We start from the raw sequence: 55,806 nt of genomic DNA on the forward strand, positions 1-55,806 counted from the left end.
ATTTCTGTTGACACTAGTTCTGGCGGCTTGTTCCAATCAATCACAATCAAGTGGTAAAACAGTCATCAAAGTGGCAACAGACTCAGATACAGCACCATTTACTTACAAAGAAAATGACACCTTTAAAGGTTACGATATTGATGTGGTGAAAGCCATTTTTAAGGATTCCAAGAAATATAAAGTTGAATTTGTGACAACGGCGTTTGATTCTATTTTAACAGGAGTAGATGCAGACCGTTACCAAATTGCGGCAAATGACTTTAACTATAATGAAGAACGTGCTGAAAAGTACCTTTTCTCAGACCCAATTTCTAAATCAAACTATGCCATAACAAGTGCCGAAGGGACAAGTTATGATAGTCTTGATGATTTATCTGGAAAATCAACTGAAGTGATTTCAGGTTCTAACTATGCTCAAGTTTTAGAAAAATGGAACGATGAAAATCCTGATAAAGAGCCGATTAAGATTAATTACGCTTCTAGCTCAACAGGATTGACAACACGTGTGCAACATATTGAAAATGGGACAATCGACTTTATTTTGTATGATGCGATTTCATCGAATTATCTCGTTGAGGACCAAGGTTTCAATTTGACAGTGACCAATGTAACAGATGATATTGGTGGCGAAACAGATGGTTTAGAATACTTGCTATTTGCAGATACAGATGAGGGAGCTAAACTACAAAAATTTGTCAATAAACGTATCAAAGAGTTAAAAGATGATGGCACATTGTCTGAATTGAGCGAGCAATATTTTGGCGGCGACTTCGTTTCAACAATCGATTAAAAATGAAAAAGGAAAAGAAAAGGATTGGTGGTAGGGCTATCGTTATAGCGTAGGATAATAGAAAAGGAGCTCATATGACTTTAACAACATTAGCAGCTGGCTTGTCTTGGTATGATAAGTTGGTTGAAAAAATTCCAGAGGGTCAATTATTCAGTTGGCGAGCGGTTTTTGATGCCATTCCGTCTTTAATAGAACGTTTACCAACAACGCTTGGCTTAACAATAGCAGGTGCGATATTTGGCTTGTTGTTAGCTTTGCTATTTGCTATCGTGAAAATCAATCGCACAAAGGTTTTGTATCCAATTCAAGCTGTTTTTGTTAGCTTTTTACGTGGAACACCTATCCTTGTTCAACTCATGTTGACTTACTACGGTATCCCACTTTTCTTGAAATTTCTCAAAATAAGATACGGTTTTGATTGGAATATCAATGCTATTCCAGCATCTGTTTTTGCGGTAACTGCATTTGCTTTCAATGAAGCGGCATACACTAGCGAAACCATTCGAGCTGCGATTCAAGCTGTGGATGTCGGAGAAATTGAAGCTGCGCGTAGCTTGGGAATGACCTCCTTTCAAGTTTACCGTCGCGTGATTATTCCAAATGCAGCTGTCATTGCAACGCCGACGTTGATTAACAGCTTGATTGGCTTGACGAAGGGAACATCATTGGCATTTAATGCAGGTATTGTTGAAATGTTTGCCCAAGCGCAGATTTTAGGTGGTTCGGATTATCGCTATTTTGAACGTTACATTTCAGTTGCGCTTGTTTACTGGGTAATCAGTATTATTATTGAACAAATCGGTCGTCTCATTGAAAAACGAATGGACATCGATACGCCTCAATCAAGTCAAAAAGAAGTGGCAGGAGGTATTCGCTGATGATTAAAATTACAAATTTAACCAAAGAATTTTCAGGGCAAAAAGTTTTAGACGGTTTGGATGTTGATATTCAAAAGGGAGAAGTTCTAGCTCTTGTCGGTGCTTCAGGTGCAGGAAAATCAACGTTCTTGCGTAGTCTAAATTATTTAGAAAAACCTGATTTTGGCAGCATTGCCATTGATGATTTCAAGGTTGATTTTCAGACGATTTCTAAGGAAGATGTCCTTGTTTTACGTCGTAAATTAGCCATGGTTTTCCAACAATTTAATCTCTTTGAACGTCGAACAGCCCTTGAAAATGTCAAAGAAGGTTTAAAAATTGTTAAGAAGCTTCCAGATAGTGAAGCAACAAAAATTGCGAAAGAAGAATTAGCTAAGGTTGGTTTGTCTGACCGTGAAAATCATTATCCACGTCATTTGTCAGGTGGGCAAAAACAACGGGTGGCTTTAGCACGTGCTTTGGCAATGAAACCAGACGTCCTCTTGCTTGATGAACCCACTTCGGCGCTTGACCCAGAGCTTGTCGGCGAAGTTGAAAAATCAATTGCGGATGCCGCTAAAGCAGGGCAAACCATGGTTTTGGTTAGCCATGACATGAACTTTGTTTATCAAGTGGCAGACAAGGTCTTATTCCTTGATAAGGGACATATCCTTGAAGCTGGCAAACCAGATGACGTTTTCAATCATCCAAAAGAAGCCAGAACCAAAGAATTCTTCGCAAACTATACAAAAACGTATATTTAACCACTGACTTTTGTTATAATAAGAGCTGAGAGACTTTTTCAGCTCTTTTTAGAGTGATAAAGCAAAAACTGATTTAAGTATAGGTGACGTATGTTTTTAGAAATTTTTAGTCTTTATATCAAAGGACTTCTATTAGCCATTGTTTTTGTTTTCTTAGTTGGTATCATTTGGAATTTTTGGCGTGCTGCCCGTAAATTGGACAAAACAGCCAAAGAACGCCAAGCCTTTTTATATGATGTGTTAATGATGTCAATCATGACTATCCCAGTTTTGTCCTTTGCATTTATGGCGATTTTATTAATGTTCAAAGCGTAATAATTGCAATTTTAATACCTGATTGCTACAATGAAAAAATAATCGAGATATTGAGGTGACTAAATGTACGATACATTAATTATCGGCTCAGGTCCTGCGGGTATGACTGCGGGGCTTTATGCCGCTAGATCTAATTTGAAAGTTGGTATTATTGAACAAGGAGCCCCTGGTGGACAAATGAATAATACCTCAGAAATCGAAAATTACCCAGGGTATGACCATATTTCAGGACCAGAATTGTCAATGAATATGCATGCGCCGCTTGAAAAATTTGGTGTTGAAAATATTTACGGTATTGTGAAATCTATCGAGGATGCTGGCGATGTGAAACGTGTCATCACTGAAGACGCTAGCTACGAAGCAAAAACAATTATTTTAGCGACTGGTGCTAAATACCGCACTCTTGACGTACCTGGTGAAGAAGAATACACAAGCCGCGGCGTTTCTTACTGTGCTGTCTGTGACGGTGCTTTTTTCCGTAATCAAGATTTATTAGTTGTCGGTGGTGGGGATTCAGCAGTCGAAGAAGCTGTATATCTCACACAATTTGCCAAATCTGTAACGATTATTCATCGCCGTGATGAATTGCGCGCTCAAAAGATTTTGCAAGATCGTGCCTTTGCTAACGACAAAATCAACTTTATCTGGGATTCTGTTGTCAAAGAAATCAAAGGAACTGACATTAAAGTCTCTGGTGTAACTGTTGAAAATGTTAAAACTGGTGAGCTTAGCGAACATGAATTTGGTGGTATTTTTATCTACGTTGGGGTTAATCCAGTAACAAGCATGGTAGCTGACCTTGGCATCACAGATGAAGCTGGTTGGGTGATAACAGACGAACGCATGATGACACCAAAAGCAGGCATTTTTGCCATTGGAGATGTTCGTCAAAAAGAACTTCGCCAAATCGCAACAGCTGTTGGCGACGGTGCCATTGCTGGACAAGGTGTTTACCAATATATTGAAAATATGACATAATCACATCATTAAAGTCTGAGATGAAAATCTTAGGCTTTTTTAGTAGTTGCTAGATTTGTGAGAAAATATGAAAATATTTTTCAGAAAATCAGCTTTTTTTCAAATCTTTGCGCAAAACCTCACAAAGTTTTAGCCAGTCTGTCGTAATTGTGCTATAATATAAGCTATTTTGACAAAACGAACTAAACCTTGAAATAAAGCCTATTTTAAAAGGGTTTTGAATTTATTGAAATAATATTTTTTGGGTATTTTTTGGTATTTTTTGATTTTTTGGCGGGGACAAAGGCGGGGAATTTTTTTACTTGATTGCACGCAAGAATGAATCAGTAACTTCACCGGCTACCTCGTCTTTAATATGCGTATATTGTTGTGTCATGTAAGATGTTGAATGTCCTAAAGCTACCGCCATATGCTCGATTGATACACCAGCAATCTGACCTTGTGTAGCAAAAAAGTGTCTCATCATATGAGGTGAAGCGTGAATTTCCGATTCAGCACTTACTTTTTTGAAAATGGTAGCGATATGAGAATATTTTATTGGTTCACCTCTTCGTTTCTTGAGGTTTGCTCCCTCATCGACGAAAATAAAATCATTTTGTCCGAGAATTCTATTGCTTTCTTTGGCGATTCGTCTTGCAAACATCATGGCTTTTTGTAACAATTCTGTCGTCTCTTCGTCAAGCAACACATAACGTTTTGAGGTTCTTGTTTTCATTCTGCCGCCCTCTGGACGTCTTTCCGTTCTGCTTTCGTCCAAGAATATTCTAAAGCGTCCGTTCACCAAATTTAATGAGCTGAATTTAATACCTAAAACCTCACTTCGACGCAAGCCGAAATAAGTCAGTCTAGCCATAGTATAATCATAGCTGCTTAATATTTCACGAGCGCATTCGTCCCAAGCACGAAATTCCTCTAAAGACAATCGTTTCTTTTTAGTAGGAATATTGCTTTTACCAATATAGATTTTCAAAATAGGATTTTTGTCAAGATAACCATTTACAACAGCGTCAGTTACCATAGCTTCGAAAAGAGCATTGATTTGAATGACAGTAGCTCTTGAATAGCTATTTAATAAACTAGATATATATGCTTCGTATTTTGTGCGTTTAATGTCTTTTAATAGCGTAGCACCAAATTGTTTACTAAAATGATGATTGTACCAACTTGTCTTTGTCATAACTGTATCTGGCGCCCAACGCCCAGTTTTGATACGATTTTCGCTGTATATCTGCCAGTAATCGTTAACGGTCATGTTTTTACGGGGGTCGTAGTCACCATTTGCGATTTTGTTTTCGATTTCAGCAAGTGCCTGTCTGGCTTCAGCGACTGTTTTTAAGCCACTAGCACTCACTTCTGTTTGCTTACCATGTAACTTGAATTTTCGGCGAACGTAGTAGCGTTTGCCTTTTTTAGTTTCATATGTGTATATATTTGGATATTTTGTCTTATTGTATTTCATTTTTTCTCCTTGTTAAAAATTAGCTTCTGGACAAGGCTTTTTAACTTAGAGAACTTTGACAATCACCCCCTTAAAATGATAAAATAGAATACAAGAAAAGTGCCCATTTAATGGCTCTTTCTTATACTTCCTTTTCCCTATGTTCAAAGTTTGGCGACGGTGAACATGGGGATTTTTTTGTTTATTGCTTATAAGCGTTATCACAGGTGCGTAGACCCTCAATGTGAAGGCTTAGACTATCTTTTATATGACTACCAAGAGGGTCTAAGACAAAATCAATCCCTTCTCGACGAGCAAGTTTTGCTGCAGGAACAAAGTCACTATCTCCAGCTATCAATACAATTTTATCAACTTGGTGTTTATAAGCTAAAGAAGCTATATCAAGACCTATACGCATATCAACACCTTTTTGTTGCATAGATAAGCTAAAGTCTTTTTCAGTTAAATCTTCAACAGTTATAGTATTATTTAATAATCTTTTAGTTGAACTTGGTTTTAAATTATAATGTACTGTTCCTTCACTTAATTCACCGAGCCTAAGAGCAACTTTACGTTTATGGCTCAATTCATTAAAGAAATCCTCAGTCCATGCCTTAGTTTCACTCTTACTAAAATCTATAGTTCTTTTTGATTGAGGATGATAAACTTGTTTTGAAATAGGAGGACAGTCATAATAAAAAATTCTGTATAAATCATGACGGACTTCATCACCGTAGTTTGTATCTTTTAGATGCCTATTACAATAACTATATAATTCGGTTGCTCTCTGCTTAGCAGTCAAATGTCCTAAGACAGTTGCTGCACGTTTCCTATAAAAGCCACCATCTACCAAAATTGCTATTTTCAATCTTTATTCCTCCGAAAAATACAAAAAGCTCTTGATTTCGGCACTCCCCTTATGGTGGGGGGTCTACTCTCAAGAGCTGAACTAACTTTATTGTGTATTCATTTTAGAACACTTTAATTTTTTTGTCAACTCTTTTGAGTAAAAAACTTTATTTTTTCTTAAGTTTTTGTATTAGTTCTTGAACAAGTTCCCTAAAATTGTTAGTCATAAATCAATATCCCTTCTAACTGTTTAGCTTAAAAAGAACATTTGTACGTTGTTAGCTTTAATCTTCTAAACTATAATCATTTACTGTAATTTGAATAGTTGAAAAAGTTTTATCTGTTGTAAATTCAAGGTTTCGTTTCTCGTTAGCCGCCCAGTCATTTTCATAAATTGTTTGAGTATCAACGGTAGTTCCCTGATCATCAATTAACTTGATATCTAGAAATAAATATTCAAAGTTCAACTGAGTAGTATTTTCAGCAGTAGCAGTATAGATATAATATGAAAGAGATTCGTCTGAATTCGCTTCATCCAATGTAAATGTAAGAGAATCAGCAAATGATTTTATTGTATCTTCATTTTTGTTCTTTGTTTGAACTTCTTTTCCAGATGCTAACAATTCGTCTAAAATACTTTGGTTTTTTTCAGACACTTCAATTTTTTTGATATCATTGATTGCAATTAATTTTGAAGTTCTAGAATCATAATGTTTTTCCCAATTATCATAAAATGAATCTGAACCATACGTTTTAGCAACTTCTAACCCATTTTTTAGTTCATTTATATAAGCTAAAGCAGCTTCTTTAAGTTTGCTATCTTTAAATTTAAGATCTTGGTATTTTTCAATAACATCAAGCTCTGTCTGAGTAGCTGTTTCGTATCCTTCTTCAGTCATTACAACATCAGCATTTGCTTCATCATCAGTATATGCCCATCTGGCATCTAATGCCTTTCCTAAATCAGTAACAAAATCATTATCATAATATTTCACTTCTTTTTTGGTTGATGTTGTTCCACAGCCAGCAACAATAATACTAACAAATAATAAAGATATTACTAAAAACATTCTTTTCATTTTTATTTCTCCTATAATTGATAAAAATTATTTACTTTTAAAGGTTCTACCACAACTATTACAATGCCAGTTGTTTTTTCCGTTCTTACCGACAAGTCCAAGTAGGACGAGTGGCCAAGCAATTAAAAATCCAATACAACCAACACAACCGTTGAAATTTTTTCTGTCCTGATTCATAAATTGAATATTAGTGCTTCTGCAATATGGACAGCGCTTAGCAAACATTCCCATTTTCTTTTTCCTCCTGTATATCAGTTTTTTAAATATAATTCAGTGATTGCGGATAGTTTTTTTTACTTTTCTCTATAAATATCTACAACTTCCCCAATAGTCCTAATGTTATCATTTTCGGATAATGGAATATCATCGTATTCCTTGTTTAATGATTCTAAATAATCACCTTTTAATTTCTTGACGTAATTTTCACCGTTAACTTTAAAAATCCCGATTTTATTTAAATCGACTTGGTCTGTTAGCTTGATAAAAAGGAAATCACCATTTTTTATTTTGGGTTCCATTGAATGACCAACGACGATAGCGATAGTATCATACTCGTCTTCATCTGGTATCTCATCAGCGTCAAAGTCAACCATTGTGTCATAATCATCTTCTTGCCAGTAGCCAGTCCCTGCCGATACTTTACCAGGAGCAGGTAAGCTCACTCGTTTTCTCGTATCATATTCAGCGCGTTTTTCTTGAATATCAATAACTTTACCTTGCTCTTCAGCTAGAAGTTTTTCAGATGTCTGCACAAGTTTATTTTTACGATTATCATTTAACTTATTATAGTTAGATAGTAAAATCGCTTGACGAGGGTCAAAGTTGACTTTGGTTATGTTTTGTTTTGGTTTCGCTGATTCAATTGGTGGAAATAAGTCATCAATTGAAATATCGAAAGCGTTAGCTAAAGCATACATAGTATCTTTTTTAGGAGAACGGAAACCACGTTCATAATTTCCTATAGCATTTTTACCGATGCCAATTTTCTCGCCTAATTCAGTTTGAGTCCAATTATTTTGTTTCCTATATTCTTTTATTTTATTTCCGATAAATTTGGCAATTTCTTCTTTATCCATATTCATCACCTCTTTTCTTACAACATAATAATAGCATAAAAAACCACGAAAAGAAAACTTTTTTTGTTTTTTCGCAAAAAAAATGTTGACAGACCACGAAACGTGGTCTATAATATAGTCAAGGTTAAGGAATTAGCCGAAGAAAATAAAAGAAAGGAGCAAAGATGAACGAACTAGAAAGAACAGCCCTCAATGAAATCATGAGGACTGTAACATACATTGCAGAGAAAGTTGATGAAATTGATTCTAAGATTTCTTTGGACGATTCACAAGTTCATGTGCATCAAGAAATTGAAGTTGCATCTCAATGTAGTGAATAACACCTTTTAAGTATTTCTTTAAATCTTGTAAATCTTTATCGTTATGCCGTCTAGTGTAATGAGTTTCATCGTTACCTATATAGGCAGTTGCTAAAGCAAAGGTTTTAAGATTTTCGTCCTTGATATACGTCTCAATAACTTGTTTCAAGAGCATTTTTTCAATTTCGGTTTTATCTTTTGGATTTGTTGCAATCAAAAAATCTTTAATAAGAAATTCAAGAGCCTTTCTATAGCCAATCCCCGCTAAATGGTCAAGTTGTTCAACTTCAGCTTTTAGTGCTTGAGTATAAATTTGCTTACCTAGTGGGGAAATTAGTTCAAGATCATCTGTAAAAGAAATGTCACTAGGAAGATTTGGAACTACATTGACGTGCTCAATTTCGTAGCTATCGGTGTAGCTATTTATTCGATATTTTGTTGCGATAAATTCCTCTGTCCAGAAATGTTTACAACCTAAGCATCTAAATGTTAAAACCACGCTTGTTTTATCTCTTTCGAGAGAAAAATAAGAAGAATTTACAAGGTGTGGATTTGTTGGTTTTTTACAATTTGGGCATACGTCATCGATAGTTACAGGTTTAGAAACAGATGAGTTTATTGTTGCTTGAAATATCATAATTTGTTCTCCAATCGTTTTATTTAATTATACCATTTTAGAAAGGGGTGAGGGCATGCAAATAAAATTGTACGAATTACGTAAAGAAGCTGGGCTAACACAGGCGCAGATGGCTGAAAAACTGAATATTTCTGAAACAACTTATCGCTCAAAAGAGCTAGGTCAGACCGATTTCAAATCAACAGAAATGTTTTTAATCGCTGATATTCTTGAAAAAGATATCCACGAAATTTTTTTACCTAAAAAGACCACGATTCGTGGTTGAATCGTAAACTTTCCCCTCTCAGCTAGTAGTTACGGCTCTAGCAAGTCAACAAATACAAGTCATTAATCAAAACGGTAATAATTTTCAATAAAATCTCCTCATTTATTTTTTAAACTGATTCCCTTAAAACTTTAATTCACCAAATCAAAATGACTTGCTAGGGCTATAACTGCTAGTTGAGAGCAGTAGAACACAATTAGAAAGGAGCAAACATGAAACCAAAACGATATCCATATAGCGGACAGAAAAAAGAATCTACTTTCAAAACAATAGACGTGATGATAGATGGCAACGGTTCTGTAGAATTTATCAGAAATAACAGATTGGCGCAAATTTATAGTTTAGAAAAGGAGGGAAATTAATGAATATCTTTTTTGTAACAATTATTGTCAGCTCCGTGACAGCAATGTTAACATCTATGATTGCTATGAAATTTCATTTAATTATGTTAAAAAAATGGCTTGCCGATTTTTTCGACAAGCAAGATCTATGGTTACATGATCATTTTGAAAAATTAGCACAAAAGTTATTCCGATAGACAAATATCGTAAAGATCAGACCCAAGTGGTGAAATGTCAATTATTCCTTTAACAATATGTAGAGATTCATTGTTATTTTTATTAATATATGAATTCTTATAAGCTTCTGTAAGTGGGTTATTTTCAAGTAATGAATATCTGCTTTCTTTTGTGAGCCATGTTGCGAAGTCTACTTTTATCAAGCCAAGTCTTTCCAAATTGCTTATTGAAGTGGCGTGTCTGTCGAAATCAAAGATGGAGTCATCGACTGCTTCATGAAGATTTTCACAAGGAATAAAAACTAAATTTTTTAATGGGTTTGTAGATTGGTTATCAAATTGTATTGCATATTGCGCCACAGGAAATCTCCCTGCCTTCGCAATTGTGATTAAATTTTGAGCATCTAATGGGCTCATTTGCTTAATAATTTCAACAAATGAATGGTGAAGTTGTGGGTTTTTGGAAGAATCAAACGAAGAAGCTAACAAAGATGCAAACATTTCTCTAATGTTTTCTTCTTCAATATAAAATTTTGATGCTTCTAACGCTGGTCCAAGGATACTCATTTTAGGTTCTTGGATATGTTCAATAGGAATTTTCTCTACTTTTTCAGTAAGTGACTTAATGTATTGCTCGTTATCTATTCTGCGTTTTTCATTTTTTCTTATTAAAAAACTGTCAATAGAACCGAAAACATATTTCCATGCCTCATTAAACGTATTAGCTGGCGCTTCGGCTCCTTTTACTGCCATTGTTGTGGCAAAAGAAGTCAAAATTGTTGGTAACAGTTCATCCATAGTATACACCTCACATTTTTTGCTTCCATTATATCAAATTTAGAAAGGAGACAAGATGAAAGTTAGCATTGAAATCACAAATCTTTCTGATTTTTTAGAATTAGCTAAAGAAGTGGTTAAAAAAGCCGAAGAACTAGAAACAGCAGTTCAACGGCTAAATAACACTGAATTAGAATTACAAACCAAGACGATTGACGAGTAATGCTTTCTGAGCTTCAGTTACCATTTCTTTCCAAGTTGAGAATTTAGTCTGCTGAGAAACGAACACATCTAAAATATTTTCGTCTGCTTTCTTGAATTCCTCTTGATTAGAAATCTTTTCAGGACTAGATAATAAAAATTCTTCTATGGTTGAAAAGTTAGTGTTTTCACTCATGAATTTTTTAGAAAAGATTTCATTGAAAGAGTATTTATGTGTCCCTGAAACTGACTGAGCATTTTTGGATAATTGATTGAGGTTCTTCTCAACTCTATCCATTCCCTTTATTTTAAAACTCATATAATCACCTCCTTTCGAGATGATTATACCAAAAAAAAGCCACTGAAAAATCAGTGACTTACCAAATAACTTACTTACATTATACCAGAAAGGAAACACTATGGATAGTGTAATGCAACAATTTTCTGATTGGTTAAAAAGCATAATCAAGGAAACATTAAACAAGCTTTTGGAAATCGAACGGGATGACGGGTTTAACGAGTTGATGAACGCCACAGAAACATGCAAGTTTCTAGGCATTGATTACAGCACATTTCAAAAATATCGTTATTCAGACGATTTTCCAAAAGAACTGCCAGCAAAACGCTGGTCTAAGCGAGCTATTAAGAAATGGCTTGAAAATCAAATTTAAAAGCTTCTGGACAAGGCTTAAAAGAGAAAGGATTTAACATGAAACTAATCAACTGGATTTTTGCAAAACCTAAAAAACAACAAGAACTACAGCAAACGTGGACGTTTGAACACAACGGTTGGGAAGCCAGTGCTAAAGATTATAACCAAATTCACAATATCCGTAACGGCTTAATTTAGGTGGCAAATATGATACAAGAAGTTATTAACGAAAATGCGTTCTTGAAAGACGAAAATAGACGTCTAAACAATGAACTGACAAAACATTACTTTGCAACAGTCGCAAAAGCAAACTTGCTTGATATCATCATTGCTGAAGGGTATATCTTACCATCAACGCTTGATAAGTGTATCAATCAGCTTGATGAAATCGACCAGCTAGAAATTAGAAAGGCTATGACAAATGGTGACAATTAATAAACTAGAAATTGAGAACGTCAAACGGATTAAAGCGGTCAAAATTGAACCGTCAGCGAGTGGTTTGACTGTAATTGGTGGAAATAACAATCAAGGTAAGACCAGTGTTCTGGACAGCATTGCTTGGGCATTAGGTGGTAACAAATACAAACCAAGTAAAGCAGAACGCGAGGGCTCAATAGTGCCGCCAACACTAAAAGTAACCTTATCAAACGGTCTTATCGTTGAGCGCAAAGGTAAGAATAGCTCGCTTAAAGTCATTGACCCTAACGGTCAAAAAGCAGGGCAACAGTTACTTGACAGCTTCGTGGAAGAATTAGCTATCAACTTACCTAAATTCATGGAAAGCACACCAAAAGACAAGGCTAACACGCTTTTACAAATCATTGGTGTTGGTGACCAGTTAGCTGAATTGGAGCTAAAAGAAAAGGAAATCTATAATCAACGTCATGCAATTGGTGTGATTGCTGACCAGAAGGAAAAGTTCGCCAAAGAACAGCCGTATTATCCAGACGCACCAAAAGAACTGGTTAGTATTTCAGAGCTTATCCAACAGCAGCAGACTATCTTAGCTAAGAATGGTGAGAATGCTCGTAAGCGTCAAAATGTGACAGTCATTCAACAAAATTACGACTTCAAGAAAGCCGAAGTAGAGGACTTCAAACAAAAATTAAAACAAGCAGAAGCACAATTGGCACAGCTTGAAAATGATTTGTCTATCGCACAGACTGACGCTATGGACTTGCATGACGAATCAACAGCTGAAATCGAAGAAAATATTGCACGTATTGACGAAACCAATCGCCGTGTTCGCGCTAATCTTGATAAAGATAAAGCCGAAGACGACGCCAAACAACAGCGTGAACAATACAATCAATTGACTAACGAAATCGAAGCTGTTCGTCAACAGAAAACAGATTTGTTAACTAACGCAGACTTGCCACTTGAAGGCTTATCAGTATCTGACGGTAAGCTACTATATCAAGGGCAAGAATGGGATAACATGTCTGGTAGTCAACAACTTATGGTGGCTACTGCGATTGTTCGTAAACTCAAACCAGAATGTGGCTTTGTTTTAATTGACAAGTTGGAACAAATGGACCAAATCACACTTGAACAATTTGGCGCTTGGCTAGAACAAGAAGGTTTACAAGCCATTGCCACAAGGGTATCAACTGGTGAAGAATGTGCTGTGATAATCGAGGACGGTTACTCAGTCGTTAACGAAGCACATCAACAATCAACAACAGCTAAGCCAGCATTTACAGCAGGTACATTTTAAGAAATAGGAGAAAAAAACAATGAAACAAACTGAAACATTTATCGTCTTTCGTGATAAGAAAACAGGAGCTTTCCTAGTGGACTATCAAAACAAAAAAACTTCTTTAGCTTTTAATTCTACCTGGAGTGATGATATTGAAAGTGCAATTAATATCACAAAAGAAAAATTTGAGGAAGAAAATGAACGTTACAAAGGAATGCTAGACGTCTTTGGCGCAGAACCGATTGAAGTCAAAGCAGAATACACGCTCACAACATTGGATGGTGAGGAACCAAAAGAAATCAAAGTGAGCAGTCAAAGTAAAGCTGAAATGTTGTTTGATGCACTTGACGATATTTTCGGAGGTGACGATTAATGCAAATTACAAAAGGAAAACGCGCACGAGCTCAAAAAGTAGTCGTTTATGGTCCTGAAGGTATTGGTAAGTCAACCTTTGCGGCACAATTTCCAGAACCGCTATTTATCGACACGGAAGGTTCAACAGATAACATGGACGTCTCACGCTTGGATAAGCCATCAAGTTACACTATGTTAAAAAACGAAATTGCATGGGTGAAAGCTAATCCAACTGTTTGTAAGACGCTTGTCATTGATACGATTGACTGGGCAGAAAGTTTAGTCATTGCAGATGTCTGCGCACAACATGGTAAGAAAGGTATTGAGGATTTCGGCTGGGGAAATGGCTACACATACACTAAGGAAGAAATGGGGCGTCTGCTCAATCAGCTTGGTGAATTGGTTGATTTAGGTATCAACGTTGTGTTAACAGCACACGCTCAAATGCGTAAATTTGAACAGCCAGACGAAATGGGAAGTTATGACCGCTGGGAGTTGAAACTCGGTAAAAAGACAAGTTCACAGACTGCACCGTTAGTTAAAGAATGGGCTGACATGGTTCTGTTTGCCAATTATAAAACAGTCGTTATGACAGCCGATAACGGTAAGAAAAAGGCTACTGGAGGGCAACGTGTTCTATACACGCAACACCACCCAGCTTGGGACGCTAAAAATCGTCATGGTTTGCCAGAAGAAATGCCATTTGATTATGCAGGCATTGCACACATCTTTAATCAAGCGCAACCACAGCCTACACCTCAACCACAACAAACAGCGCCTGAGCCTGCTCCACAAGCACCAGCACAGGAACAAACACCAACTGCCGAACCAGCGCCACAGGTTCAACCACAGGCACAAGAAACGCCACAGCAACCGTCACAAGCGCCTGAAAGCTTAACGCAGCCTGCGCCAGAACGTCAGCCTTACCAAGAGCCTAATTTAGCCTTACCACAAGCGCTGCGTGATTTAATGATACAAAATCAAGTCACAGAGCTTGAAGTCCAAAAGGCAGTTGCTCAAAAGGGTTACTATCCAGAGGATACGCCAGTTATCATGTACGACCCTGGATTTATCGACGGTGTCCTTATTGGCGCTTGGGACCAAGTATTCAACATGATTAAAGACAATCGTATCTTGCCATTTTAGGTGATTATTATGGCTAAAGAAACATTACTTAAACTTTTGGAAGAAAGTATTGACGAAATTTATAAAGGTGATATTCCAGAAGATCTTACCTTTGATACTTTTATTAAAGATTTAAATAACTTTTTAGAAAACGAGGAGAAATAACATGACACAATTTAACAATAACTTTGACCATGAATTAGCTTGGGATGATGAAATTACCACAGACGCCAAAGGATTCGTACAGATTACACCTGGTGACTATCAATTCACAGTTACTAATCTTGAACGTGGACGTCACACGCCAAATCCACAAAAACCAGGAAAATTGCCAGCCTGCAACAAAGCAACTATTACTATCGTGATTGAAACTGCTGAAGGTGAAGCACAATTAACACATAATCTATTTTTGCATACATCAACTGAAGGTATGTTGTCAGCATTCTTTGGTGCTATCGGTCAAAAGAAACACGGTGAACCACTTCGTATGAATTGGAATAGTGTCATTGGTGCAAAAGGTGTTTGCCGAGTAAATAAACGCAAAGGTACTGGACAATATGCTGACCGTGAATATGACAACGTTAAAGCGATGATTTACGCTGATGACGTTGATTGGACAAAAGTGTTGAACGCAAACGTACAATCACAACAGCCAACTTATCAACAACCAGCGCAAAATTACCAAGCCCCTGCGCAACTAACAGCACAACCTCAACAATATCCGCAACAACCACAAGCACCACAACAAGCTGCAGGATTTCAAGCTGGGCAATTTTAAGAGGTAACTAACAATGAAAACAAGAAAATTAAAGAATGATTTAACTGGTCAGACTTTTGGTTTTCTAAGGGTATTACGCCGTTCCGAAGATGTCGGGAACGGTCGTAAGCCTGTTGTCAAGTTTGTCTGCGAGTGCAAATGCGGAAAAACTATTCATGTTAAATCAGATTCCTTACTATCTGGTCACACAGTAAGTTGTGGATGTAAAAAAGTAAAACATGGATTTTCACACAAGGAGCGTTTATACCAAACATGGCTTAATATGCGTCAAAGATGTAATAATCCTAATCGTCCAGATTTTGCAAGATATGGTGATAGAGGGGTAAAGATTTGTGACGAATGGCAGGATTATTCAAAATTCAGAGAATGGTCATTATCACACGGATATGCCGACAACTTATCGATTGACCGCATTGATGTTAATGGTAATTATGAACCCTCTAATTGCAGGTGGGTAGATAACTATATTCAAGCAAACAACACTCGTAAAAATCATTTGATTACATTTGAAGGCAAAACTTATACAATGGCAGAACTTGCCAGAAAGCTAGGGGTATCTTATGCAGCATTACAGCACAGAGTAGAGCGAGGTTGGACGATTGATAGAATCGTCAACACACCTCAAAGGAGTTGGTGAAATGGAATTACGAAGCTATCAACAAGAAAGTATTGACTCTATTTTGTCAGAATGGGAGCAAGGTCATAAAAGAACGTTATTAGTTTTGCCAACAGGGTGTGGGAAAACCGTAGTTTTTACTAAGTTAACCGAGGAATTGGTTAGGCAAGGAAAACGTGTTCTTATTTTAGCTCACCGCTCGGAATTGCTAGAACAAGCAGCAGATAAATTAAAAAAAGTTACTGGGCTTGGTGCCTCGGTCGAAAAAGCTGAGCAGACTTCGCAAGGGTCATGGTATCGTGTAACTGTTGGTAGTGTCCAAACGCTTCAAAGAGATAAACGACTTGAACAATTTCCAAAAGATTATTGGGATGTCATTATTGTAGACGAAGCGCACCATATTTTAGCTGATGGTTACCAAAAAGTAATGAATTACTTTGATTGCGCAGATGTATTGGGAGTTACAGCTACAGCTGACAGATCTGATCGTCGCAATCTAGGCGAATATTTCGACAGTCTAGCTTACGAGTATTCGATTGTTGACGCAATCAAATCTGGCTATTTATCAAAAATCACAGCAGTTACTATCCCGTTGACGTTGGATTTATCAAGTGTTAGTCAACAAGCTGGTGATTTCAAGGCTAGCGAAGTTGGAACAGCGTTAGATCCATATTTGGAACAAATCGCAGATGAAATGGTTAAGCAATGTTCAGACAGGAAAACAGTTGTATTCTTACCATTGGTAAAGACGTCTAAGAAATTCCGCGACATTTTAAACAAGAAGGGCTTTAAAGCTGCTGAAGTGAATGGCGAGTCAGAAGACCGTGCGGAAATTTTAGCTGACTTTGACGAAGGTAAATACAATGTTCTGTGTAATTCAATGTTACTGACTGAAGGCTGGGATTGTCCGAGCGTTGACTGCGTTGTGGTGCTTAGACCGACAAAGGTTAGAGCGCTGTATAGTCAAATGGTAGGACGTGGCACGCGCTTAGCTGAAGGTAAAGAGAATTTGTTGATTCTGGATTTCCTTTGGCATACAGAACGCCACGAACTATGCCGACCAGCACATCTAATCACAGACAGCCCAGAAGTGGCTAAGAAAATGGTTGAAAACATGGCTGAACAGACGAACCAACAATTTGAATTGCTGGAAGCTGAAGAAACAGCTAGCAAGGACGTTGTGGCTGAACGTGAAGAAGCACTTGCAAAACAATTATCAGAAATGCGCAAGCGTAAACGTCGATTAGTTGACCCACTACAATTTGAAATGTCTATCCAAGCCGAGGACTTAGCGGACTATGTTCCAGCGTTTGGCATTGAGATGACACCGCCAACAGACAAACAACTAAAAGCATTAGAGAAATTCGGTATCTTTACTGATGATATTGGCAATTTTGGTAAGGCTAGCAAGCTGTTAGACCGACTTAAGAAACGTCAAACAGAAGGGCTAACCACACCTAAACAAATTCGTTTGCTTGAACGCTACGGGTTTAAAAATGTTGGTATGTGGACATTTGCCAGCGCAAGTAGCTTAATTAATCGCATTGCTGCAAACGGTTGGCATGTTCCTCGCGGTATTCGACCAGCGGAATTTAAACCAGAATAAATAAGAAAGGATAAACATGGCAGAGAGAGATTTTGACCTGCTACCATTGCTGGATTATATCAATCCTGCCATGGTAGATTATGCAACTTGGTGCCAAATTGGTATGGCACTTAAACACGAAGGCTATACAGCTATGGATTGGGATAACTGGTCACAAGCTGATACACGTTATAAACGTGGGGAGTGTTTCAAAAAATGGGATACTTTCAACGAAGAAGCAGGTAGTGTCGTAACAGGAGCTACTATCACGCAACTAGCAAAAGAGAATGGTTGGCAACCTGCGTCAAGCGGTCGTGGTGATTTCCATGAGCTTGATTGGGAAGATACCATTGACCGTGACTATCAAATTGTCGATAAGAACTGGATTGAATCTAAAGAAATCAGAGAACCGCTAAATTGGCAACCTGCACAAGATTTGATTAGATATCTAGAAACCTTGTTTGATTCAACGGATCTAGTCGGCTATGTGACTGCTACCTATCCAATTGAAACAGACAATGGCACAATTTATAAACCTACACAAGGGAATTTTGACAGGACAGCTGGTGAGCTTATCCAGCTACTGCAAAAAACGCCTGATGATATTGGCGCTGTCTTTGGTGATTATAAGGAAGAAGCAGGTGCGTGGATTCGTTTTAATCCGTTAGATGGTAAAGGTGTTAAAAACGACAACGTCACAGATTTTCGTTATGCACTTGTTGAATCAGACACGTTAGACACTGGTAAGCAATACGCACTATTTAAAGAGCTTGAATTGCCGATTGCAACGCTGGTTCATTCTGGCAAGAAGTCACTACACGCAGTCGTGAAAGTAGACGCGCGTGATTATCAAGAATATAGGAAACGTGTAGATTACATCTATCAAATCTGTAAGAAAAATGGTCTTGATATTGACACGCAAAACCGTAATCCTAGTCGTCTATCACGCATGCCAGGTGTCACACGAAACGGACACAAGCAATTCTTGATTGATACGAATATTGGTAAAGCCAATTACGACGAATGGTATCAATGGGTCGAAGATTTAAACGACGATTTACCAGACCCAGAAGGACTGTTAGACAGCTGGGACGACATACCAGATTTAGCACCAGAGCTTATCCATGGTGTGCTACGTCAAGGGCATAAGATGCTGATTGCTGGTCCGTCAAAAGCTGGGAAATCATTTGCCTTGATTGAGTTATCAATCGCCATAGCTGAAGGTAGCAAGTGGTTAGGTTGGCAATGTGAGCAAGGACGTGTCTTATATGTCAATTTGGAATTGGATAGACCGTCAGCACTGCACCGTTTTAAAGACGTGTACGACGCTATGGGACTTCAAGCAAATAATGTTCAAAATATCGACGTCTGGAATTTGCGTGGTAAGACCGTCCCAATGGACAAGTTAGCGCCGAAGCTAATCAGACGTTCACTTAAGAAAAATTACCAAGCTGTCATTATTGACCCAATCTACAAAGTATTGACTGGTGATGAAAACAGCGCGGACCAAATGGCACACTTTACCAATCAGTTTGATAAAGTGGCTACTGAGTTAGGCTGTAGTGTGATTTACTGTCACCACCATTCAAAAGGTGCCCAAGGTGGAAAGAAATCAATGGACCGTGCCAGCGGTTCAGGAGTGTTTGCTCGTGACCCAGACGCGTTGATTGACTTAGTAGAGCTTGATTTAAACGATAATCTGATTAAACAACGTACTGATAAAGCAAAATGTGATGTGTTTAAACGTGCTATCCAAGAGAAGAACTTAGATTATTACCAACATGGAATCACGCTTGATGATTTGCAAAGTGTCGCACAGATGAGTAAACATTTTGACAAAGCATTAGACGATATCATGGTTAGAAAGCCATACTTGCACGAAATCCAGCAAGTGGAAGAATCTATCAAGATTGCCACAGCTTGGCGTGTTGAGGGGACGCTTCGTGAATTCGCGAAATTCCCACCAGTCAATATGTGGTTCAGCTATCCAGTACACAGCGTGGATACAACAGGTGTTTTGGCAGATATTCAGTTGGAAGATGATAAGCCCCTTTGGCAAAAAGCAAAAGAATCACGAAAAAGTAAAGAACAAAACTTAAAAGAACGAAACCAAAAATTAGAGACAGCTTACAACGCTTTATTTGATGGTTCAGCTCCAGTTACTGTTCAAGAAATTCGTGAATATTTAGATTTAAAATCAAACAAAAGTGTAGAAAATTATATCAAAGAGCACAACAATTTTGATGTTAAAAAAGGAATTGTATTTCAAGTTTCAGTAAACCAAGAAGCGGAAAAGAAAGAAAAAAACTAGAAGAATTCTAAAGAAAAATCCTGTTATTTTCTTTTCTTAAATCGGAAAAATACTAGTTCTTTTCTTTTCTTGCTAATTTTAGAAAAATCGGAAAAATACTAGTTATTTTCTTGAAAAAATATCGCTATAACTCTTCCAGAGTTATTAAAAGTGTTTTTCCTTCGTCAAAAGTCAAAGAGAAAAGGAAAAGGGGCTGTAAGCTCTGCCCCTTTATCCTTTGTCTCATCTTTGACAAAGGCGCACATGACAAATGTAAAAATCAAAAAGTAGAAAAATGAGGTGAAAAAATGGAAGTTTACAAGCTTAGAATGATTATTGAATATCAAGAGTTGAAAAGACGTACTGAAAAGTTAGGCATCATACTTGACAGATGGTTAACGGATGATTTGGATTTTGAACCATCTTGCCCATTTGAATTACTTGAAAGCCAGTTTCATGTAATGAAAGCGTATCTTAGCATTTTGGCGCAACGTGCTGAAATTGAGCATATTGACCTTGGTTATGACTTTGTTAATGACCGAAGCAAGGAAGATTATTGAGGTGGTAGAAGATGACTAATTTATGGGAAGAAACATTAAGAAAGTTAGCAACTTACGAAAAAACATTTAAAGATGTCAAATATATTCAAGGTTTAGATTTTGCAATTACAAAAGAAAATTTTGAACAAGTCGCAAAAAAGACTACGTATGACTCTGGTTATGGTAAATCAGAGGTGGCAGAGGACTTAGTAATCGTTGGTGATGGTTGGTGGCTTGAACGTAATGAATATGACGGAGCTGAATGGTGGGAATATAAAGAAACACCAAAACAAATTAATGAGGTCAAAGAAGTTAATCGTCTTGCAGGTGGTATTGATGCAGGTTATGTATTAGCTGAACTAAATAAAAGCACGGTGGAAAAATGATTGAATTTTTTATCCCAATGAAAAAAATTCCCACTGTCACACATCAGCAAAAGAAAGTTCGTGTAATACGTGGTAAGCCACAGTTCTATGAGCCAAACGAGCTAAAGGAAACGCGGGAAATGTTCATGGAATTGTTAGCACCATATGCACCAGAAGAACCAATGGACGGTCCATTGAGATTGACCACTAAATGGTTATTTCCAAAAATCAAAGGTACGACTAACGGTCAGTACAAGCATACGAAACCAGATACAGATAATCTTGTTAAGTTGCTAAAAGATTGCATGGAAAGAACAGGATTCTATGTCAATGATTCAAGAGTGGCTAGTGAGATAATCGAAAAGTTTTGGGCTGATACGGTTGGAATATACGTGAGGTTGGAAAACTTATGAAAATTGATTATATTGATTTCTTTCAAACAGAAGTACCAAACTGGATGAGAGAAAGTAACCAGAAATCACAAGAAGTCGGTTTTGGAACTATTGAATATTGGGAATGGGCGAATCAGTCCATTGTGGCAATCTGCGAAAAGTACGGTAATGATGAATTGGTTAACGGTCAATTTCATTTAATCTGGGACTGGTTAGATAAACAAGCGAAAGGAGTATAAACATGTATGAAGTAATTGTCTATTTTGACAATATGGTTGATGATGTGAAAGTGTTTGAAACCAAAGAATCTGCTAAGGCTGAAGCAGACAAACTTGGGTGGAAATATCGTCATAGTCGTCTCTATCGTGTGGAAGTGAGGGAAAGTAAATGAAAGCGACTATTTGGAAATATTGCACAGTTGATTTGATAATGATAATTATTGTTATTATTGCCTTACATGTGTATCAAAGGTCACAGTATGAAGCAAAGATAAATCACTTGACTCATGAGTTGATAAATACACAGACAGCCTTGAAACAGGCTAACGATAGGATTAAAATACTAGAGGATAATCAAACAATTATTTATTATCCTGATAATTATGGATGGGAGGAAGTTACGGGAAATGCGAGTCAAATTTTATTTGGCAAATAAGGAGACAGTCACAACGTCTCTGAGTAAAGCTACTTATGATTTCATTTACAGCCACTGGAAAGCTGGATTAGATGTCAAATTGGGAGAGCGAACAATCAAGCATGACGAAGTTTCAGATATACAAGTGTTAGATGAAGAGTAAGCTAGTAACTCGTTATGGTATTCACGCAGGCTCGATTCCTGCGACGAGTATAACCCGAAATATTTTAAAACGGAATAGAGGTGGTGTGAACCACTTCTTCTTACAAAACAAATTAGTATACAGTTAGTGAAGTTTATCGGGTTACTTGCTAACAACATAGCGAAATGAAATAGGAAGGGAAACTCAATGTAATTTTTAATCTAACGCAGTTTATCGCTAGACTGTTATTCTGCAAGGCGCTGCTTATTCTTATGGTAATTCAATGTTTGGGTCGTGCGTCTGCCCATTTGTGAAACGCAAAAAAGCCTCGCTCGTGCAAGACCTTTAGCTATATTGGTAATATCTATATTATATCATAAAGGAGCTGTTAGGGTGGGAAAATTGAGCAATTCACAATTAAAAGCACTTGATGAGCTATTGTTTGATTATGTTAGCATTGACCATAAAATTGCAGTACGTAAGCTAGAAATTAGCGACGTTCCAAACACGGATGAAAATATTGGTGGTGGACGGTCTAATGTTGTGTCTAAGCCGACTGAGAATTTAGTTGCTAAATGGGATAGTGACCAGCGTCTAAATAGCTTATATGCGCAAAAATACGCAGTAGAAAGCACGTTAAATGTTTTGGATTCTGACATGACTAAAATATTTTGGTTACGTTGGGCAAGAGGTAGTGTGAATACCTGGGAAGAAATTGCTGATAAAATGGCATATGACAGGAGCACTATTTATCGCAGACGTCAACGCATTTTAGAAATTTTTGCTGATTTTTATGGTTTTTCGTAAAAGTTGCGACTTTTGCCCCTATTTGTCGCACAAAAAATGTTATATTATGGTATCATCAAATGTTTATGATAAGGACGAGGTTTCTTGAAATTTTAGAGTTGTGTTGTTTCGAATGGGTCTGCAACAGGTCAGGTCACAATGGCTAGAGTTGAAAATAAATGGTAAAGGGTTAAACATCTTGTGACAGATGCCTAAAAAACGGTACATAATACAGGTTGAGTGTATCATACTTGTCTGTGCAACCTTTTGGGTAAGCAGTAGGAACATAGCTCAGATGGTAGAGCGACTGACTTTTAATCAGAGGGTCACTGGTTCGAGTCCAGTTGTTCCTGTTGCATTTATTGCAAAAATCCATATTTTTTATCAGAAAGCCTATTATACTATTGTGTAAAGGCTTTTTTAATAGTATGATTAAAATGATAAGAATATGGAGGTTGTATATGGAAAGTAAGCAGGCAAAGGCTAATTTTTTTAAGTTAAATTCATCAAAAAAATCTAATTTGGGGCTTTTTAACAAAAAAATAAAGGAAATGTATTCTAATTTTCAAGATAAGAATTATCAGAATATCCCTACTTTGGATATTGATGGATTGCAGTATTATGTGAGTGCCATGCAGAAAGTTAATTCTGATGAAGTGTTAGGTGAAGAACGATTATACTGTATATTGATGACTATTTCTAGAGTAGACACAAAGTCTCAAATCTTGCTAGCTAACTTAGAAAATACTATTGATTCACGAAAAAGAGAAGTGGAACATGGAGAAAATGAAGGGCTGGTTGTTGATACTCGGCTGCTCTTTGATCCATTTAGACAAATCATAGTTGTTTATAATCAGAGAGGAACGATAAATAACTATGATTTACAAAGATTCTTTTGTAAAATAATTGAAGTTAGAGGACTTAAATTTGAAATAATACTAAACCAGGAGGCTATGAAACGACTTGATCACTTAGATGTTGTTAAAAGTGTAAGTTATACGGTAGCAAGCCCTGATAACTTTAAAGCTTACAGAGATGATAATAGAACCGAAAGTGGGGATTTTAAGTTCGCTAATTCAATTTCTGGTGAATCTATTAAAATAACAATAAAGTCAGAAAGTTTGGCTAAAGAAGGAATTAAAGATAAAATTCAGAAGCTTATTTCTGATGGAAGTTTAAAGGTTACGGCTGCTACTGTAGATGGGTGGAGTAACGGTGTAGAAGAACCAATTGATTTAATCAAAAATAAATTAAAATATAAAGGGTTTATAAGTTATGAAAATGTAATGGACGATAAGGCTGTTTATGGCTTTTTAAATACTGCATATGATTATTATTACGAATATTTAAAAAGCATTTATAATGTCCATTTAGAGGTGTAAATATGAAAAAAGGCAGATTAAAAAGGAATCTTTTAGTAATATTTTTTGGAGTGTTAACATTTTTAATTAGCTTATATCTAAAAATTACTCCAAAGGATTTAAAAAATTTCACTGATATTATGTCTGCTTCGTTATCTTTTTCGGCTATTGTAACGGCTATCTTTTTTGCTAGTTTCTCTTTGATTCCATCATCGGGTTCGAATAAATTGGTGAGTATGATGGAAGATTTAGGAACGGATATAAAAATAATGGATAGGTTGTTGGTTGCTACGGTTTTATCATTTGTAAGTTCACTGTTATCATTTATAGCGTTGTTTTTTGATAAAGAAGATACTAGCAATATCTCTAGTTTTTTTGTATCAGGATGGCTGGCGGTGACAGTAATGATGTTTGTCAGTTCATTATTAGTATTGAAGGTATTAATGAAACTAGTAGAAACTTATAACAGTTATAAAAAAAGACATTAGTCACACGTTTGTGTGGCTATTTATTTTGGATTGGAGGTGAGGACTTATCGCTAAGTATACTTACTGGATAACAGATGAAGGACTGTTATTAATTGAAGGGTGGGCTCGTGATGGTCTCACCAACGAACAGATTGCGAAAAATATAGGAATTAGCCGTGAAACTTTGAATCAATGGCAAAAGCGTTTTTCTGTCATTTCTGACGCCCTAAAGTCAGGTAAAGAAGTAGTTGACCGTCAAGTTGAAAATGCTTTGTTTAAAACTGCTACAGGCTATTATTATGATGAAGAAACAGTAACTAATCAAGGTGAAATTGTGACTGTCAGAAAGTACAGCAAACCAAACACAACCGCGCAGATTTATTGGCTTAAAAATCGTAAACGTGATGTCTGGACTGATAAACAAGAAGTACAACTCGAAGCTAACGTCACAACAAACAAACTTGACGGTATTTTGGCACAGTTAGAAGATGATAGCTCATGAGCGACATGATTCTATCTGATAAATATAAAGCGTTCTTGCGACACAATGCGAAAGCCGAAGCTCTTGAAGGAACAACAGCTGCTGGAAAGACAACGGTTGGTGCTTTTAAATTCATGTTAAAAGTCGCTAAGTCATCTAAAAAGTTACACTTTATTGCTTCAAAATCAATTGGTGACGCGGAAAAGAACATTATTAATTCTGATTTGGGGATAGTTGATATTTTCGGAGAGTTGGTCGATTATCGTGGGAATGGTAGTCTTGATTATAAAATTCCACATTTGGTTTATCACGTCGATAACAAACCAGAGAACGATAAGATTGTTTTCGTTCTTGGGTACGAAGATAAAACCAAATGGAAAAAGGCGCTGGGTTCGCAATTTGGCTGTGGTTACATTGACGAAATCAACACGGCTGATACAGACTTTGTTCAAGAATCAACTATGCGCTGTGACTATTGGATGTGCACCATGAACCCAGACGACCCAACATTACCAATTTATGAACAATACATCAATCGCTTTCGTGCCTTGCCAGAATATGAACAAGATACGCCAAAGGAAATTCAAGAAGAATTAGACAAACAACCAGCGCAACCAGAATGGACGTACTGGTTTTTTAATTTCGACCATAACGCAGGACTACCAGAGGATAAAAAACAGCAAATTATCAACACAGTAGCCCCTGGGACAAAGATTTATAAGAATAAAATATTAGGGCTTCGTGGTCGGTCGGAAGGTCTTATTTTCTCTATGTTCGAGAGACAGCGCAACGTCATTACACGTAAGCAAGCTAAATCGTTTAGCTATGCGCAGTTTTCGTGTGGTGTTGATACGTCTTATTCTGAACAGTCAAACGACACAATCGCTTTTATTTTCCAAGGTATTACGCGAGACGGTAAGCTAGTAACACTTGCCGAACGAGTTTACAACAATAAAGATTTGAGCGGTGATAAGATAGCGCCGTCAGATACAGTCGAGCTATTGCATAAGTTTCTAGATAATTGTAAGGACGATTGGGGCTTTGCACGTAGGATTTACGTTGATAACGCAGACCAAGCAACAATTATGGAATTGAGGAAATACGCTAATAAATATGGTCTGCTATACGAGTTCATGAATGCGAACAAGAAAGTCAAAATCATTGACCGTATTAATTTAATGGCTGGCTGGATGAAACAAGGTTATTACTTCGTTGTTGAAGATTGTATGGAACATTTACACGAATTGGACGTCTACAGCTGGAAAGAAGGCAAGGATGAGCCAGAAGATAGAAACGACCACACCATCAATGCTTGTCAGTATGGCTTTATTCCGTACATCAAAATGATTGGTGAAAGGCAGAATAATTCTAACCAGTTCGATACGCTTCGGGCTGGTTTTGGTTTGTAATGAAAGGATATTATGACATACAAAGAAACTTTTGTAGATAGCACAGGCAAGAGCAATTTACTTGAATTACGTTTCCACCGTGAAGCACGGATGAGATACAGTGTTCACGACTTAGACACGTTATTTGCTGATGACTATCGCTTACTTAAGGAAATACTACATCACCACGAAACAATACAGAGACCACGTATTCAAGAACTGCTTGACTACGCTGAGGGAAATAATCATGATATCAGTAAAGCTGGTCGACGTCGTGATGATGACATGGCAGACGCCCGTGCCATTCATAATTTTGGACGTGCAATTGCTGTATTCAAACAAGGGTATTTGGTTGGCAATCCTATTCAGGTTTCTTATGAGGACGACAATTATCAGGAACAATTGGACGAATTAGCTAAGCAAAATGATTTCCACCAGCTAAACCGTTCACTAGTGCTTGATTTATCTAAAACTGGTCGTGCTTATGACCTAGTTTATCGTGCACAAGATGATACGACACGAGCAGTTAAGCTAGATCCGTTAGGGACATTTGTCATTTATGACGACACTCTGGAGATGCACAGTGTCGCTGGTGTACGCTACTATCAAGCTAATCCGTTTGATGATAAGAAAAAGATTGTTGAAGTCTACACGCCAAGTAACATTATGACGTTTGAATATGACGGTACACTTAATGAAATCAGCAGAACCTCACATGCGTTTGAGTTAGTTCCAATTACGGAATACATGAATAATTCAAACGGATTAGGTGATTATGAAACAGAGTTGTCATTGATTGACTTGTACGACGCTTCGCAATCTGATACAGCTAATTACATGCAAGATTTATCAGACGCTATTTTGGCTATCATAGGTCGTGTTAACTTCCCAGCCGATTGTGATACAGCACAAAAGCAGATTGAGTACATGCGTAAAATGCGTAAAGCTCGTTTGTTAAACTTAGAGCCACCTATTGACCAAGAGGGTAACGAAGGAACAGTTGACGCTAAGTATTTGTACAAGCAATATGATGTTAACGGTACTGAAGCTTACAAAAAACGTGTTGTTAATGACATTCATAAGTTTACCAATACACCAGATATGACCGACGATAATTTTGCTGGTGTTCAGTCTGGTGAAGCTATGAAATGGAAAGTGTTTGGTCTTGACCAGGAACGTGTTGACATGCAAGCTTTGTTTGAAAGGTCTCTTAAACGTCGTTATCGTCTAGTGGCTAACATTGGTAAAGTTGCTCGTGAAATGACAGATTTTGACGTGTCTAAATTAATCATTACATTTACGCCGAACTTACCTGCAGACACAGCAAACATTGTCACAAATGCTAAGAATCTGTATGGCATGGTCAGTGATGAAACTGTTTTTGATATGCTTCAAACGGCGACTGGTGTTGATGCTAAAATTGAAATGGAACGTTTGAACTCCGAAGAACCACAAGAACCAGAACCACGAATTGGTGAGGTGACCGCTGATGAGCAAGAAGCACAATGATTACTGGTCAAAGCGTAGTGATGACATTATGCACTATGTTGACGGTACAGACATTGATATGTTTGCTGAATTGCAAAAGGTTTATGTTGAGCAATCAGCAGAGCTCCAACGTGATTTGTTTGCATTTGTGACTAAATATGCAGATGATAATAAAATGAGCTATTCTGACGCCCTACAGCGCCTTAGAGGAGTTGACCTATCAAATTATCAAGCTAACGCTAAGAAGTACCGTAAACAAGCTGAGAAAGACCCAGAATTGCTCAAACGACTGAATGAACAGTATGCTGGCTCGAAAGTGACACGACTGGATGCACTAAATCTTGAAATGACGTACAAAGTTGGTGTCATGCAAGGTGTTCTTGAAACGTCGTTTGAAAATTATCTGAAGTCAACTGCTAAATATGCTTATAAGAAAGCCATGGGTGGCAATAGTGGGGCTTTAAATGAACCAGCGCTGAAAGAACTTATCAATACACCGTTTAATGGTCGAAATTATTCGCAGCAATTGTGGGGCAATACTGATGATTTAGCCAGGGATTTGAGAGATGTTCTAAAACGTGGTTTTATTCGTGGTGATGATGTTCGTAGTATGGCTGGTGAGCTTGCCAAAAAATACAATGTGGCACGTTCACGAGCTCAAATACTTATTAGGACAGATGGAACAGCTATTGTCAATCGTTCAGCTATCAAACGCTATGAAGAGTCTGGTTTGGAATTCTATCGCATATCTGTACAGATGGACAATAGAATGTCTGACATATGCATTAGGATTCATGATGAAGATAAACGTTATAGAATTGATGAGTTCGAAACTGGTGTAACTGCACCACCATTTCATTATAATTGTCGGTCCGCTGTTATTCCTGATGAAGATGAGTTAGACGAACAATCGTTAAGAAATATTGGAAAAGCAAATGTAGATAGCTTATTTGAAGATGTATCAAAGATTTGGGATGAAGTTTCTCATGGCGTGGTAGATAGAGAACAAATAAGAAATAAGTTGCAAGATAGGTATGATATAGGCGTTTTATCGTCTAAAATTAGTCGATATGCGGCATTTAATAATGTTTATATAGACGGCAATAGTTTATCTTCATCTTTGCGTTCTCATGGTCAACAGTATACTTTAGATGAATTTAAATTGATTGAAGATGTAATTAAAAAACCTTATTTAGCTCTTGATAATTCTTCAAGGGTGGAAGGCTCACTTCTTCTTTATGCTAAAATACCTAACAAAGACCGTTTAGTTATGGAAGCAGTTATTATTCCTCGTGATGAAATGATGATGATTCATTTCAATAAAGTAGGTATTAGGCAAGAGAAGAAGAATAGAAAAAACAATGTAATACTTTACGAAAAAGGCAAAGAATAGTATAATATAGGTGAGAAAAGATAGAGGTTGAGAATCTGTCACCAACACGCCGCTTAGCTAGCGGGTCAGAAATGCGGGAGCCTCGACAGTCCCGCCTATCTTATTACTATTTGCGCTTAGAGTTATAATCTAGGCGCTTTTTTTGTACCCAAAAAGGAGAAGATATGTTTATTTGGCAGTTAATTTTAAACGCACTAGGCTTGTTAGTTTTAGTGATTATTTGTGGTTTAATTGCTATTGCAGTAAAAAGTTTTATTAAGGAATTGAAAAAATAACTTGGCTGAACTGTTCGGAATTTCCGAATGGTTCTTTTTGTGGAAGATTACTCAAGTGGTTAAGAGGGCAGGTTGCTACCTTGCTAGGCGTGTAAAAGCGTGCGTGGGTTCGAATCCTACATCTTCCGTTGACGTGGCTAGTCATTAAATAAGCCAAATAATAACTTACTAGCGTGGCTTATTGCGTTAGGTATGGAAATTACATTCGGACAAGACTAGAAAACGTGAGACGTCCGTTTTCGTGGCTTTAAGAACGTTTGGAAGTATCTAACAAGATAGGACTAGCATGGAGGAGTAAAAATGAAAAAAGAACTTTTAGCGCTTAACATGCGTAATTTACAATTTTTTGCTGATGGTAGCGAAGCTGGTGCTGACGATAACGGCGGTGCAGGCACAGAGGGCAACGAAAGCAATAACAACGGTAATGATAACGGTCAAGAGTTCAAAGGTCCGCAATCACAGTCAGAATTAGACAGTCTTACGAATAAAGCTGTACAAAAGGCTTTAGAGAATTACAAAAAAGGTGAGCAAGAACGTATTAAACAACGTATTGCTGAAGCTCTTGAAAAAGAAAAAGATTATGCTAATTTATCGGCTGCTGAGCGTGCTAAACGTGAATTCGAAGATAGTAAGTCAGCTTTTGAACAAGAAAAAGCACAATTTGAACACGAAAAATTAGTCGTTCAAGTTGAAAAAGACCTTGTTTCAAAAGGTTTGCCAGCTGAATTTGCCGAATTGTTAGCCGCTGGTGATGCTGAACAAGCACTTGAACAAGTCAGCAAATTTGAAAAAGCCTTTAACGACGCTGTTAACGCTAAAGTCAAAGTATCATTACGTCAGCCAGCACCTAATGCAGGTGGTAATGGTGCTTCACAAACGAATTATGGTGCAAGTCTTGCCAAAAATTCAATCAAAACTGGTGAGAAACTATTTTAAAGGAGAGCTTATATGCCAACTAAGAAATTATTTGGAAATGCTGAAATTCTTCACAATTTACCTTATGAAGCAATTTCAGTTACTGTTGATAAGTCAACAACAGGTACAGTTACAGAAAATGCACGTACTATTCTAAAAGCTGGTACGTTAATTGCTGGTGACGGTGCTTCAATCTTTGATGACCGCACCAAGAAAGTAAAAGCCAATGCAGAAACACCAGACGGCGTTTTGCTTTACGATATTGATGTAACAGAAGAAGACGCAGTCGCAAGTCTTGTCTATCGTGGTACCTTGCGAGAAGACAAAGTCAATGGTGGTACAGTACCTGAAGGTGCTAAAACTGCTTTGAAACATATCCAATTTGTGAAAGGAGCTTAATTTATGCCATTAATTTATGATGTTATGACAGCGGGGAATGTCTCTGGTTACTGGAATGCTAGTCAACAAGCAGTTGATTCTACAATCGGTGAAAAAGTGTTCCCTGCTCAAAAACAACTTGGACTGAAATTATCTTACGTCAAAGGTGCGTCTGGTCGTCCGGTCGTATTGAAACCGTCTGCTTTTGATACAAAAGCAACACTTCGTGAACGTATGGCTGTTGAATTGGTTGATAAAGAAATGCCGTTCTTCAAAGAAGCTATGCTCGTGAAAGAAGCTGACCGACAACAATTGAACCTTATTGCTCAAACCGGTAATCAAGCACTTATTGACACAATCACAGCTGGTCTGTTTGATGATGCAACAACGTTACTTTCTGGTGCTCATGCTCAATTAGAAGCTATGCGTATGTCAGTACTTGCGACTGGTAAGATTGCTGTTATCTCAAACGGTGTTGCTCTTGATTTTGATTATGGTGTAGCTGATGACCATAAAGGGAAAGTCAAAACAGCGTGGTCAGATGCAGATACAGCTACATCGCTCAAGGATATTGACACAGCTATTACAGCGATTGAAGAGCTTGGTAACAAGGCGGAAGTAGCTTACATGAGTGCTAAGACATTTGCGCAACTTAAAAACGCTAAATCTACAACAACATTGATTAAACCGCTTGCACCAACAGGAGCAGGAGTTACTAGCCAAGAATTGAAAGACTATATCCAAGATAATTATGGTTTGACTATTGTTGTTAAATCAGGTACTTACAAAGATGCTGACGGTAAAATCAAAAAATATTTCCCAGATGATAAAGTCACTTTTGCACCAAATGCGGCACTTGGTAAAACAATGTTTGGTACAACGCCTGAAGAATCAGATTTGATGGGCGGTAACAACGCTGTTGAAGTATCTATTGTTGATACTGGTATTGCTATCACAACTAAAAAACTTGATGATCCAGTTAATGTTAAAACTAAAGTGTCTATGATTGCTTTACCTTCATTCGAAAATATCGATGAAGCTTATATGCTTAGCACTACACCAGAAATTTAATCAGGAGGTAGTTAATGGCTAAAGTGATTGCAGGTTTTCGAGATAAGGAAACACAGATTGTCTATGTAATTGGTGACGATTACGAAGGTGACCGTGTTGCTGAACTTACAAAAGCTGGTTTCTTGAAGAAAGAAGCTACAAAGAAAGCCACTAAATAATAAACAGGAGGTGTTCAATGACGCCGACACCACTTGATGAAACTAAAATTATCCAAAATGTAAAGTTGGATTTAGAAATTACTGATAAATTGCAGGACGGTTTGTTAAAAATGCTGTTAGACCGAGTGGTAAAACATTTTAAAGCAGAATATGGCGTGTCAGACATTGACGACGCCTATTCTTTTATCTTTGAGGATTGTGTTATCAAGCGATTTAATAGACGCGGTTCAGAAGGGGCACAGTCAGAAAGTGTAGAAGGTCATTCTGTTTCCTATTATGAAAATAAGAATGAGTTTCTACCCTATGACGACATGTTGCAAAAAGCTTTTGGACAGTCTGGGCAGTCACGACCAGGACGGGTGTTTATCCTATGAGATATGCTGACAGAGTTATTCTAATCACCGAAACGACCGAAGCTGATTTTTTAGGTGATAAGGCTATCAAAAAAGAAAGCCAACCGATACCATGTTTTCGTGGTGGACTAACCATTGAAGAACAAATGGCAGTTTTTGGTAAGTACAGTCTTGATAACTTTAAGTTATACCTAAAAGGCTACTATGATGGATTTGAAACAGTAAAATATCACGGTAAGACGTTAATGATTGCTGGCAAGATTCATCACAACAATCACACGGTAATTTATTTATGAGTATCAAATACAGCGTTAAAGGTGTTGACAGATGGACCAAACGGCTAAGAGATAAAAGTAAACAAGCACAAGTTGCCACAGACCGCCAATTGGAATTATCTAGTAAACGTATTGAACGCGGTGCCAAAACTGGCGCACCAGTTGATACGGGAGTACTTAAAAATACAATTTTCTCAGTAAAGGCAGGTCATTTAACTTACAAGGTCACAGCACCGCAGCATTATGCTATTTATGTTGAGAAAGGAACTCGCAAAATGCGTGCACAGCCCTTCTTGAAACCAGCTATTGACGCTGAACAACCTAAACTAATCAGTAATTTACGCAAACTATATGAAAGATAGGTGATATATGACGACTTATTCACCATCAACTTTATTTTTAAAAGAACTACACGATAGGTTGGAAGTGTTAGCTATTCCAATCTATTTTAAATTGCCCAATTCTGACGTTTTAGAGCCTTTTATTGTGATTGGGTCTAATTCATCAGATACTTCCAAAACAGCGCAAACTGGGGCTGTTATTGAGGATATCACGGTAAATATTGACGTCTTCCTAGATGGTTCAAGTAGAACTAATGCAGAAGAAATTAAATCTAAGGCTTTAAGAGCGTTAGGGCGCAGAAATGCAACGGCTAACATCATTCCAGATAATAGCATAGGACGTGAAGTGTATCACGTTTCTATTGCTGTATCTGACACTATTTATTAAAAAAGGAGAATTACATGACAGAACAAATCAAAGTAACGACTGCTAAACCATTGTCTGGTAAAAAGGTCTTTTACTTCATTCAATCTATTCATGCTAAAATTGGTAGCAATGCAATCTTACCAGCTTATCGTACCGATGGTACTTTAACACTTGGTGCTGAATATTCGGACGAGCAAACACAACAAGGTCTTTTGCTTGATAAAACAAGTACCAGCCATGAAATCGAATTGACGACTAAGTTTGCACCAAAAGACCCTTCAATTGAAGTTATCGAGCAAGCGAACGACACAGGAGAATCAGTTAAGATTTGGCGTGTTCTTGTTGATGAAACATTGAAAACGCAAGCTGGTGAACCTGCAAAAGATGTTTATCCTGCGAAATTTGGCTATGCTAAAATCGGTGATATTGAATACAACGAAGGTATTGAAGACATTATCGAAGCTAACTACACAGCAAGCATTGTTGGTAAGCTAAAAAATGGTAAATTCCCATTGACTGCCGAAGAAATTGCTTTGCTTAATGAAGTCTATGACTATCAAAATCCGGGCGAAACAACTGGTGATTACGATAACATCAAGAAAACAGATGAATAATCTATCAAGGTTGGATATTACATCCAGCCTTTTATTTTTTAGTTAGGAGACAACTCACCTTATGGAATTTAAAGTTAAAAATAAAATCATTGAAATCAAGTTTGATTACCGCACAATGTTTAAAGTTGACAAACAACTTGCCACTAAGAACAAAGATACTGGTGCAAGTAATAATGACGGTGTGGGAACATTATTTAACAACATTTTAAATCGTAATGATGAAGGACTTGTTGATTTAATTCTTTTATCAGCTAACAAAGCATTTAGCAAAGCTATTTCAGAAGATGACGCTATCACAGCCATTGAAAACTGGTTGGCAGATAACGAAGCTGCAGATACAGAAAGCTTGTTTGAAGAAATTCAACAAGAAATGGTTGATTCTGGTTTTTTCAAGAACAAGATTTTGAAATATATCGAAAACTTGGAAACAGCAGTAGAGTACATGAAAGCGCAAGAGGACAGCGAAGCGCTTCAAGTCGAAATTACCGAAAAACTTATTGGCAAGATGAAAAGCGCGCTATCTTAACTGAGTGTGCACGTCTAGGTTTAACAGATTTAGAAACAATCTACGCTTGCAATAAATGGGAACTTGACGCGATTTTAGAGGGGCTTCACTACAGACAAATTGATTTTCGCGAAAATCTGTCAGAACTTGCTATGGAAATGCGTTACACTATGAACGCTAAACGTGCTAGTGCCAACAAACTTAGCAAGAGAAAAGATAGAAATAAAGTTAAACAAGCCTTTCATGCAAATGACAATAAGCAAACAACTAATAGTAGTCTTGCTGAACGTCTGCAAAAAGTTAATGACCATTTTATGAACAGATAACACAGAAAGGAGGAGTTATATGGCAGAATTTGATGGCTCGATTTATGCCTATGTCGGTGCTGATATTGCTGATTATCAAGCGGCAATGAATAAGATTACAACTGCAACACAGCGTGCTTTTGAGAAAGCACAGGATGCAGCTGTGAATAATTCTAATCGTTTAGTTCAACGCGTTGGTCAAATTATGGCACAGTTAGCAAACAATGGCGAATCACTTGGTAAACGCTTAGGAACAGCATTTAGCACAGGCTTAAACTTGTCTATTGGTGAAATTCAACGTATAGCTTCATCAATTGGTGAAAAGATTCCTCAGCCCATAAAAAAATGGGTTTAATACCGCTTTAACAGCTATACAGAGTGGTGTCAACTCAATAGCTAATAAAATCCCTCAGCCTATTCAAAACGCTTTTACAAAAGCAACTAGTTCAGTTTCTAGTTTTGCGACATCGGCGTCTAGCAAGGTTAGCTCAGCATTTAGTACGATTAGCTCAAAAGTAAGCAGTGCTTCAAATACAATCAGCAATTCTTTTATTGGGAAAGTAGGAAGTAGTCTTACTAGCTTAAGTAGTAAAGTTGCAAGTGTTGCGACTAAAATGGCTAGTTCGCTTGGTTCTGGTTTTTCGAATTTATCTAGCAAGGCCACTACTGCACTAAATGGTATGTCGTTCAATGACACGACTAACGCCCTTGCTGTATTTGCACAAAACGGTCTTAAAGGCTCTGACGCTGGTACATCTCTTAAAACAATGCTTTTGAATTTGTCGCCACAAACCGATAAAGCGGCAGCTCAAATGCAACAATTGGGCATTATTACTGCTGATGGTGCTAACCAATTCTATACAGCAGAAGGTAAGCTTAAGTCATTTAGTGAAATCTCACAAATCTTACAAGATAGCTTGAAAGGTTTGACTGCTGAGCAACAACAGAACGCTCTTAAGACAATGTTTGGTACTGACGCCATTCGTGCGGCTAATATTGCGATGAAAGAGGGTGCTGCTGGTGCAGACGCTATGCAAGCTGCAATTAGTAAGGTAACTGCTGCGGATGTCGCTAAAGAAAAACTTAACAACTTAAAAGGTGCTGTTGAGTATCTTAGTGGTTCGTTTGAAACATTACAAATCAAAATTGGAACAGCAGTTTTACCAATTTTGACAGATTTAGTTCAGTGGTTAGATAAGTTAGTTAGCAAATTTAGTGAATCAGCTGGATTGCAAAAATTTTTAGATTCACTAACAGCTTTAGAACCAGCTCTTGACCATATTTTGAATGGTACTAAGTTAACAACTGACCAGATGTCTAAAGCACAAGATGCTGTAAGTAATCTAACACCTGCCATTGTAGGATTAGTTGGTGCATTTGCCTTTGGTCCTGCGTTGAAATATTTAGGAAGTTTAGGAACTACAATGGGAAAACTTGCTGTTGAAGCTCAAACTTCTGGTTCTGTTATAGGTAATGTTTTTGGGATTATCTCTACTAGATTGTTAAAACTAGATAATGATGGAAAAGCAACTGCTGAGGGATTTCGCAAAGCAGCTGGTCAGGGGCTATCTGCAATGTCCACTATGGCAAATGGAATTACTTCAGTTGCAAGCGTGGCATTAGCTGTTATTGGTCCTGCAGCAATTCTTGGTTTAGTTATTGCTGGTCTTGGTCTTATCAATAGTCAATTTGGCACACAGATTGACCAATTGTTGAATATAGTAACGACTAAAGGACCACAAATTATCCAAAATTTGGTTGCTGGTATTACTAGCAAGATTCCAGAATTGATAGCGTCTGGAGCTGATTTAATTGCTAAGTTTGCTAATGCGTTCACTGTTATGTTTCCAGTGCTTGTGCAAGCTGGTGTTCAATTGATTTCTAGCCTTGTTCAAGGGGTTGGACAAAACGCTGGTAGCTTAGTAGCGTCAGCCATTCAAATTGTCGGTATGTTTATTAGCTCAATAGCAAGCGCATTACCTCAGTTATTGTCTGTGGGTATGGACTTTATTGCAAATGTCGTCAATGGTTTGGTTCAAAATTTACCTTTGCTTTTACAATATGCACAACAAATTGTTGATAATTTTGGTCAAAGTTTGTCTGCTAACATGCCGAATATCATTTCTAAAGGTATTGAGATTATTACTAACTTAGTTCAAGGAATTATCCAAAACTTACCAACAATTCTTGCAATTGCTACGCAGGTTATTACTGGATTCATCACAGGATTAGCTAGTTATTTACCTCAAATCTTGCAAGGCGGTATTCAAATTATTGTCATGTTGGTTCAAGGTATTCTACAGAATTTACCTAATATTGTTCAATCAGCAGTACAAATTATTCAGGCGTTGATTCAAGGAATAATTGAAAATCTGCCACAAATCATTGCAGCAGGTATTCAACTTGTTGGACAGTTGGCCGTTACAATCATCCAAAATATTCCACAAATTCTTGCAGCTGGTGTTCAACTTATTGTTGGACTTGGTCAGGCAATGCTTGAAGCTATTCCTAATGCACTTTCTGGTGTATGGGAAGGCATTAAGTCTGGTTTCACTTCGTTGTGGGACACAATCACTGGTAAGAGTTCTGAAACGACTGCAAAAGTTAGCACTGATGTTACAACAATGACAACAAATGTCGGTACTCAAACCAGTCAAATGAGCGCACAAACTAGCGCTGATACAATGTCAGCTCTCAATAGTATTAGTCAAAATACGGGTCTTGCCAATTTGAATGCAACGAACAATGCTACACAAATGGCTTCGAATGTTAATGCACAGACTGGTATTATGAGCGTTCAAGCCCTTAATGATTCCATTGCTATGGCTAATGGCATCAATACTAATACAGCACAAGCAAGTACAAACGCCACAACCAATGCACAGAACATGGCTAACGGTGTTAATGCTGCAACATCTAGTATGAATCTTGATGCTGTTAATCAAGCGCTTAGCTTGTCAGCAGGTGTGTCTAGTAACATGCAAAATGCACAGGCTAGTGCAACCAGCGCAGCACAAGCGGCAAATGGCGGTGTAAGTTCTAACTTTAGTGCTATGCAAGCAAATGCGAATAGTTCAGCTAGCGGTTTATCAAACAACGTGACATCTGAGCTTAATTCAGCTGCTTCATCTGCCAACTCAGCGTCATCACAAATGGCGTCAAACATCACTAACAACTTCAATAAGGCTAAGTCATCTGCAACATCAGCTATGAATGGTTTAGGCTCAACAGTTACTAGTGGAATGAATAAAATCAATAGTGCTGTCCAATCTGCTGGGAACAAGATGAATTCAACGTTCACTAATTCGTTTAACAAAGCGAAAAGTGCTGCACAATCTGGTATGAATGGTGTCCGTTCAGCTGTTCAAAATGGTATGAATGGTGCTGTTGCAGTAGCAAGCAGTGCAGGTAATCACATGGTATCAATCATGTATAGTACTGCAGGTGGTATGCAATCAGCTGGTTATTATGCTGGTGCTGGTTTTGCTAGTGGTCTTGCAGGTTCGGCAGGTTATATTTACGCTGTTGCAGCTGGAATAGCAGCACGAGTAACAGCAACAATTCGTAGAGCATTAGACATTCACTCACCATCTCGTGTGATGAAATCACTCGGTGGCTATACTGGTGAAGGCTTCGCTATTGGCATGTCTGACTGGATAGGTAGAATTAACGACATCAGCAAAGAGTATGCCTTAGCTGTTACTGACCAAAGCTGGGGTGTTAACAGCACTATGGCAATTGCTGGTAGTGTTAGCACGTCTGGTGTGTCATCATCACTTGATAGCTTGTCAGACGAAGTAAAAAACACTAGCTTGTCAGAGCCAGTCTTCGAAGTACACAACGAATTGGTTGGCGATAAGATTTATACGACCGTGAAACAACATGAAGCGCGAGAAAGCGCCAAAGATGACTACTTTAACTATTAAGAGAGGGGTGAACAATGGATTTATTAATCACGAAAGGAACAACGTCAGTCAAACTATCTGACTATGGCTTTTACAATATTGATATTGACGATAGCGCACCGTCTATCTCTCTTGATAAACGGTCTGTTACTGGTCGCAACGGTACAGTCTTTGGTGGTACGACATTTACTGCTAAAACGATTAAAGTAACTGGTCGTGTAGCAGTAGCAACCATTCAAGACTTTATGGCTAAGAAAGATGATATTAATGGCTTGTTGTTAGACGACGAGCCATTTTATATCACCAAAATGTACCCTAACAATGCTGAGTTTTATAATTTCCAAATACCTGGGCAGACCACAGGTGATTTAGATTTAATTGGTCAAGAGCACACAGCTTGGCATTATCGTTGGAAAGTAACTGCTAGTGAGCCGACATTCTCATTTGTTGGAAATTCTGGGCAAGGGTTAAAATATGACTTTTCCGTAGTGTTTACCACAGCAGAAACGCCATATGGAGAAACAAAACCTAAAGATATCACGTTAAGTGGTGGTAGTTTTACTTATGCAGGTACAGCTAAGCTATCACAGTTAGAAGTTCCATTTGTTGTTGAGTTGACTTCGACAGGTGGTCAGTCTGGCTTTTACCTTGAAATAGGTAAGCGAAGATTTGAGTACACGCAGTCAGGGAATATCAATTCTGGCGAGGTATTTAAAATCACAGGAATTGAAACAACTAAAGGTCTAGTTAATGTCAATGCTAAAACCAATTACGGTTATTTTGTGATTGAGCCAACACCAACAAAGACAATCACTTACAAGACTAATTTCAATGGCTCGATTAAGATTTTAAATTTCATGGAACTTTACAAGTAGAGGAGGGGGTGATAGATTGATTACATTTTTAGATGAAAATGACGTTGAATATGGCGCTCTGTCTACTATCAAGGCGACTAATGCTGTTAACGGTGAACGGTCGTTGACTGGAACAATCGTATCTGGTGATTACGTTCTGTCTAATCTTGAGCGTGGTTGGCGATTGCGATTTGACGATGAGTATTACGTCGTGACTTATGCTAAACCAATTGATGAAGGTAGAGACGTTCAAGTGACGTTTGACGCTGTTCATCAGTTCTTCTGGGACTTTGACAAGTCATCAGTCTATGACCAGTTGACAGACGGTTCGCACACCTTTGTTGCTTATCTTGATTTCATCTTCAAGAACAGTGGTTATTCTTATACAGTCGATTCTGCATTAAACGTTTATGCATTTGAAAAACAATCATTTGGCCTTAAGAAACGTTTGACACTTTTTAATGACGTTATCACATCTACTGGTGTTGAATTTCAAGTTAACGGTAAAGTTGTTCGTATTTTAGAAAAAGTTGGCACAGACTTGTCAACAGTCGTCCGTAAAAACTTTAATATGAACGAGTTGACGATTGAAAAGAATATCGGCGATTTTGTCACTTACCAAAAAGGTTATGGCGCTTATTTTGACGAGGAAGACCATTCCAAAGGACGGCTAGAGGTTGAATACACAAGCACCTTAGCCAGTGTTTATGGCAAGTTAGAAGCCGAGCCACTCGTTGACGAACGTTACACACAAAGCAGTAGCTTGTTATCTGCTTTGAAAGAAAACGTTGATAATTCTTACACCATTTCTGTTAGCCTTGACATGGAAGATTTGACTCGTGCTGGTTATAAATACACACAGCCAATTGCTGGCGATTATATCATGGCAATCAATGAGACGCTTGATTTCCAAGAGAAAATCAGAATTGTGTCATTTACTAGTGAGTATGATGTTCAAGGAACGCTTGTCAAACACGAGGTGACTTGTAATGACATTGGCACGGCTAAGAAATTAACAGCTAGCTACAATACAACAAAGCGTCAGGCGTCAACTGCTTCAGTCAATGCTACAAGGGCTTACAGCATAGCTAACAGGGCACTTGTTTCAGCAGACGGAAAAAATACCAATTACTATGGTAATAGTTTTCCACAGGATACACCCAAAGGCACATTAAAGACTGGTGATTTATTGTTTTTGACTGTTGGTGATACAGTTAAGCAGTATTATTGGAACGGTGCAGATTGGATAATCAATCCAGTTGTTAGCGACGTTGAAGCGTTCAAGGAACAGATAGCTGAGGAACTAAAAGAAGTTCCAGACCGTGAAGAATTCGAAGCGACTATTGCGCAAGAACTCGCCACATCAAAAGTGGAAATTGAAACGCAGATTGACACAGCTAAAACGCAGGCAGAAACTAACGCTAAAGCATACGCTGATGAAATCAACCAGGCAACAGCAGAAGTCGCAGCACAAGCGAACACGACTGCTAACAGTTTAAAATCCGATTTAGCCAAAGTGCAAACTGATTTAACCACAGTGTCAAATACTGCTAACAGTGCTAAAACGTCAGCGAGTGAAGCCAAACAACAACTCACCGCAGTAGCTAACGATTTGAACACTGCTAAGCAAGACTTACAAACACAGGCTAGTCAGTTACAAGCACAAGCCAGCGCACAGATTGAATTGACAAATCGTGTCTCATCAGTCGAAGAAACAGCAAACGGTACGAAGACGGCTGTCAGCGAATTGAGCAAGACAGTAGATAGTAATACCCAAAATATTACTAGCGTAACTGCCAGAACTAAAGTAGTTGAAGATGACTTGGCAAGCACTAAAACGACTTTGTCACAAGTACAGACAACAGCTAACAGCGCAAGTAGTAAGACTACCACGCTTGAAACTGGATTGAATGGGTTGACTGCGAAGTTTGAAACTTTGAAAATCGGTAGTCGAAACTATTTCAAAAATTCAAAATCACGTAAATACTATATTAATAGTACAGAAACACAAGACGTCAGAACTTATATTGATGATGAATTTTGGCAAAATGATACTCGTTTTACTAAAAACTACGTGAGAATGTCTTTTGATATTGCTTTCAATCCAGCTTTGCCATCAAATTTCACAACGAATGTGCATTTTAGTGCTAGCCCTTGGTATAACTGCGGTGGCATTACATTCAAAGGTGGCACAACTGCTTTACAACACTTTGATTTGAAGTTTGATTTGAGTGGTGCTGGTGACAGCTACAAAACGGATAATGTATTCATTCGTTTAAATAATACACTTCCACTTAATACAGCTGTAAGTCTTGAAAACTTTAATCTCTACTTATCTGCGGTAGTTGAAGACTACAGTCAAAATGAAGCCGACATTGAATCGAAAGTCGCTGAGTACAAGCAGACTGCAGAGCAAAACTACGCAAGCTTGCAGTCCAACTTACAAACATTAGACGGTACGGTTAAGCAGAATAAGTCAGAGTTCGACCAAACAGCTAGTCAGATTAAAAGTAGTATTTCAGCAGTTGAGGGGAAAGCTAGTGAGTTGGACGGCGACATCACTAAACTAAACACTACTCTCACTCAAACCGCAAACGGTCTTGAACAGCTTAGCACGCAAGTAACATCGCAAGGAAACACAATTACATCACACACTAACTCGATTAATTCATTATCAACTGGTTTAAGTGCCAAAGTCTCACAGACTGATTTCAATACGCTGTCTGGTCGTGTGACAACTGCAGAAAATAACATTACAGCTAAAGCTAACGAGTTAAGCAGTAAGATTAGTAGTGTCGAAGGTAATATTCCAAGCGGTGAAATGAACCTTGTCGAGTATGGCAGACCAGCTGATGGCTACAGTCCATATAAGAATGCAGAATACGCAACACACTCATTTTATTACAATGGCGCTTATAAAATGTATATCATTAAAAATACGGCTACCAGCGAGAAAATGTTAGGCATGAATCACTTTAAAGTTGAACGTAATACTGATTACACTTTATATTTTAAAGGTTTTAACAATAGCGCTATTACTCATATGGATGTCTGGTTTTTGAAGCGTGTTAACGGAAGTACGAAGGAATTTGACTCAGCTCAAATCTTAGTTAGCGGTCGCAAGTTATCAATTTCAAAAGCAGAAGATGTCTCGGTAACTTTCAATACTGGCAACTATGATGAAGGTTATATTCGTTTTGACAACAACGGTTCAACAACTGCGGGTACGGAAGCTCAGCTATTTTTTGGTGATGTTTCAGTTAAAAAAGGCAAATCAAACAATGGCTGGAGTCCTTCACAAGCTGAACTAGCAAGTAGTCAAGATTTAAAGATTGCGCAGTCTGAAATCAAAATGACTACTGACTTGATTTCAATGAATTTATCTGCATTAGATGATTCAACGGTTAAGAGTGCTAGCTTGACTATTAATGCAGACGGAATCGTCATGAAAGCTGGCAAGTCAACGACTGATGTTGCTAATGCTATAGGGGCTTATTTTGCCGTTAATCAAAACGCTATTAATCTGTTTTCTGACAAGATTAACGTCAAAGCAAATATGATTGTTGACGGTGCTATCACAAGCGCCAAAATAGCCAGTAAGTCAATCAACACAGCACATTTGAACGGTAAAATCATCACAGCTGATGTGATTTCAAGCAATGCGATTACAGCTGACGCGATTAAAGCAGGGGCTGTTACGACTGACAAAATGACAGCGAACAGTATCAATGGTGACCGTATCACAGTTGGCACATTAGACGCTGCTAAAATCAAGGCTGGTAGTATTACAGCTAGTCAAATTGCAAGTGGTACGATTACAAGCAATCAGATTAAGGCTGGTGGAATTAGTGCAGCGAATATTGCTACGGGAGCGATAACGGCTGATAAAATAGCGGCGAATTCAATTAATTCAGACAAAATTGTTTCAAATGGTTTGACAGCAGATGTTATTAAAGGCGGAACGTTAACCGCTACAAACAATGCTATGCAAATCAGTTTAACAACTGGTAAACTTGAATTTTTCACAAGTGCCGCTACTATGCGACGTGTATTGACTGATTACCCTAACCAATTCATTAAATTTGATACAGGTATGTATGGTTCGATTAAATGTGGTGTGACCGTGATTGGTTCAAATCGTAATGGTAGCAGTGAAAATAGTAACGATGGTGCTTTTGCTGGTGTCAGGATTTGGAATGGCTATAACAATTCGGACGCTATGGACCGCATTGAGCTTGTAGGTGATACTATCCGATTAGTTCATTCAGCGTATGATTCACCGAAAGGTTGGGAGTTCTATAATTGGAATAATAACGGTTCGCCTCTGCTTAAATTGTATGGCGCTGATGCAGGTCAACGTGCTGGTTCTTACATTGAGGCGGGAGATATCCATATCATGAGAAGTGATGGCACGTACATGTCTTTAAAATCGATTCTTAATACTTTCAATGGTAACTTTTCAGCCAATGGTGGGACCTATTACCCTAACGGTATCTAAAACTAATCAACAGGGGGGAACATGGATAATCTTAATCAACAAATTCAATCAAAACTCGCTTTAGAGATTGCGCAATTATCACTTGATAAAGCAACTCTACAAGCACAAGTTGAACAATTGCAACAACAAAATGCAGAGCTTCAACAACAACTAGAAGAAGCAACTGCGCCAGAAGAAACAGAAAAAGGAGAATAATTATGGCAGAATCAACAACTAACACAGTATTCGTAATCAAAAACAATGACGGTCAATTTTTGGAGTATCAAAACTACAATGGACTACGCACATGGGTAAATGAGTATTCGGACCGTTGTGTTTTTGAATCGCAAAACGCTGCAACGCTATATTGTCGTAACTTGATTGCTGACGCTGAAGTTCACGGTGTAAACATGACAATTGACGTCTATAAGCACAATAATACAGTGACTAAAATGGAAGTTACTATTGCTAATGAACAACGTAAAAATTATGGCTTGTCAGAAAAAGTTGCTGAAGAAACAACTGAAGCGACAGAAGAATAGTGGTGAGGTGATGATATGGCTGAAAAAGAACTAATGCATTGGCTGATGACGACAGTCTTTCCAGTAGCTCTTTCTGTTGCAAGTTTTTATATTGTCACCAAAAACAACACAGCAAGTCTTGAACATCGTTTAACTGAACTTGAAGCAATTAATAAATCACAAGAAAAGATGATTGATATGCACGCTTCAAGGCTTGATAAACATGACGAAGAACAAAAAACGATGCAAGGAATGATTGAGCAAATTAAAAACTTATCTGAAAACGTCGGCGAACTAAAAGCAGATTTAAAAGAAATTAAGGAGCGCATATGAACGAATATGTTAAGAAACTAGGAATCAAAGTTTTAAAAACCATGGCACAATCAGCAGTTGGTGTCATTGGAGCTAGCACGTTGATTACACAAGTCGATTGGAGAGTGGTTGTTTCAACCGCTCTTTTATCTGGTCTCGTTTGTGTTCTCACAAATTTATCTGATTTGAAAGAGGAGGAAGTCAATGAAAATTAAACGGACTCTTGTCAGCTTTGCGTTAGTAGTTGTCTTATTGTTGCAATCAACGGCTTATGCTGCAGTTGGCGACCAAGGCGTGGACTGGTCGCGTTACCAAGGTACGAATGGAATTTTTGGGTATGCGCACGATAAGTTTGCCATTATCCAAATTGGCGGTATCAATGGTGGCGGTATGTACGGACAAACGACATATGAAACGCAAGTTGCTTCGGCTATCGCTCAAGGCAAACGCGCACATACTTATATTTGGTATCAAGTCGGCGGAAATGCAAGTCTTGGTGAACAAGTCTTAAATACATTCTTGCCACAGGTTCAAACACCTAAAGGCTCAATCGTAGCCTTGGACTACGAAAGTGGTGCTAGCGCTGACAAGCAAGCGAATACTAACGCAATCTTGCATGGTATGCGTATGATTAAAGCTGCAGGTTATACACCTATGTATTACAGCTATAAACCCTATACAGTAGCTAACGTGTATGTCGACCAAATCATTCGTGAGTTCCCAAATTCACTTTGGATGGCTGCTTATCCAGACTATAATGTAACGCCAACACCAAATTACAATGTCTTTCCAAGTATGGACGGTGTAGCAATCTACCAATTTACGTCAACATATATTGCTGGTGGTCTTGACGGTAATATTGATTTAACTGGTATTACGGACAATGGCTATACTAAGAACAATAATCCTAAAACTGAAACACCAGCTATTAGTCAAGGTCAACAAGCGGACAACACGCCTAAATCTGACATTGCTGTAGGAAACCAAGTTAAGGTTAAATTTAGTGCTAACGCATGGGCGACTGGTGAAGGTATTCCAGACTGGGTTAAAGGTCGCACATATGACGTAGCTCAAGTGTCTGGTAACCGTGTATTGCTGGCTGGTATTAACTCATGGATTAATAAATCAGACATTGAAATTATTTCAGTAGCTAACACACAGGCAACGCAATCGACTACAACTAGCACTTACACAGTTCAATCTGGTGACACGCTTTCTGGTATTGCTTCACAATTTGGAACAAGCTATCAAACACTAGCAACTCTTAATGGGATTTCAAACCCAAATTTGATTTATGTCGGACAAGTCTTACAAGTGACTAGTTCAGCAAGCACTGGTTCAGTTTACTATACAGTACGTGTTGGTGATAATCTATCAAGCATTGCAAGTCGCTATAGTACAAGCTACCAATCAATCGCAGCACTAAACGGTCTTGCTAATCCAAACTTGATTTATGCAGGTCAAACACTTAAAATTAAATAGCAAACACTTTAACACGCTCTCGGCTTAGGCTGGGGGCGTTTTTTGTTATTATATAAAACCATAGTAAAAACATATATAAATCATAGTAAATTTAATTGATTTTATATCAAAATTACTACAAAATTAATGACAAAAAATGTTGCAAGATATATAATAATAATAATGTAAGATAAGTATAATAATATATGTAAATCTTCATGATTTACATGGTTTACACAGGTGACAGATGTGACGCTTGTGTTATTTTTGTACTCTTTTCTTTGAAACTTATATAAGGAGAAATATTATGGTACCAGCACTATTTGTTGCGAATTACATCATAGAGTATTCTAACGCAAAAAGCTATGTAATCAACAATCTTAAATTACAAAAGATTTTATATTTTGTAAACGCAAGAAATATTGTTGAAAATGGTAGCCCTCTTTTTGAAGAAGAAATGGAAAAATGGAAATATGGACCAGTAGTTCCAAGTGTATATCATGAGTATAAACGATTTGGCGCCTTCACCATTTCTGATAATGATCTTGTCAGAGAATATATTGTATTTGATACTAATCCATTTGCTAATTTATCTGATTTAAGAATTGTTAAATATGAATCTGAAGATGTTGAAAATCATCAATTAATTGAGGACACCGTAGATGCTTTATCAGATTTCGATCCCTTTGATCTTGTAGATATAACACATTCACATACTCCTTGGAAAAAAGAGGAGCCAAGAATTAAAGACGGTGTTAAAGGGATAAAATATACTACTGAAGAAATAAAAGAATATTTTGAAGATAATAAAGAGGCTATGATATGGGATCATTAGCGACAAGTTATGTTGATTTTTTATTGAGGCGCAAAATATCAGAATTGAGCAATGAAAATAGAGCATCTTTATTAGCTTCGTATCATGAACAATTAGATGATCCTGATTTGACAATTCCGTATGATCAAATAGCTGGAGTTGTTTACGAGAACGAAAATAGCGATGAGAACAATGAAGTTTTGAATCTTAATATAGAATTAATATTATCTACTTATAGTGGTGGTTGTTTTGATAACTTGGATAAAAATTTAAGAAAAATACAGAATAATTACACACTAGCCCAAGTTCAAAAAGAATATATTATAAAAAATTCGGAAAAAGCTCGGAGTTTATTACAAGATTTAAAACCTTCATTGGAAAAATTACTCCAACAAACAGAACAATTTCAAGTTGCGAATACTAATTTATCTAATAATTTGAGTACTATTGAAAATACCATAGGAGAAACTCAGAAAGAATTAGATGATGTTCGTGATACAAAATCTTCAATTTATACCGATTTTATTGCTATTTTAGGTGTGTTTTCTGCTTTTGTTTTTGTATTATTTGGTGGCATTGAGATTGCAAGAGTGGCTTTTGATATTGGTGATGATTTACAAACAATGGACTTATCTAAGATGATAACAATTTCATGTTTAATGTTGATTGGTGTTTTGACATTATTATATTCATTGTTATTGTGGATTGCTAGGATAACTGACAAAAAAATTGGGCATTGTATGGTCGAAGAGTGTGAAAATGGTTGTAAGCATAAATGGAAACATTTCTATATGCGCCATTCATTTTATTTTACAATAGTCATCTTTTTAACAGCCATTACTTTTATCTCATATGTTTTTTTCTAAAGCCTCGATGAATCGAGACTTTTTTTCGAATAATAAAGTAGGAGAAAAACTCACGCTATATTATGATGAACTAAAAGAAGCGATTGATAGAGGCTATATAAAGGGTGATACTGTACAAATTATTAGAAAGAATGGGCTAGTATTTAGCTATGTTCTCCCTAATGAACCAGTAGAGTTCTACGAGTTAGCAGCCATGCACGTTTATGGTATAATAGGCATGTAAGGAGTAGAGAGGCTTTACATTACACACGAGTTTTGAGCTAGCTTTTGCTAGCTCTTTTTTATTGCCGTTATAACCGCAAAAACAAAAAGTTTGTAAAAGTGTTGGCTACCGTTATAAATAGTGGCATAATATATGTACAAGGAGGAAACTACAAATGAAGGAATTCGGACTTATGTTTATGGCATTTTTTGCTATTATGAACCCTTTGTCGAATCTCCCCGCCTACATGGCCCTTGTGGCAGATGATAATGATCGTATCTCTCATAAAATTGCTACTAAAAGCCTTTTAATTGCTTTTGTGGTTATTACGTTTTTTGTCATGACGGGTCACCTCATTTTCAATTTATTTGGAATTACACTTTCTTCCCTTAGAATTGCTGGGGGGATTCTAGTGGCGATTATTGGTTACCATATGCTAAACGGTGTACATGCTCCCTCTGCAAAAGGAATGGAAAGTCAACCATCCGATCCAATGGAAGTAGCAATATCCCCGTTAGCGGTACCATTATTAGCAGGTCCAGGGACAATAGCGACTGCAATTAATCTTTCGCATGGTGATATTAAAAAGCAAGTTATGACCATACTAGCTTTTGGACTTCTTTGTTTGTTGACCTACTTTATTTTAAGAGAAGCCAAAAGAATTTCATCAGCATTGGGAAAATCGGGCATGAGTATCATCACTAAAATGATGGGGTTAATCTTAACAACAATTGGCATTCAAATGTTGGTTACAGGTATACAATTGACTTTTCATCTAAGCTAAACAAGTGGTAACATTTGGATATTTATGATATAGTAGATTCGTGGCGATAAGCCACAAAGGCATTTTAAAGCCTTACGAGGGATAAAGGTATCAGAGTCTATCTGGTACCTTTTATACTTGCAATTTTATCCACATCTGATAAAATAAGGGTGTATGGGTGATTTAAAAGGATATCCCTTTTAAAATAATGGAACTCTCTCGATTTGAGGGAGTTTTTGTATATTATATATGATATAATATTAGTGACGTATGAGTGGGGTACGTCAGTGAGCACTGTTCAGATGCACACTAAAAAATAAATAATCTGAACACACGAACATGATATGGAAGGGTGGGAGGGTTAGAAGTTCTTCTCTTCCCATAGGTCGGCGTTACCCATACGCTGACCTTTTTACTTTGCCAGATATTTGCAATGTAATAATTTTATGCTATAATGGGGGCTGGATATGTGATCCAAGGTTGGTGTCTTACTAACCTCTACTTGTGGCAAAACCGTATGGAATTCCATACGGTTTTCTTAATTTTGTGATATAATGAGCGTGTACCTAATTATTAGGTATAATAATCTTCTATTACAACGTACCCTAATCCCAATTAACTTATACGTTGTAGGTGTTGGCGTAAGCTGACACCTTTTATATTTGGGGCAAAAATGTTCAGTAAAATAAACGGTGTATGAACACCTTGTTTCAAAAGGATTTATTTTACTTTAATTGCACCCGAATTTTTTCGGGTGTTTTTAACGCAATAAAAAAAGCCTTGTCCGTAAAGCTTAAGGCGGGGAATTGGCGGGGACGAGTGCGATAAAAGGCATTGTAGCAAGGTTTTATTTATTGTGCTATAATATGGGGGATAAATTAACTTTGAGCTGGAGATAACAAAAATCTTGTGAGGCTGGTAAGGTCTTAACAAGACTAATCAAGGCTCATATTTCTTAAAAAGGGGATACCACATGTATCAAGATGATAGTTTAACTCTCCATACAGATTTGTATCAAATCAATATGATGCAAGTTTACTTTGATCAAGGCATTCACAATAAGAATGCAGTTTTTGAAATCTTTTTCCGTAAAGAACCATTCGCCAATGGCTATGCTGTTTTTGCTGGTTTGCAACGTATGGTTGAATACCTTGAAAACCTTCATTTTACAGAAACAGACATTGCTTATCTAGAAGATTTAGGTTATCCAGCTGATTTTATTGCTTATTTGAAAGACTTCAAATTGGAATTAACCATTCGTTCAGCTAAAGAAGGTGACTTGGTTTTTGCTAATGAACCAATCGTTCAAGTCGAAGGACCGCTTGCCCAATGTCAATTAGTTGAAACAGCTTTGCTTAACATTGTCAATTTCCAAACATTGATTGCGACAAAAGCTGCTCGTATTCGTTCTGTCATTGATGATGAGCCCTTGCTAGAATTCGGTAGTCGTCGTGCTCAAGAAATGGACGCAGCTATTTGGGGAACACGTGCTGCCGTTATCGGTGGTGCGAATGCCACATCAAATGTTCGTGCAGGTAAAATGTTTGACATCCCAGTATCAGGAACACACGCACACGCTTTAGTTCAAGCTTATGGCGATGATTACGAAGCATTTATGGCTTATGCTGGCACTCACAAAGATTGTGTTTTCTTAGTCGATACATACGATACTCTTCGTCTTGGTGTTCCAGCAGCTATTCGCGTTGCTAATGAATTAGGTGATAAGATTAATTTCCTCGGTGTTCGTATTGACTCAGGAGATATGGCTTATTTGTCTAAAAAAATTCGTAAACAGTTAGATGCTGCAGGCTATCCAAATGCTAAGATTTACGCTTCAAACGACTTGGATGAAAATACCATTCTCAACCTTAAAATGCAAAAAGCCAAAATTGATGTCTGGGGCGTCGGAACAAAATTAATCACAGCTTACGACCAACCAGCACTTGGTGCAGTTTATAAGATTGTATCTATGGAAGATGAAAATGGTGTTATGCAAGATACGATTAAGTTGTCAAATAATGCCGAAAAAGTCTCTACACCAGGTAAAAAACAAGTGTGGCGCATTACTAGTCGTGAAAGAAATAAAACAGAGGGTGACTACATCACTTTCACAGATACTGATGTTAATAAACTTGACGAAGTTTACATGTTCCACCCAACATACACTTATATCAATAAAACAGTGAAAGATTTCGAAGCTGTGCCACTTCTTGTTGATATTTTTGACAAAGGGAAATTAGTTTATAACTTGCCATCTCTTTCTGAGATTCAAGAATATGCTCGTAAAGAATTTGACAAACTTTGGGACGAATATAAACGCCTGCTTAATCCACAAGATTATCCAGTTGACTTGTCACAAGAAGTTTGGCAAAACAAAATGGACCTTATCGACCGTATCCGCAAAGAAGCACAACAAAAAGGAGAAGTTAAATGACATTACAAGAAAAAATCATTGCCGAATTAGGGGTTAAACCAAGTATTGACCCTAAAGAGGAAATTCGCGTATCAGTTGATTTTCTTAAAGACTATTTGAAAAAACATTCTTTCCTTAAAAGTTATGTTTTAGGGATTTCTGGTGGACAAGATTCAAGCTTGGCAGGACGTTTGGCGCAAATCGCTGTAGAAGAACTCCGTGCAGAAACTGGCGATGACAGCTATAAATTTATTGCTGTGCGTCTGCCATATGGCGTTCAAGCTGATGAAGAAGATGCTCAACGTGCTCTTAAATTTATCCAGCCAGATGCTAGCCTTGTCGTTAATATCAAAGAAGGTGTTGACGGACAAGTTCGTGAACTTGAAAAAGCTGGCATTGACGTTTCAGATTTCAATAAAGGAAATATCAAAGCTCGTCAACGCATGATTACACAATATGCCGTTGCTGGAGCAAATAGCGGAGCTGTTATTGGTACTGATCATGCTGCTGAAAACATCACAGGTTTCTTCACTAAATTTGGTGACGGTGGTGCTGACGTTATCCCTCTTTATCGTTTAAACAAACGTCAAGGAAAACAATTGTTAGCAGAACTCGGTGCAGATCCTGCAATCTATGAAAAAATTCCAACAGCTGACTTGGAAGAAAATCGCCCAGGAATCGCAGATGAAGTTGCCTTAGGTGTCACATATAATGATATTGATGACTACCTTGAAGGTAAAACAGTTTCATCAGAAGCCAAAGAAAAAATTGAAAATTGGTGGCGTAAAACAGAACACAAACGTCACTTACCAATCACAGTATTTGACGATTTCTGGAAATAAAACAAAAGACCCGCTGGGTCTTTTTTCTTTAAAAAACAGTAGTGTGAAATTGTAGTTGTCACAAAAGGTTACATACTCTTGTAATTCCTTTAAAAATGTCAGAATTTTTTATCAAAAATTCTTGCAATCTCCTTAATAAGCGATATAATGGATATTAGTTAAGTATGGTTAAGTCAGAAAACATTACATGACTATCAACCGACAATATAGGAGGAATTATGTCAGAATTATCATCAACATTTACCGATAAATTATTTGCTGATTTTCAAGCTGATAGCAAATTACGTGCTGTTGAAAATGCTGTAACTCACAATGGATTGTTAAAATCACTTGAAACACGTCAAAGTGAAATGGAAAATGATCACGCTTTTTCAATTGATTTGACAAAAGATAAGGTTGCCAACCAAAAAGCATCAGGTCGTTGCTGGATGTTTGCAGCTCTCAATACTTTCCGTCATAAAATGATTTCAGATTTGAACTTGGAAAATTTTGAGCTGTCTCAAGCCCACACATTCTTCTGGGATAAATACGAAAAATCAAACTGGTTCTTAGAACAAGTTATCGCAACAGCAGATCAAGAACTCGGTAGCCGTAAAGTGAAATTCTTGCTTGATGTGCCACAACAAGACGGTGGACAATGGGATATGGTTGTTGCCCTTTTTGAAAAATACGGTGTCGTACCAAAAGCAACATACCCAGAATCAATTACATCAAGTAACAGCCGCGAATTGAACCAATACCTTAACAAATTATTGCGTCAAGACGCTCAAATTTTGCGTGAAGCTATTGCAGCTGGTGCTGATGACAAAGCTGTTCAAGCGAAAAAAGAAGCCCTTCTCCAAGAAGTCTTTAATTTCTTAGCAATCAATCTTGGTTTGCCACCACGCACTATTGACTTTGCTTACCGTGACAAAGATAACAATTACCATTCAGATAAAAACATCACACCACAAGAATTTTTCAAAAAATATGTTGGTTTAGACCTTTCAGAATACGTATCAGTTATCAATGCGCCAACAGCCGATAAACCTTACGGCAAATCTTATACTGTTGAAATGCTTGGTAATGTGGTTGGTAGCCGTGATGTTCGTTACCTTAACCTTGATATGGAACGTTTCAAAGAATTGGCTATCGCTCAAATGCAAGCTGGTGAAACTGTTTGGTTTGGTTCTGATGTTGGTCAAATCTCAGACCGTCAAAAAGGTATCATGGCGACAAATGTTTATGATTTTGAAACAGCTATGGACATCAATTTCACTCAAGACAAAGCAGGACGTCTTGATTACAGCGAAAGTTTGATGACACACGCTATGGTGCTTACAGGTGTTGATTTGGACGAAAATGGCAAATCTTTTAAATGGAAAGTTGAAAATTCATGGGGAGATAAAGTTGGTAACAAAGGTTACTTTGTCGCTTCAGACGCTTGGATGGATGAATTTACTTACCAAATCGTTGTACGTAAAGAATTTTTGACAGCAGAAGAACGCGCAGCTTATGAAGCAGAACCAATCGTCCTTGCACCATGGGATCCAATGGGAGCTCTTGCAAGTAAATAAAAAGAATGACATCAGCTGTTTGGCTGATGTCGTTTTGTATATAAGAAAAGCACTCTCTGAAATATTCAGAGAGTGTTTTTGTGCTAGTCATCACTAGATTCTGTGTTACTATTATCTGAATTGTTGTCAGCTTCGTTTGATGATTCGGTTGAAGAACTATCTTCGCTGGAAGATTCAGCTGTTGATTCTTCCTCAGAAGAACTTGAGCTTGAACCGTAGATATTACTGTAAACAGAACTTGATGTTGATGAGTAAGTGTAGTTATTACTTGAACCACTTAGGTAAACATAGCTACCGCTAGTATAAACACCACTTGGTACGGTGAAGTCCTCGCTACCGCTACCATATTTTTCATTTAGATAGCTTTGCATTGCTTTATAAACATCAGCTGCGACATTCAATCCATCACCATAAATTGGCGTCATCCTGTCTTTATAACCTGTCCAAACTGCCATTGAGTATTGTGTGGTGTAACCAACAAAGAGTTCATCTGGAGCCATTGTACCAACAACGCTGTTGTAAATACCAGTTGATTCTTCGATTTCTTCCAATTCATCATCAGAATAGTTAGAAGTACCAGTCTTACCAGCTTGGTAAACACCAGAGATAGCAGCTTCAGTACCTGTACCGTAAGTTAAAACAGTTTTCAGCATTGATGTCATCATATATGCTGTTGTTTCTTTCATGGCACGTGTACCAGAAGAACTGTAAGTTTGAGTAGTACCATCATTAAACTCGATTTTATTAATATATTGAGGTTCGTAATAGATACCACCGTTGGCAAATGCCGCATAGGCAGCAGCCATTTTTTCACTACTTGCGCCATATTTTTCATCAGAATCACTAGTAGAACTTGAAATGGCGTTTGAGTAGTAAAGTTGAGGGTAATAGATACCTAGCCCTTCAAGGAATTCTTTAGCAGCATCTAATCCAACTGCTTCAAGAGCCTTAACAGCAGGAACGTTACGCGATTGTTGAATCGCCGTTTGAATGGTCATTGTACCATAGTATTGACGGTCCCAGTTGTAAATCTGAGTAGAGGTGCCTGGCCAGTAATATTTACTATCGCTTGTCGTGGCTGCGGTACTTGTGTAAATACCATTTTCAATAGCTGGAGCGTAATCAGTGATAGGTTTCATTGTAGAACCCCAGTCCCTATCTGTCAGAACAGATTGGTTGGTACCAAGTGAGACAGTAGTGTCTTGGTTACGTGAGCCAAGTTGAGCAATAACGTTACCGTTTGTTACATCAATGATAGTTGAGGCAACTTGAAGATCAGAATCTGGATAAGAGACATAATAATCAGTATTGTAAACATTCCAGAGATATTGTTGGACATCAGTATCAACGTTTGTATAAACTTTGAGTCCTGCTGAATAAATATCTTGACCTGTCTTATCGCTGACTTCTTCGATAACTTCCTTAATATAATTATCAAGGTAAGCATCATAACTTGATGTCTCCGTAAGGGTTTGTAAACCGTCTGTGACAGGAGTTGCTACCGCAGTATCGTATTCGTCTTTTGTAATGTTACCGTCCTCGTACATTTCCGCCAAAACGGTATCACGACGACTTTGTGCTGCGTCTGGATTAGTATAAGGGTCATATTGACTAGGAGCTTGAGGAATTCCTGCAAGTAAGGCAAGCTGGGCAATGGATAAGTCTTTCAAATCTTTACCATAGTAAGATTTAGCAGCGGTAAGCATACCGTAGTTACCATTTCCCATATAGACTTTGTTAATGTAGAACGTTAAAATTTCTTCCTTAGTATATTTGCGTTCCATTTGGAGAGCAAGCCAAGCTTCTTGCGCTTTACGTTTTAAGGTCTGATCGGATTCACTCGTTGAGAAGTATGCCAATTTAATCAGCTGTTGGTCAAGTGTGGAT

70 protein-coding genes and 2 tRNA genes (2 of these 72 cut by a window edge) are annotated in these 55,806 nt (G+C 37.6%); 63 read left to right on the top strand and 9 right to left on the bottom strand.

Translation table 11 applies throughout. The features are described from left to right. The 5 genes from BTR42_RS02655 to trxB form a co-directional block, all read left to right on the top strand. Window positions 1-790 carry the 3' portion of a transporter substrate-binding domain-containing protein gene (locus BTR42_RS02655; protein ID WP_077496261.1) on the top strand. 35 nt of this gene lie to the left of the window's left edge, so 790 of the gene's 825 nt are visible here — the last part of the coding sequence; its start codon lies off the left edge, out of view; its stop codon occupies window positions 788-790. A gap of 74 nt (window positions 791-864) precedes the next feature. Further along, on the top strand, window positions 865-1,668 hold the full coding sequence (locus BTR42_RS02660) for an amino acid ABC transporter permease (protein ID WP_013642728.1): 804 nt from the start codon (window positions 865-867) through the stop codon (window positions 1,666-1,668). Then, window positions 1,668-2,411 (top strand): amino acid ABC transporter ATP-binding protein, encoded by a 744-nt coding sequence (locus BTR42_RS02665; protein WP_009853486.1) that lies wholly within the window; start codon window positions 1,668-1,670, stop codon window positions 2,409-2,411. The genes BTR42_RS02660 and BTR42_RS02665 overlap by 1 nt, the downstream gene beginning before the upstream one ends. Before the next feature lie 90 nt (window positions 2,412-2,501). Beyond that, window positions 2,502-2,726, top strand: a complete 225-nt coding sequence (locus BTR42_RS02670; protein ID WP_009853487.1) for a DUF4059 family protein — start codon at window positions 2,502-2,504, stop codon at window positions 2,724-2,726. 63 nt (window positions 2,727-2,789) lie between these two features. Next, a complete protein-coding gene (trxB, locus tag BTR42_RS02675) occupies window positions 2,790-3,704 on the top strand; it encodes a thioredoxin-disulfide reductase (protein WP_012961466.1) in 915 nt (304 codons plus the stop codon). Window positions 3,705-4,002: 298 nt separating this feature from the next. Here the strand turns inward: trxB and BTR42_RS02680 are convergent, their stop codons facing one another. The 6 genes from BTR42_RS02680 to BTR42_RS02705 form a co-directional block, all read right to left on the bottom strand. Beyond that, window positions 4,003-5,163 carry a tyrosine-type recombinase/integrase gene (locus BTR42_RS02680; RefSeq protein ID WP_077496263.1) on the bottom strand — a complete coding sequence of 387 codons (1,161 nt, stop codon included), beginning with the start codon at window positions 5,161-5,163 and terminating at the stop codon, window positions 4,003-4,005. A gap of 181 nt (window positions 5,164-5,344) precedes the next feature. After that, on the bottom strand, window positions 5,345-6,010 hold the full coding sequence (locus BTR42_RS02685) for an NYN domain-containing protein (RefSeq protein ID WP_077496265.1): 666 nt from the start codon (window positions 6,008-6,010) through the stop codon (window positions 5,345-5,347). 265 nt (window positions 6,011-6,275) lie between these two features. Then, entirely contained in the window at window positions 6,276-7,070 is a 795-nt protein-coding gene (locus BTR42_RS02690; RefSeq protein ID WP_077496267.1) for an FxLYD domain-containing protein, read from the bottom strand. Window positions 7,071-7,097: 27 nt separating this feature from the next. Continuing rightward, complete coding sequence (locus BTR42_RS02695; protein ID WP_033152430.1) at window positions 7,098-7,301, bottom strand: hypothetical protein; 204 nt, start codon at window positions 7,299-7,301, stop codon at window positions 7,098-7,100. A gap of 62 nt (window positions 7,302-7,363) precedes the next feature. Further along, window positions 7,364-8,146, bottom strand: coding sequence for a helix-turn-helix domain-containing protein (locus tag BTR42_RS02700; RefSeq protein WP_077496269.1), 783 nt, complete (start codon window positions 8,144-8,146; stop codon window positions 7,364-7,366). 246 nt (window positions 8,147-8,392) lie between these two features. Continuing rightward, window positions 8,393-9,082 carry a DUF4145 domain-containing protein gene (locus tag BTR42_RS02705; protein WP_077496271.1) on the bottom strand — a complete coding sequence of 230 codons (690 nt, stop codon included), beginning with the start codon at window positions 9,080-9,082 and terminating at the stop codon, window positions 8,393-8,395. 55 nt (window positions 9,083-9,137) lie between these two features. Here BTR42_RS02705 and BTR42_RS02710 point away from each other — a divergent pair, with 55 nt between their 5' ends. The 3 genes from BTR42_RS02710 (at window position 9,138) to BTR42_RS12575 (ending at window position 9,885) form a co-directional block, all read left to right on the top strand. Further along, entirely contained in the window at window positions 9,138-9,347 is a 210-nt protein-coding gene (locus tag BTR42_RS02710) for a helix-turn-helix transcriptional regulator (protein ID WP_077496273.1), read from the top strand. Between the two features lie 212 nt (window positions 9,348-9,559). Continuing rightward, window positions 9,560-9,709, top strand: coding sequence for a hypothetical protein (locus BTR42_RS12570; RefSeq protein WP_157769857.1), 150 nt, complete (start codon window positions 9,560-9,562; stop codon window positions 9,707-9,709). After that, window positions 9,709-9,885, top strand: coding sequence for a hypothetical protein (locus BTR42_RS12575; RefSeq protein WP_157769858.1), 177 nt, complete (start codon window positions 9,709-9,711; stop codon window positions 9,883-9,885). Before BTR42_RS12570 ends, BTR42_RS12575 begins: the two co-directional genes overlap by 1 nt. On the opposite strand, the gene BTR42_RS02715 is transcribed toward BTR42_RS12575, so the two are convergent. Next, window positions 9,874-10,662, bottom strand: a complete 789-nt coding sequence (locus tag BTR42_RS02715; RefSeq protein WP_077496275.1) for a DUF4393 domain-containing protein — start codon at window positions 10,660-10,662, stop codon at window positions 9,874-9,876. The genes BTR42_RS12575 and BTR42_RS02715 overlap by 12 nt on opposite strands. Window positions 10,663-10,717: 55 nt before the next feature. Between BTR42_RS02715 and BTR42_RS12495 the strand changes: the two genes are divergently transcribed. Next, window positions 10,718-10,864: a hypothetical protein gene (locus BTR42_RS12495; protein WP_099046281.1), complete on the top strand. Its 147-nt coding sequence runs from the start codon at window positions 10,718-10,720 to the stop codon at window positions 10,862-10,864. Here the strand turns inward: BTR42_RS12495 and BTR42_RS02720 are convergent. Further along, window positions 10,838-11,161 carry a hypothetical protein gene (locus tag BTR42_RS02720; RefSeq protein WP_077496277.1) on the bottom strand — a complete coding sequence of 108 codons (324 nt, stop codon included), beginning with the start codon at window positions 11,159-11,161 and terminating at the stop codon, window positions 10,838-10,840. The two genes, BTR42_RS12495 and BTR42_RS02720, sit on opposite strands and share 27 nt — an antisense overlap. Window positions 11,162-11,261: 100 nt before the next feature. Here BTR42_RS02720 and BTR42_RS02725 point away from each other — a divergent pair, with 100 nt between their 5' ends. From BTR42_RS02725 to pepC, 54 genes are all read left to right on the top strand, one after another. Further along, window positions 11,262-11,513, top strand: coding sequence for a helix-turn-helix transcriptional regulator (locus BTR42_RS02725; protein WP_012961481.1), 252 nt, complete (start codon window positions 11,262-11,264; stop codon window positions 11,511-11,513). A gap of 38 nt (window positions 11,514-11,551) precedes the next feature. Next, window positions 11,552-11,692 carry a hypothetical protein gene (locus BTR42_RS12635; RefSeq protein ID WP_012961482.1) on the top strand — a complete coding sequence of 47 codons (141 nt, stop codon included), beginning with the start codon at window positions 11,552-11,554 and terminating at the stop codon, window positions 11,690-11,692. Between the two features lie 9 nt (window positions 11,693-11,701). Beyond that, the gene (locus BTR42_RS02730) at window positions 11,702-11,929 is read left to right on the top strand and encodes a hypothetical protein (RefSeq protein WP_077496279.1); all 228 of its coding nucleotides are present in this window, start codon (window positions 11,702-11,704) and stop codon (window positions 11,927-11,929) included. Continuing rightward, window positions 11,916-13,211: an AAA family ATPase gene (locus BTR42_RS02735; RefSeq protein ID WP_077496281.1), complete on the top strand. Its 1,296-nt coding sequence runs from the start codon at window positions 11,916-11,918 to the stop codon at window positions 13,209-13,211. Before BTR42_RS02730 ends, BTR42_RS02735 begins: the two co-directional genes overlap by 14 nt. A gap of 19 nt (window positions 13,212-13,230) precedes the next feature. Next, window positions 13,231-13,566 carry a hypothetical protein gene (locus tag BTR42_RS02740; protein ID WP_077496283.1) on the top strand — a complete coding sequence of 112 codons (336 nt, stop codon included), beginning with the start codon at window positions 13,231-13,233 and terminating at the stop codon, window positions 13,564-13,566. Further along, a complete protein-coding gene (locus tag BTR42_RS02745) occupies window positions 13,566-14,693 on the top strand; it encodes an ATP-binding protein (RefSeq protein ID WP_077496285.1) in 1,128 nt (375 codons plus the stop codon). Before BTR42_RS02740 ends, BTR42_RS02745 begins: the two co-directional genes overlap by 1 nt. 9 nt (window positions 14,694-14,702) lie before the next feature. Beyond that, window positions 14,703-14,837, top strand: a complete 135-nt coding sequence (locus tag BTR42_RS12930) for a hypothetical protein (protein ID WP_257787377.1) — start codon at window positions 14,703-14,705, stop codon at window positions 14,835-14,837. Window position 14,838: 1 nt separating this feature from the next. Beyond that, entirely contained in the window at window positions 14,839-15,450 is a 612-nt protein-coding gene (locus BTR42_RS02750) for a hypothetical protein (protein WP_077496287.1), read from the top strand. 13 nt (window positions 15,451-15,463) lie between these two features. Beyond that, the gene (locus BTR42_RS02755; RefSeq protein WP_077496289.1) at window positions 15,464-16,087 is read left to right on the top strand and encodes a hypothetical protein; all 624 of its coding nucleotides are present in this window, start codon (window positions 15,464-15,466) and stop codon (window positions 16,085-16,087) included. Between the two features lies 1 nt (window position 16,088). Then, a complete protein-coding gene (locus BTR42_RS02760) occupies window positions 16,089-17,672 on the top strand; it encodes a DEAD/DEAH box helicase (protein WP_077496291.1) in 1,584 nt (527 codons plus the stop codon). Window positions 17,673-17,688: 16 nt separating this feature from the next. Further along, on the top strand, window positions 17,689-19,962 hold the full coding sequence (locus BTR42_RS02765) for an AAA family ATPase (RefSeq protein WP_077496293.1): 2,274 nt from the start codon (window positions 17,689-17,691) through the stop codon (window positions 19,960-19,962). 287 nt (window positions 19,963-20,249) lie between these two features. Next, window positions 20,250-20,501 carry a crAss001_48 related protein gene (locus tag BTR42_RS02770; protein WP_077496295.1) on the top strand — a complete coding sequence of 84 codons (252 nt, stop codon included), beginning with the start codon at window positions 20,250-20,252 and terminating at the stop codon, window positions 20,499-20,501. A gap of 11 nt (window positions 20,502-20,512) precedes the next feature. Beyond that, window positions 20,513-20,866, top strand: a complete 354-nt coding sequence (locus tag BTR42_RS02775) for a hypothetical protein (RefSeq protein ID WP_077496297.1) — start codon at window positions 20,513-20,515, stop codon at window positions 20,864-20,866. Beyond that, the gene (locus tag BTR42_RS02780; protein ID WP_077496299.1) at window positions 20,863-21,258 is read left to right on the top strand and encodes a RusA family crossover junction endodeoxyribonuclease; all 396 of its coding nucleotides are present in this window, start codon (window positions 20,863-20,865) and stop codon (window positions 21,256-21,258) included. The genes BTR42_RS02775 and BTR42_RS02780 overlap by 4 nt, the downstream gene beginning before the upstream one ends. Further along, a complete protein-coding gene (locus BTR42_RS02785) occupies window positions 21,255-21,476 on the top strand; it encodes a hypothetical protein (protein ID WP_077496301.1) in 222 nt (73 codons plus the stop codon). Before BTR42_RS02780 ends, BTR42_RS02785 begins: the two co-directional genes overlap by 4 nt. 2 nt (window positions 21,477-21,478) lie before the next feature. Continuing rightward, the gene (locus BTR42_RS12640; RefSeq protein WP_167367605.1) at window positions 21,479-21,628 is read left to right on the top strand and encodes a DUF7204 family protein; all 150 of its coding nucleotides are present in this window, start codon (window positions 21,479-21,481) and stop codon (window positions 21,626-21,628) included. Further along, entirely contained in the window at window positions 21,625-21,891 is a 267-nt protein-coding gene (locus BTR42_RS02790; protein WP_077496303.1) for a hypothetical protein, read from the top strand. The genes BTR42_RS12640 and BTR42_RS02790 overlap by 4 nt, the downstream gene beginning before the upstream one ends. After that, entirely contained in the window at window positions 21,863-22,033 is a 171-nt protein-coding gene (locus BTR42_RS12580; protein WP_157769859.1) for a hypothetical protein, read from the top strand. The genes BTR42_RS02790 and BTR42_RS12580 overlap by 29 nt, the downstream gene beginning before the upstream one ends. A 372-nt stretch (window positions 22,034-22,405) precedes the next feature. Beyond that, window positions 22,406-22,819, top strand: a complete 414-nt coding sequence (locus BTR42_RS02795; protein ID WP_077496305.1) for a DUF722 domain-containing protein — start codon at window positions 22,406-22,408, stop codon at window positions 22,817-22,819. Between the two features lie 259 nt (window positions 22,820-23,078). Beyond that, window positions 23,079-23,151: transfer RNA gene (locus BTR42_RS02800), tRNA-Lys, on the top strand. 108 nt (window positions 23,152-23,259) lie between these two features. Beyond that, on the top strand, window positions 23,260-24,180 hold the full coding sequence (locus tag BTR42_RS02805; protein WP_077496307.1) for a hypothetical protein: 921 nt from the start codon (window positions 23,260-23,262) through the stop codon (window positions 24,178-24,180). A gap of 2 nt (window positions 24,181-24,182) precedes the next feature. Then, window positions 24,183-24,647, top strand: a complete 465-nt coding sequence (locus BTR42_RS12585) for a hypothetical protein (protein ID WP_157769860.1) — start codon at window positions 24,183-24,185, stop codon at window positions 24,645-24,647. A gap of 46 nt (window positions 24,648-24,693) precedes the next feature. Continuing rightward, a complete protein-coding gene (locus BTR42_RS02815) occupies window positions 24,694-25,128 on the top strand; it encodes a helix-turn-helix domain-containing protein (protein ID WP_077496309.1) in 435 nt (144 codons plus the stop codon). After that, on the top strand, window positions 25,125-26,516 hold the full coding sequence (locus BTR42_RS02820) for a terminase large subunit domain-containing protein (RefSeq protein WP_077496311.1): 1,392 nt from the start codon (window positions 25,125-25,127) through the stop codon (window positions 26,514-26,516). The genes BTR42_RS02815 and BTR42_RS02820 overlap by 4 nt, the downstream gene beginning before the upstream one ends. Before the next feature lie 12 nt (window positions 26,517-26,528). Beyond that, window positions 26,529-28,004 (top strand): phage portal protein, encoded by a 1,476-nt coding sequence (locus BTR42_RS02825; RefSeq protein WP_077496313.1) that lies wholly within the window; start codon window positions 26,529-26,531, stop codon window positions 28,002-28,004. Then, the gene (locus BTR42_RS02830) at window positions 27,985-29,376 is read left to right on the top strand and encodes a minor capsid protein (protein WP_077496315.1); all 1,392 of its coding nucleotides are present in this window, start codon (window positions 27,985-27,987) and stop codon (window positions 29,374-29,376) included. Before BTR42_RS02825 ends, BTR42_RS02830 begins: the two co-directional genes overlap by 20 nt. Before the next feature lie 316 nt (window positions 29,377-29,692). Beyond that, window positions 29,693-29,779: transfer RNA gene (locus tag BTR42_RS02835), tRNA-Ser, on the top strand. A gap of 172 nt (window positions 29,780-29,951) precedes the next feature. Continuing rightward, the gene (locus BTR42_RS02840; protein WP_077496317.1) at window positions 29,952-30,587 is read left to right on the top strand and encodes a DUF4355 domain-containing protein; all 636 of its coding nucleotides are present in this window, start codon (window positions 29,952-29,954) and stop codon (window positions 30,585-30,587) included. A 12-nt stretch (window positions 30,588-30,599) separates the two neighbouring features. Further along, entirely contained in the window at window positions 30,600-30,965 is a 366-nt protein-coding gene (locus BTR42_RS02845; protein ID WP_077496319.1) for a hypothetical protein, read from the top strand. A gap of 3 nt (window positions 30,966-30,968) precedes the next feature. Beyond that, on the top strand, window positions 30,969-32,015 hold the full coding sequence (locus BTR42_RS02850) for a major capsid protein (RefSeq protein WP_077496321.1): 1,047 nt from the start codon (window positions 30,969-30,971) through the stop codon (window positions 32,013-32,015). Window positions 32,016-32,029: 14 nt separating this feature from the next. Continuing rightward, a complete protein-coding gene (locus tag BTR42_RS12645) occupies window positions 32,030-32,173 on the top strand; it encodes a hypothetical protein (RefSeq protein WP_012961503.1) in 144 nt (47 codons plus the stop codon). 17 nt (window positions 32,174-32,190) lie between these two features. Next, window positions 32,191-32,547: a phage head-tail connector protein gene (locus BTR42_RS02855; RefSeq protein WP_012961504.1), complete on the top strand. Its 357-nt coding sequence runs from the start codon at window positions 32,191-32,193 to the stop codon at window positions 32,545-32,547. After that, window positions 32,544-32,822, top strand: a complete 279-nt coding sequence (locus BTR42_RS02860) for a hypothetical protein (RefSeq protein ID WP_077496323.1) — start codon at window positions 32,544-32,546, stop codon at window positions 32,820-32,822. Before BTR42_RS02855 ends, BTR42_RS02860 begins: the two co-directional genes overlap by 4 nt. Next, window positions 32,819-33,163 carry an HK97-gp10 family putative phage morphogenesis protein gene (locus tag BTR42_RS02865; RefSeq protein ID WP_077496325.1) on the top strand — a complete coding sequence of 115 codons (345 nt, stop codon included), beginning with the start codon at window positions 32,819-32,821 and terminating at the stop codon, window positions 33,161-33,163. The genes BTR42_RS02860 and BTR42_RS02865 overlap by 4 nt, the downstream gene beginning before the upstream one ends. Before the next feature lie 7 nt (window positions 33,164-33,170). Then, window positions 33,171-33,530: a DUF3168 domain-containing protein gene (locus BTR42_RS02870; protein ID WP_077496327.1), complete on the top strand. Its 360-nt coding sequence runs from the start codon at window positions 33,171-33,173 to the stop codon at window positions 33,528-33,530. A 14-nt stretch (window positions 33,531-33,544) separates the two neighbouring features. Next, window positions 33,545-34,123, top strand: coding sequence for a phage major tail protein, TP901-1 family (locus BTR42_RS02875; protein ID WP_012961508.1), 579 nt, complete (start codon window positions 33,545-33,547; stop codon window positions 34,121-34,123). Window positions 34,124-34,184: 61 nt separating this feature from the next. After that, window positions 34,185-34,649 carry a tail assembly chaperone gene (locus BTR42_RS02880; protein WP_077496329.1) on the top strand — a complete coding sequence of 155 codons (465 nt, stop codon included), beginning with the start codon at window positions 34,185-34,187 and terminating at the stop codon, window positions 34,647-34,649. 131 nt (window positions 34,650-34,780) lie between these two features. Next, window positions 34,781-34,954, top strand: coding sequence for a hypothetical protein (locus BTR42_RS12650; RefSeq protein WP_167367606.1), 174 nt, complete (start codon window positions 34,781-34,783; stop codon window positions 34,952-34,954). 19 nt (window positions 34,955-34,973) lie between these two features. Then, on the top strand, window positions 34,974-35,288 hold the full coding sequence (locus tag BTR42_RS13020) for a hypothetical protein (protein WP_420031092.1): 315 nt from the start codon (window positions 34,974-34,976) through the stop codon (window positions 35,286-35,288). Between the two features lie 61 nt (window positions 35,289-35,349). Beyond that, window positions 35,350-38,859 carry a phage tail tape measure protein gene (locus tag BTR42_RS02885; protein WP_420031097.1) on the top strand — a complete coding sequence of 1,170 codons (3,510 nt, stop codon included), beginning with the start codon at window positions 35,350-35,352 and terminating at the stop codon, window positions 38,857-38,859. Between the two features lie 14 nt (window positions 38,860-38,873). Continuing rightward, window positions 38,874-39,713: a phage tail domain-containing protein gene (locus BTR42_RS02890; protein ID WP_077496331.1), complete on the top strand. Its 840-nt coding sequence runs from the start codon at window positions 38,874-38,876 to the stop codon at window positions 39,711-39,713. Window positions 39,714-39,729: 16 nt separating this feature from the next. Continuing rightward, window positions 39,730-44,190, top strand: a complete 4,461-nt coding sequence (locus BTR42_RS12655; RefSeq protein ID WP_077496333.1) for a phage tail protein — start codon at window positions 39,730-39,732, stop codon at window positions 44,188-44,190. Window positions 44,191-44,211: 21 nt separating this feature from the next. Continuing rightward, window positions 44,212-44,385: a hypothetical protein gene (locus BTR42_RS12660; RefSeq protein WP_167367607.1), complete on the top strand. Its 174-nt coding sequence runs from the start codon at window positions 44,212-44,214 to the stop codon at window positions 44,383-44,385. Window positions 44,386-44,387: 2 nt separating this feature from the next. After that, the gene (locus tag BTR42_RS02900) at window positions 44,388-44,711 is read left to right on the top strand and encodes a hypothetical protein (protein ID WP_077496335.1); all 324 of its coding nucleotides are present in this window, start codon (window positions 44,388-44,390) and stop codon (window positions 44,709-44,711) included. 15 nt (window positions 44,712-44,726) lie between these two features. Continuing rightward, window positions 44,727-45,023 (top strand): DUF7365 family protein, encoded by a 297-nt coding sequence (locus tag BTR42_RS02905; RefSeq protein ID WP_077496337.1) that lies wholly within the window; start codon window positions 44,727-44,729, stop codon window positions 45,021-45,023. Then, window positions 45,020-45,217, top strand: a complete 198-nt coding sequence (locus BTR42_RS02910; protein ID WP_077496339.1) for a holin — start codon at window positions 45,020-45,022, stop codon at window positions 45,215-45,217. The genes BTR42_RS02905 and BTR42_RS02910 overlap by 4 nt, the downstream gene beginning before the upstream one ends. Continuing rightward, the gene (locus BTR42_RS02915; RefSeq protein WP_077496341.1) at window positions 45,207-46,484 is read left to right on the top strand and encodes a LysM peptidoglycan-binding domain-containing protein; all 1,278 of its coding nucleotides are present in this window, start codon (window positions 45,207-45,209) and stop codon (window positions 46,482-46,484) included. The genes BTR42_RS02910 and BTR42_RS02915 overlap by 11 nt, the downstream gene beginning before the upstream one ends. A 286-nt stretch (window positions 46,485-46,770) precedes the next feature. After that, window positions 46,771-47,298, top strand: a complete 528-nt coding sequence (locus tag BTR42_RS02920; RefSeq protein ID WP_077496343.1) for a Panacea domain-containing protein — start codon at window positions 46,771-46,773, stop codon at window positions 47,296-47,298. Next, window positions 47,286-48,143, top strand: coding sequence for a hypothetical protein (locus BTR42_RS02925; RefSeq protein WP_077496345.1), 858 nt, complete (start codon window positions 47,286-47,288; stop codon window positions 48,141-48,143). Before BTR42_RS02920 ends, BTR42_RS02925 begins: the two co-directional genes overlap by 13 nt. A gap of 7 nt (window positions 48,144-48,150) precedes the next feature. After that, window positions 48,151-48,366 carry a competence regulator inhibitor paratox gene (locus BTR42_RS02930; protein ID WP_077497995.1) on the top strand — a complete coding sequence of 72 codons (216 nt, stop codon included), beginning with the start codon at window positions 48,151-48,153 and terminating at the stop codon, window positions 48,364-48,366. Window positions 48,367-48,520: 154 nt separating this feature from the next. Further along, window positions 48,521-49,129, top strand: a complete 609-nt coding sequence (locus BTR42_RS02935) for a MarC family protein (protein ID WP_009853551.1) — start codon at window positions 48,521-48,523, stop codon at window positions 49,127-49,129. Window positions 49,130-50,081: 952 nt separating this feature from the next. Further along, window positions 50,082-51,542, top strand: a complete 1,461-nt coding sequence (locus BTR42_RS02940; protein ID WP_061459007.1) for a nicotinate phosphoribosyltransferase — start codon at window positions 50,082-50,084, stop codon at window positions 51,540-51,542. Continuing rightward, window positions 51,539-52,363 carry an NAD(+) synthase gene (gene nadE / locus BTR42_RS02945; RefSeq protein ID WP_077496347.1) on the top strand — a complete coding sequence of 275 codons (825 nt, stop codon included), beginning with the start codon at window positions 51,539-51,541 and terminating at the stop codon, window positions 52,361-52,363. The genes BTR42_RS02940 and nadE overlap by 4 nt, the downstream gene beginning before the upstream one ends. A gap of 218 nt (window positions 52,364-52,581) precedes the next feature. Then, window positions 52,582-53,919, top strand: coding sequence for an aminopeptidase C (pepC, locus tag BTR42_RS02950; RefSeq protein WP_077496349.1), 1,338 nt, complete (start codon window positions 52,582-52,584; stop codon window positions 53,917-53,919). Between the two features lie 83 nt (window positions 53,920-54,002). On the opposite strand, the gene pbp1a is transcribed toward pepC, so the two are convergent. Continuing rightward, window positions 54,003-55,806, bottom strand: partial view of a penicillin-binding protein PBP1A gene (gene pbp1a / locus BTR42_RS02955; RefSeq protein WP_044555485.1) — the 3' portion only. It continues 425 nt past the right edge of the window; 1,804 of the gene's 2,229 nt are visible here — the last part of the coding sequence; its start codon lies off the right edge, out of view — the gene reads right to left on this strand; its stop codon occupies window positions 54,003-54,005.

It is taken from the genome of Streptococcus gallolyticus subsp. gallolyticus DSM 16831, assembly GCF_002000985.1.
In the GTDB taxonomy this organism is placed as follows: Bacteria; Bacillota; Bacilli; order Lactobacillales; family Streptococcaceae; genus Streptococcus; species Streptococcus gallolyticus.

What these genes read in the sequence shown, in the direction of transcription:
- BTR42_RS02780 (WP_077496299.1), top strand. Translation starts at nt 20,863, where the DNA reads ATGATTGAATTTTTTATCCCAATGAAAAAAATTCCCACTGTCACACAT.
- BTR42_RS02770 (WP_077496295.1), top strand. Translation starts at nt 20,250, where the DNA reads ATGGAAGTTTACAAGCTTAGAATGATTATTGAATATCAAGAGTTGAAA.
- BTR42_RS02660 (WP_013642728.1), top strand. Translation starts at nt 865, where the DNA reads ATGACTTTAACAACATTAGCAGCTGGCTTGTCTTGGTATGATAAGTTG.
- BTR42_RS02900 (WP_077496335.1), top strand. Translation starts at nt 44,388, where the DNA reads ATGGCAGAATCAACAACTAACACAGTATTCGTAATCAAAAACAATGAC.
- BTR42_RS02665 (WP_009853486.1), top strand. Translation starts at nt 1,668, where the DNA reads ATGATTAAAATTACAAATTTAACCAAAGAATTTTCAGGGCAAAAAGTT.
- BTR42_RS02870 (WP_077496327.1), top strand. Translation starts at nt 33,171, where the DNA reads ATGACGACTTATTCACCATCAACTTTATTTTTAAAAGAACTACACGAT.
- BTR42_RS02785 (WP_077496301.1), top strand. Translation starts at nt 21,255, where the DNA reads ATGAAAATTGATTATATTGATTTCTTTCAAACAGAAGTACCAAACTGG.
- BTR42_RS02920 (WP_077496343.1), top strand. Translation starts at nt 46,771, where the DNA reads ATGGTACCAGCACTATTTGTTGCGAATTACATCATAGAGTATTCTAAC.
- BTR42_RS02845 (WP_077496319.1), top strand. Translation starts at nt 30,600, where the DNA reads ATGCCAACTAAGAAATTATTTGGAAATGCTGAAATTCTTCACAATTTA.
- BTR42_RS02680 (WP_077496263.1), bottom strand. Translation starts at nt 5,163, where the DNA reads ATGAAATACAATAAGACAAAATATCCAAATATATACACATATGAAACT.
- BTR42_RS02765 (WP_077496293.1), top strand. Translation starts at nt 17,689, where the DNA reads ATGGCAGAGAGAGATTTTGACCTGCTACCATTGCTGGATTATATCAAT.
- BTR42_RS02775 (WP_077496297.1), top strand. Translation starts at nt 20,513, where the DNA reads ATGACTAATTTATGGGAAGAAACATTAAGAAAGTTAGCAACTTACGAA.
- BTR42_RS02755 (WP_077496289.1), top strand. Translation starts at nt 15,464, where the DNA reads ATGAAAACAAGAAAATTAAAGAATGATTTAACTGGTCAGACTTTTGGT.
- BTR42_RS12585 (WP_157769860.1), top strand. Translation starts at nt 24,183, where the DNA reads ATGAAAAAAGGCAGATTAAAAAGGAATCTTTTAGTAATATTTTTTGGA.
- BTR42_RS12650 (WP_167367606.1), top strand. Translation starts at nt 34,781, where the DNA reads ATGGAAATGCGTTACACTATGAACGCTAAACGTGCTAGTGCCAACAAA.
- BTR42_RS02805 (WP_077496307.1), top strand. Translation starts at nt 23,260, where the DNA reads ATGGAAAGTAAGCAGGCAAAGGCTAATTTTTTTAAGTTAAATTCATCA.
- BTR42_RS12645 (WP_012961503.1), top strand. Translation starts at nt 32,030, where the DNA reads ATGGCTAAAGTGATTGCAGGTTTTCGAGATAAGGAAACACAGATTGTC.
- BTR42_RS02830 (WP_077496315.1), top strand. Translation starts at nt 27,985, where the DNA reads ATGAGCAAGAAGCACAATGATTACTGGTCAAAGCGTAGTGATGACATT.
- BTR42_RS02730 (WP_077496279.1), top strand. Translation starts at nt 11,702, where the DNA reads ATGATACAAGAAGTTATTAACGAAAATGCGTTCTTGAAAGACGAAAAT.
- BTR42_RS02875 (WP_012961508.1), top strand. Translation starts at nt 33,545, where the DNA reads ATGACAGAACAAATCAAAGTAACGACTGCTAAACCATTGTCTGGTAAA.
- BTR42_RS02760 (WP_077496291.1), top strand. Translation starts at nt 16,089, where the DNA reads ATGGAATTACGAAGCTATCAACAAGAAAGTATTGACTCTATTTTGTCA.
- BTR42_RS02735 (WP_077496281.1), top strand. Translation starts at nt 11,916, where the DNA reads ATGGTGACAATTAATAAACTAGAAATTGAGAACGTCAAACGGATTAAA.
- BTR42_RS02930 (WP_077497995.1), top strand. Translation starts at nt 48,151, where the DNA reads ATGAATCGAGACTTTTTTTCGAATAATAAAGTAGGAGAAAAACTCACG.
- BTR42_RS02715 (WP_077496275.1), bottom strand. Translation starts at nt 10,662, where the DNA reads ATGGATGAACTGTTACCAACAATTTTGACTTCTTTTGCCACAACAATG.
- BTR42_RS02745 (WP_077496285.1), top strand. Translation starts at nt 13,566, where the DNA reads ATGCAAATTACAAAAGGAAAACGCGCACGAGCTCAAAAAGTAGTCGTT.
- pepC (WP_077496349.1), top strand. Translation starts at nt 52,582, where the DNA reads ATGTCAGAATTATCATCAACATTTACCGATAAATTATTTGCTGATTTT.
- BTR42_RS02840 (WP_077496317.1), top strand. Translation starts at nt 29,952, where the DNA reads ATGAAAAAAGAACTTTTAGCGCTTAACATGCGTAATTTACAATTTTTT.
- BTR42_RS12635 (WP_012961482.1), top strand. Translation starts at nt 11,552, where the DNA reads ATGAAACTAATCAACTGGATTTTTGCAAAACCTAAAAAACAACAAGAA.
- BTR42_RS02910 (WP_077496339.1), top strand. Translation starts at nt 45,020, where the DNA reads ATGAACGAATATGTTAAGAAACTAGGAATCAAAGTTTTAAAAACCATG.
- BTR42_RS02890 (WP_077496331.1), top strand. Translation starts at nt 38,874, where the DNA reads ATGGATTTATTAATCACGAAAGGAACAACGTCAGTCAAACTATCTGAC.
- trxB (WP_012961466.1), top strand. Translation starts at nt 2,790, where the DNA reads ATGTACGATACATTAATTATCGGCTCAGGTCCTGCGGGTATGACTGCG.
- BTR42_RS12580 (WP_157769859.1), top strand. Translation starts at nt 21,863, where the DNA reads ATGCGAGTCAAATTTTATTTGGCAAATAAGGAGACAGTCACAACGTCT.
- BTR42_RS12640 (WP_167367605.1), top strand. Translation starts at nt 21,479, where the DNA reads ATGTATGAAGTAATTGTCTATTTTGACAATATGGTTGATGATGTGAAA.
- BTR42_RS02670 (WP_009853487.1), top strand. Translation starts at nt 2,502, where the DNA reads ATGTTTTTAGAAATTTTTAGTCTTTATATCAAAGGACTTCTATTAGCC.
- BTR42_RS12660 (WP_167367607.1), top strand. Translation starts at nt 44,212, where the DNA reads ATGGATAATCTTAATCAACAAATTCAATCAAAACTCGCTTTAGAGATT.
- BTR42_RS02860 (WP_077496323.1), top strand. Translation starts at nt 32,544, where the DNA reads ATGAGATATGCTGACAGAGTTATTCTAATCACCGAAACGACCGAAGCT.
- BTR42_RS12930 (WP_257787377.1), top strand. Translation starts at nt 14,703, where the DNA reads ATGGCTAAAGAAACATTACTTAAACTTTTGGAAGAAAGTATTGACGAA.
- BTR42_RS02720 (WP_077496277.1), bottom strand. Translation starts at nt 11,161, where the DNA reads ATGAGTTTTAAAATAAAGGGAATGGATAGAGTTGAGAAGAACCTCAAT.
- BTR42_RS02710 (WP_077496273.1), top strand. Translation starts at nt 9,138, where the DNA reads ATGCAAATAAAATTGTACGAATTACGTAAAGAAGCTGGGCTAACACAG.
- BTR42_RS02915 (WP_077496341.1), top strand. Translation starts at nt 45,207, where the DNA reads ATGAAAATTAAACGGACTCTTGTCAGCTTTGCGTTAGTAGTTGTCTTA.
- BTR42_RS02940 (WP_061459007.1), top strand. Translation starts at nt 50,082, where the DNA reads ATGTATCAAGATGATAGTTTAACTCTCCATACAGATTTGTATCAAATC.
- BTR42_RS13020 (WP_420031092.1), top strand. Translation starts at nt 34,974, where the DNA reads ATGGCAGAATTTGATGGCTCGATTTATGCCTATGTCGGTGCTGATATT.
- BTR42_RS02865 (WP_077496325.1), top strand. Translation starts at nt 32,819, where the DNA reads ATGAGTATCAAATACAGCGTTAAAGGTGTTGACAGATGGACCAAACGG.
- BTR42_RS02695 (WP_033152430.1), bottom strand. Translation starts at nt 7,301, where the DNA reads ATGGGAATGTTTGCTAAGCGCTGTCCATATTGCAGAAGCACTAATATT.
- BTR42_RS02925 (WP_077496345.1), top strand. Translation starts at nt 47,286, where the DNA reads ATGGGATCATTAGCGACAAGTTATGTTGATTTTTTATTGAGGCGCAAA.
- nadE (WP_077496347.1), top strand. Translation starts at nt 51,539, where the DNA reads ATGACATTACAAGAAAAAATCATTGCCGAATTAGGGGTTAAACCAAGT.
- BTR42_RS02905 (WP_077496337.1), top strand. Translation starts at nt 44,727, where the DNA reads ATGGCTGAAAAAGAACTAATGCATTGGCTGATGACGACAGTCTTTCCA.
- BTR42_RS02690 (WP_077496267.1), bottom strand. Translation starts at nt 7,070, where the DNA reads ATGAAAAGAATGTTTTTAGTAATATCTTTATTATTTGTTAGTATTATT.
- BTR42_RS02825 (WP_077496313.1), top strand. Translation starts at nt 26,529, where the DNA reads ATGACATACAAAGAAACTTTTGTAGATAGCACAGGCAAGAGCAATTTA.
- BTR42_RS02855 (WP_012961504.1), top strand. Translation starts at nt 32,191, where the DNA reads ATGACGCCGACACCACTTGATGAAACTAAAATTATCCAAAATGTAAAG.
- BTR42_RS12495 (WP_099046281.1), top strand. Translation starts at nt 10,718, where the DNA reads ATGAAAGTTAGCATTGAAATCACAAATCTTTCTGATTTTTTAGAATTA.
- BTR42_RS12570 (WP_157769857.1), top strand. Translation starts at nt 9,560, where the DNA reads ATGAAACCAAAACGATATCCATATAGCGGACAGAAAAAAGAATCTACT.
- BTR42_RS02790 (WP_077496303.1), top strand. Translation starts at nt 21,625, where the DNA reads ATGAAAGCGACTATTTGGAAATATTGCACAGTTGATTTGATAATGATA.
- BTR42_RS12575 (WP_157769858.1), top strand. Translation starts at nt 9,709, where the DNA reads ATGAATATCTTTTTTGTAACAATTATTGTCAGCTCCGTGACAGCAATG.
- BTR42_RS02725 (WP_012961481.1), top strand. Translation starts at nt 11,262, where the DNA reads ATGGATAGTGTAATGCAACAATTTTCTGATTGGTTAAAAAGCATAATC.
- BTR42_RS02700 (WP_077496269.1), bottom strand. Translation starts at nt 8,146, where the DNA reads ATGGATAAAGAAGAAATTGCCAAATTTATCGGAAATAAAATAAAAGAA.
- BTR42_RS02740 (WP_077496283.1), top strand. Translation starts at nt 13,231, where the DNA reads ATGAAACAAACTGAAACATTTATCGTCTTTCGTGATAAGAAAACAGGA.
- BTR42_RS02705 (WP_077496271.1), bottom strand. Translation starts at nt 9,082, where the DNA reads ATGATATTTCAAGCAACAATAAACTCATCTGTTTCTAAACCTGTAACT.
- BTR42_RS02820 (WP_077496311.1), top strand. Translation starts at nt 25,125, where the DNA reads ATGAGCGACATGATTCTATCTGATAAATATAAAGCGTTCTTGCGACAC.
- BTR42_RS02750 (WP_077496287.1), top strand. Translation starts at nt 14,839, where the DNA reads ATGACACAATTTAACAATAACTTTGACCATGAATTAGCTTGGGATGAT.
- BTR42_RS02880 (WP_077496329.1), top strand. Translation starts at nt 34,185, where the DNA reads ATGGAATTTAAAGTTAAAAATAAAATCATTGAAATCAAGTTTGATTAC.
- BTR42_RS02935 (WP_009853551.1), top strand. Translation starts at nt 48,521, where the DNA reads ATGAAGGAATTCGGACTTATGTTTATGGCATTTTTTGCTATTATGAAC.
- BTR42_RS02850 (WP_077496321.1), top strand. Translation starts at nt 30,969, where the DNA reads ATGCCATTAATTTATGATGTTATGACAGCGGGGAATGTCTCTGGTTAC.